General features: G+C 52.6%; 47 protein-coding genes, 1 other RNA gene and 1 pseudogene (1 of these 49 running past the window's edge). 30 read left to right on the top strand and 19 right to left on the bottom strand.

Translation table 11 applies throughout. The features are described from left to right. Positions 1 to 265, top strand: partial view of an MDR family MFS transporter gene (locus BAQU_RS09330; RefSeq protein ID WP_211277156.1) — the 3' end only. Its footprint begins 1160 nt before the window's first position; the window shows 265 of its 1425 coding nt (coding positions 1161–1425); the start codon falls outside the window, past its left edge; the stop codon is at positions 263 to 265. A 504-nt stretch (positions 266 to 769) separates the two neighbouring features. Here the strand turns inward: BAQU_RS09330 and BAQU_RS09325 are convergent. The 7 genes from BAQU_RS09325 to BAQU_RS09295 form a co-directional block, all read right to left on the bottom strand. Continuing rightward, the gene (locus tag BAQU_RS09325; protein WP_094695005.1) at positions 770 to 1159 is read right to left on the bottom strand and encodes a tyrosine-type recombinase/integrase; all 390 of its coding nucleotides are present in this window, start codon (positions 1157 to 1159) and stop codon (positions 770 to 772) included. A 334-nt stretch (positions 1160 to 1493) separates the two neighbouring features. Then, positions 1494 to 2024 carry a tyrosine-type recombinase/integrase gene (locus BAQU_RS09320; protein WP_094695003.1) on the bottom strand — a complete coding sequence of 177 codons (531 nt, stop codon included), beginning with the start codon at positions 2022 to 2024 and terminating at the stop codon, positions 1494 to 1496. A gap of 189 nt (positions 2025 to 2213) precedes the next feature. Next, positions 2214 to 2611, bottom strand: a transfer-messenger RNA (tmRNA) gene (ssrA, locus tag BAQU_RS09315). 239 nt (positions 2612 to 2850) lie between these two features. Next, on the bottom strand, positions 2851 to 3762 hold the full coding sequence (locus BAQU_RS09310; protein WP_094695158.1) for a carbohydrate kinase family protein: 912 nt from the start codon (positions 3760 to 3762) through the stop codon (positions 2851 to 2853). 50 nt (positions 3763 to 3812) lie between these two features. Beyond that, positions 3813 to 5042 (bottom strand): ROK family transcriptional regulator, encoded by a 1230-nt coding sequence (locus tag BAQU_RS09305; protein WP_094695001.1) that lies wholly within the window; start codon positions 5040 to 5042, stop codon positions 3813 to 3815. A 216-nt stretch (positions 5043 to 5258) separates the two neighbouring features. Continuing rightward, on the bottom strand, positions 5259 to 5771 hold the full coding sequence (locus BAQU_RS09300) for an NUDIX hydrolase (protein WP_094694999.1): 513 nt from the start codon (positions 5769 to 5771) through the stop codon (positions 5259 to 5261). A gap of 49 nt (positions 5772 to 5820) precedes the next feature. Then, positions 5821 to 7389 carry an aminopeptidase P family protein gene (locus BAQU_RS09295; RefSeq protein WP_094694997.1) on the bottom strand — a complete coding sequence of 523 codons (1569 nt, stop codon included), beginning with the start codon at positions 7387 to 7389 and terminating at the stop codon, positions 5821 to 5823. A 196-nt stretch (positions 7390 to 7585) separates the two neighbouring features. Between BAQU_RS09295 and BAQU_RS09290 the strand changes: the two genes are divergently transcribed. Beyond that, positions 7586 to 9007, top strand: coding sequence for a bifunctional folylpolyglutamate synthase/dihydrofolate synthase (locus tag BAQU_RS09290; protein WP_094694995.1), 1422 nt, complete (start codon positions 7586 to 7588; stop codon positions 9005 to 9007). After that, on the top strand, positions 9007 to 12705 hold the full coding sequence (smc, locus tag BAQU_RS09285) for a chromosome segregation protein SMC (RefSeq protein WP_094694993.1): 3699 nt from the start codon (positions 9007 to 9009) through the stop codon (positions 12703 to 12705). The genes BAQU_RS09290 and smc overlap by 1 nt, the downstream gene beginning before the upstream one ends. 163 nt (positions 12706 to 12868) lie before the next feature. Here smc and BAQU_RS09280 read toward each other — a convergent pair whose 3' ends face one another. From BAQU_RS09280 to BAQU_RS09265, 4 genes are all read right to left on the bottom strand, one after another. Then, positions 12869 to 13582 carry an aspartate/glutamate racemase family protein gene (locus tag BAQU_RS09280; protein WP_094694991.1) on the bottom strand — a complete coding sequence of 238 codons (714 nt, stop codon included), beginning with the start codon at positions 13580 to 13582 and terminating at the stop codon, positions 12869 to 12871. Beyond that, positions 13576 to 14820 (bottom strand): carboxylate--amine ligase, encoded by a 1245-nt coding sequence (locus BAQU_RS09275; protein WP_094694989.1) that lies wholly within the window; start codon positions 14818 to 14820, stop codon positions 13576 to 13578. Before BAQU_RS09275 ends, BAQU_RS09280 begins: the two co-directional genes overlap by 7 nt. A 9-nt stretch (positions 14821 to 14829) precedes the next feature. Beyond that, positions 14830 to 16461, bottom strand: coding sequence for a UDP-N-acetylmuramoyl-L-alanyl-D-glutamate--2,6-diaminopimelate ligase (locus BAQU_RS09270; protein ID WP_094694987.1), 1632 nt, complete (start codon positions 16459 to 16461; stop codon positions 14830 to 14832). Between the two features lie 211 nt (positions 16462 to 16672). Further along, on the bottom strand, positions 16673 to 17440 hold the full coding sequence (locus BAQU_RS09265; RefSeq protein ID WP_094694985.1) for an exonuclease domain-containing protein: 768 nt from the start codon (positions 17438 to 17440) through the stop codon (positions 16673 to 16675). A 156-nt stretch (positions 17441 to 17596) separates the two neighbouring features. On the opposite strand from BAQU_RS09265, the gene BAQU_RS09260 reads away from it, so the two are divergent. After that, the gene (locus tag BAQU_RS09260; RefSeq protein WP_244568521.1) at positions 17597 to 18277 is read left to right on the top strand and encodes a sigma-70 family RNA polymerase sigma factor; all 681 of its coding nucleotides are present in this window, start codon (positions 17597 to 17599) and stop codon (positions 18275 to 18277) included. A 72-nt stretch (positions 18278 to 18349) separates the two neighbouring features. Continuing rightward, complete coding sequence (locus BAQU_RS09255; protein ID WP_094694981.1) at positions 18350 to 18625, top strand: hypothetical protein; 276 nt, start codon at positions 18350 to 18352, stop codon at positions 18623 to 18625. 648 nt (positions 18626 to 19273) lie between these two features. Here the strand turns inward: BAQU_RS09255 and BAQU_RS10790 are convergent. The 3 genes from BAQU_RS10790 to ybaK form a co-directional block, all read right to left on the bottom strand. Next, complete coding sequence (locus BAQU_RS10790; protein ID WP_003817083.1) at positions 19274 to 19348, bottom strand: 50S ribosomal protein bL37; 75 nt, start codon at positions 19346 to 19348, stop codon at positions 19274 to 19276. Positions 19349 to 19438: 90 nt separating this feature from the next. Continuing rightward, complete coding sequence (locus BAQU_RS09250; RefSeq protein WP_094695156.1) at positions 19439 to 20434, bottom strand: aldose 1-epimerase family protein; 996 nt, start codon at positions 20432 to 20434, stop codon at positions 19439 to 19441. 156 nt (positions 20435 to 20590) lie between these two features. Beyond that, positions 20591 to 21109, bottom strand: coding sequence for a Cys-tRNA(Pro) deacylase (gene ybaK / locus BAQU_RS09245; protein WP_094695154.1), 519 nt, complete (start codon positions 21107 to 21109; stop codon positions 20591 to 20593). 203 nt (positions 21110 to 21312) lie between these two features. On the opposite strand from ybaK, the gene BAQU_RS09240 reads away from it, so the two are divergent. The 7 genes from BAQU_RS09240 (at position 21313) to BAQU_RS09210 (ending at position 30494) form a co-directional block, all read left to right on the top strand. After that, positions 21313 to 22254 (top strand): LysR family transcriptional regulator, encoded by a 942-nt coding sequence (locus tag BAQU_RS09240; RefSeq protein ID WP_244568514.1) that lies wholly within the window; start codon positions 21313 to 21315, stop codon positions 22252 to 22254. Positions 22255 to 22376: 122 nt separating this feature from the next. Beyond that, positions 22377 to 23594 (top strand): MalY/PatB family protein, encoded by a 1218-nt coding sequence (locus BAQU_RS09235; RefSeq protein WP_094694979.1) that lies wholly within the window; start codon positions 22377 to 22379, stop codon positions 23592 to 23594. Between the two features lie 82 nt (positions 23595 to 23676). Beyond that, a complete protein-coding gene (locus tag BAQU_RS09230; RefSeq protein ID WP_094694977.1) occupies positions 23677 to 24714 on the top strand; it encodes a uroporphyrinogen decarboxylase family protein in 1038 nt (345 codons plus the stop codon). Positions 24715 to 24776: 62 nt separating this feature from the next. Then, positions 24777 to 25952 carry an ABC transporter substrate-binding protein gene (locus BAQU_RS09225; RefSeq protein WP_094694975.1) on the top strand — a complete coding sequence of 392 codons (1176 nt, stop codon included), beginning with the start codon at positions 24777 to 24779 and terminating at the stop codon, positions 25950 to 25952. A 108-nt stretch (positions 25953 to 26060) separates the two neighbouring features. Further along, positions 26061 to 27872, top strand: coding sequence for an ABC transporter permease (locus BAQU_RS09220; RefSeq protein ID WP_094694973.1), 1812 nt, complete (start codon positions 26061 to 26063; stop codon positions 27870 to 27872). Between the two features lie 4 nt (positions 27873 to 27876). Beyond that, the gene (locus BAQU_RS09215) at positions 27877 to 29655 is read left to right on the top strand and encodes an ATP-binding cassette domain-containing protein (RefSeq protein WP_094694971.1); all 1779 of its coding nucleotides are present in this window, start codon (positions 27877 to 27879) and stop codon (positions 29653 to 29655) included. 128 nt (positions 29656 to 29783) lie between these two features. Beyond that, positions 29784 to 30494 carry an SDR family oxidoreductase gene (locus BAQU_RS09210; protein ID WP_094694969.1) on the top strand — a complete coding sequence of 237 codons (711 nt, stop codon included), beginning with the start codon at positions 29784 to 29786 and terminating at the stop codon, positions 30492 to 30494. Positions 30495 to 30671: 177 nt separating this feature from the next. On the opposite strand, the gene gap is transcribed toward BAQU_RS09210, so the two are convergent. The 3 genes from gap to BAQU_RS09195 all read right to left on the bottom strand — a co-directional run bounded on the left by gap (position 30672) and on the right by BAQU_RS09195 (position 33144). Then, positions 30672 to 31724, bottom strand: a complete 1053-nt coding sequence (gene gap, locus BAQU_RS09205) for a type I glyceraldehyde-3-phosphate dehydrogenase (RefSeq protein ID WP_094694967.1) — start codon at positions 31722 to 31724, stop codon at positions 30672 to 30674. 101 nt (positions 31725 to 31825) lie between these two features. Continuing rightward, entirely contained in the window at positions 31826 to 32278 is a 453-nt protein-coding gene (locus tag BAQU_RS09200; RefSeq protein WP_244568512.1) for an arsenate reductase family protein, read from the bottom strand. Between the two features lie 59 nt (positions 32279 to 32337). Beyond that, on the bottom strand, positions 32338 to 33144 hold the full coding sequence (locus BAQU_RS09195) for a thiamine diphosphokinase (protein ID WP_094694965.1): 807 nt from the start codon (positions 33142 to 33144) through the stop codon (positions 32338 to 32340). 166 nt (positions 33145 to 33310) lie between these two features. Here BAQU_RS09195 and BAQU_RS09190 point away from each other — a divergent pair, with 166 nt between their 5' ends. The 13 genes and pseudogenes from BAQU_RS09190 (at position 33311) to BAQU_RS09130 (ending at position 47157) form a co-directional block, all read left to right on the top strand. Further along, on the top strand, positions 33311 to 35104 hold the full coding sequence (locus tag BAQU_RS09190; protein WP_244568511.1) for a spermidine synthase: 1794 nt from the start codon (positions 33311 to 33313) through the stop codon (positions 35102 to 35104). Between the two features lie 234 nt (positions 35105 to 35338). After that, the gene (gene msrB, locus BAQU_RS09185; RefSeq protein WP_094694963.1) at positions 35339 to 36274 is read left to right on the top strand and encodes a peptide-methionine (R)-S-oxide reductase MsrB; all 936 of its coding nucleotides are present in this window, start codon (positions 35339 to 35341) and stop codon (positions 36272 to 36274) included. 335 nt (positions 36275 to 36609) lie between these two features. Continuing rightward, positions 36610 to 37218 (top strand): annotated as a pseudogene (infC, locus tag BAQU_RS09180) (translation initiation factor IF-3); the annotation flags it as partial. A 281-nt stretch (positions 37219 to 37499) separates the two neighbouring features. Next, positions 37500 to 37694, top strand: coding sequence for a 50S ribosomal protein L35 (gene rpmI / locus BAQU_RS09175; protein ID WP_094694961.1), 195 nt, complete (start codon positions 37500 to 37502; stop codon positions 37692 to 37694). Positions 37695 to 37736: 42 nt separating this feature from the next. Then, positions 37737 to 38120, top strand: a complete 384-nt coding sequence (gene rplT, locus BAQU_RS09170; RefSeq protein WP_094694959.1) for a 50S ribosomal protein L20 — start codon at positions 37737 to 37739, stop codon at positions 38118 to 38120. A gap of 264 nt (positions 38121 to 38384) precedes the next feature. After that, complete coding sequence (xerD, locus tag BAQU_RS09165) at positions 38385 to 39326, top strand: site-specific tyrosine recombinase XerD (RefSeq protein ID WP_094694957.1); 942 nt, start codon at positions 38385 to 38387, stop codon at positions 39324 to 39326. Between the two features lie 208 nt (positions 39327 to 39534). Further along, entirely contained in the window at positions 39535 to 40374 is an 840-nt protein-coding gene (locus BAQU_RS09160; RefSeq protein WP_094694955.1) for a ParA family protein, read from the top strand. Positions 40375 to 40396: 22 nt separating this feature from the next. Beyond that, positions 40397 to 41266 (top strand): segregation and condensation protein A, encoded by an 870-nt coding sequence (locus BAQU_RS09155; protein WP_169713295.1) that lies wholly within the window; start codon positions 40397 to 40399, stop codon positions 41264 to 41266. A 63-nt stretch (positions 41267 to 41329) separates the two neighbouring features. Beyond that, a complete protein-coding gene (scpB, locus tag BAQU_RS09150) occupies positions 41330 to 41956 on the top strand; it encodes an SMC-Scp complex subunit ScpB (RefSeq protein ID WP_094695144.1) in 627 nt (208 codons plus the stop codon). 160 nt (positions 41957 to 42116) lie between these two features. After that, a complete protein-coding gene (gene typA, locus BAQU_RS09145; protein ID WP_094694953.1) occupies positions 42117 to 44039 on the top strand; it encodes a translational GTPase TypA in 1923 nt (640 codons plus the stop codon). Between the two features lie 194 nt (positions 44040 to 44233). Next, a complete protein-coding gene (locus BAQU_RS09140) occupies positions 44234 to 44839 on the top strand; it encodes an alcohol dehydrogenase (protein WP_211277155.1) in 606 nt (201 codons plus the stop codon). Beyond that, positions 44832 to 45830 (top strand): prephenate dehydratase, encoded by a 999-nt coding sequence (locus BAQU_RS09135; RefSeq protein WP_094694951.1) that lies wholly within the window; start codon positions 44832 to 44834, stop codon positions 45828 to 45830. Before BAQU_RS09140 ends, BAQU_RS09135 begins: the two co-directional genes overlap by 8 nt. A gap of 220 nt (positions 45831 to 46050) precedes the next feature. Beyond that, positions 46051 to 47157, top strand: coding sequence for a prephenate dehydrogenase (locus BAQU_RS09130; RefSeq protein ID WP_094695142.1), 1107 nt, complete (start codon positions 46051 to 46053; stop codon positions 47155 to 47157). 26 nt (positions 47158 to 47183) lie between these two features. Here BAQU_RS09130 and BAQU_RS09125 read toward each other — a convergent pair whose 3' ends face one another. Both BAQU_RS09125 and BAQU_RS09120 read right to left on the bottom strand, forming a co-directional pair. Continuing rightward, positions 47184 to 49817 carry an ABC transporter permease gene (locus tag BAQU_RS09125; protein WP_094694949.1) on the bottom strand — a complete coding sequence of 878 codons (2634 nt, stop codon included), beginning with the start codon at positions 49815 to 49817 and terminating at the stop codon, positions 47184 to 47186. After that, positions 49814 to 50785: an ATP-binding cassette domain-containing protein gene (locus tag BAQU_RS09120; protein ID WP_094695140.1), complete on the bottom strand. Its 972-nt coding sequence runs from the start codon at positions 50783 to 50785 to the stop codon at positions 49814 to 49816. The genes BAQU_RS09125 and BAQU_RS09120 overlap by 4 nt, the downstream gene beginning before the upstream one ends. Positions 50786 to 51119: 334 nt before the next feature. Here BAQU_RS09120 and BAQU_RS09115 point away from each other — a divergent pair, with 334 nt between their 5' ends. From BAQU_RS09115 to BAQU_RS09095, 5 genes are all read left to right on the top strand, one after another. Next, positions 51120 to 52067, top strand: coding sequence for a tyrosine recombinase XerC (locus tag BAQU_RS09115; RefSeq protein WP_094694947.1), 948 nt, complete (start codon positions 51120 to 51122; stop codon positions 52065 to 52067). Between the two features lie 409 nt (positions 52068 to 52476). Beyond that, positions 52477 to 54126, top strand: a complete 1650-nt coding sequence (locus BAQU_RS09110) for a peptide ABC transporter substrate-binding protein (RefSeq protein WP_094694945.1) — start codon at positions 52477 to 52479, stop codon at positions 54124 to 54126. Positions 54127 to 54313: 187 nt separating this feature from the next. Further along, positions 54314 to 55240 carry an ABC transporter permease gene (locus BAQU_RS09105; protein ID WP_094694943.1) on the top strand — a complete coding sequence of 309 codons (927 nt, stop codon included), beginning with the start codon at positions 54314 to 54316 and terminating at the stop codon, positions 55238 to 55240. Between the two features lie 9 nt (positions 55241 to 55249). Further along, positions 55250 to 56236: an ABC transporter permease gene (locus tag BAQU_RS09100; RefSeq protein WP_094694941.1), complete on the top strand. Its 987-nt coding sequence runs from the start codon at positions 55250 to 55252 to the stop codon at positions 56234 to 56236. Positions 56237 to 56271: 35 nt separating this feature from the next. Next, the coding region (locus tag BAQU_RS09095) for an ATP-binding cassette domain-containing protein (protein WP_094694939.1) at positions 56272 to 57671 on the top strand (1400 nt) is incomplete at its 3' end.

The raw sequence follows: 57671 nt of genomic DNA, 5'->3' as shown, positions 1-57671 counted from the left end.
CATGACCGTCGCCTATGTCGACATCAGCAGAAAGCAGATGGCGCACGCGTCCGCGATCACTCGTATCGCTCAGCAGGTCGGTGGATCCTTCGGAACCGCGCTGGTGGCTGTCATTCTTACCTCGCAAGCAACCCAGACACATCCCGCAACCGGTTTCCAGGCTGCATTTTGGGGAACCATCGCCATGACTGCCATCATCGCCATCGCAGGGACACTCCTTCCGCAACGAAGCAAGGCCGCAACACAATCGAAAGTAACTCAATAACTTCGATGACAACAATCGGATCTAGACCATATCGACATACTCACGGCAACAGGGAGACGCATGTCTGCTGAAGCCAAGATTCCTCAAATCGCAAAGCTCGAATGCGGGCGGCCTGTTGCGGTTACAGAGACAGATTACGACACTGACACTTATTGAAAGTCATAGGCTCGGAAGCATCAGACTTACGAAGACAAAGCGACGCGTAACGGACTTGCACGCATGAGAATAAAAGAGACATATCCAAGCCATTGATGGAATTGGACAGAACCTGCACGGGGGACACCCGCCAAGCAACACTCCTGCTGGACGTCACTGTGCAGATCATCGAGGACTTCCGCAGCTATATAAGAAGTGGTTCCTGCCACAACAGACTGTCGGCAACAGGCACTTTGCCAAAGCTGAAGATCGACGGACACCAATTTGACACCCGAGGGAGGAATCAGATCTGTTTCTTCGCTTGTTCGCCCGTTTCATGTTGCATCATGGTAGTGGCGAGCTGCGCTGTCAGTTGTGCGTTCTGTTGCTTGAGTTTTCCTGTATGCGTTGATCGTTATCCTCTATACGGGAGCGTAATGATTCGAGGGTATCCTCACCGGGAATGAGAGAGCCTATCTGTCGCGCGAGGTCCCTTGACCGCGACTGGACACTGTGCTGATACCGCATGGCGGTCTGCGGATCCGAATGACCGGCCGCATCCATGATCTCACGCATCGTCGCACCCTGCTGGGCCAGCACCGTCAACGCCGTATGACGCAGATCATGGAAACGCAAATCTAGTCGATTCGCAACTATTCGAGCGCGATCGTACCAACTCCTCAACGTATTTGGATGCAAAGGGGCTGACGGATCATCGACACTCGGAAAAACGAACGAATCATCACTATCGTCAACCATTTGAGAGCAATGATTCCAAAACCGGTTGTAGCTGTGGGGGGATACTCTCGTCACGTTCACTGCGCTCCGTCTTGGTGCTGCCGATGAGCTGAGAGCCTATGGTCTTACGACTGGTACGAATGTGAAATCATACGCTCTAAGTCAATGTTGCCACGGGTAAGTGCACAGATCTCACCGATACGAGGGCCATTGCAAAACACCGCGATATACACGGTTGCACGGTACCGCTCAGGCATAGCCTCATAGATGGTATGAACTTCTTCAATGGAGGCCGGTATAGTCTCGACATCACGTCGAGGGCGCGGCGTCGTGATATGACAAGGGTTTCTGGAAATCAATGGTGACTCGCCATCTTGTCTGGTTGGTTGGCTGATGCCAGAACACTCTTCAGAACTTTGAGCGCATTGATGCACATGCTGCGCTGCGAATGATCCAACCCATCCCACCACCGGTCAACATCCTGACTGGAAAGCTCAACGAGACGACGCTTGGCGAAAAAAGGAAGAACATGGTTCTGAGCATCCTTACGAATCCGATACACAGTACCTGCCTGAAGACGCTCACCGGACTTTGTACGACGTTGATCAAGCCAATCATCAAAATACTCTCCGAACGTGAGCGTACGTCGCATCTGTTCTCGAAGGATCTCACGCTCCGGCTGCCACGAATGGGCATCGATGCGAAGCTTGGCATCCCTAAGCCACACCAGCGCACCGGCATCGTCATCAATGTCGAAGCTGGCATACTGGCGCTCCCTCAAGTCAGGCCACTTGTCGAACGCCCAGAAGGGCGTCAGATAGCTCGCCTCAATCCACGCGCTCGTCCGATTGCTCTTGTGCCGAAGCGTACCGAATCTCCGAGCCATAACATCCTCCCGCACCCGTGAACCATACTGCTTTTACCACATCAATTACCACACCAAACAAGAAATATCAAGCGAAAACATGCCACTGCACGTCAAGACAGGCCAACCGGGAAAGCCCGGAAATAAAAGGAGAAAAGGCTGGAATGGCAACAAAAAAGGCCACTCCAGACGGAGTGACCTTCTCTGTATTCGTGGAGCTGCCGGGAATTGAACCCGGGTCCGATGACCGTACCCTCAGAATTCTACGTGCGTAGTCTGCTGGCCGTGTGGCAATTTATCTGCCCCCAATGATGTCGCAGACAACCATTGGCGGGCATATCCACAGTAAAAGTCCCTGAATCATCCTGTAGCACAGTGATTCAAGCAAGTCTTCTTAATGACGCTCAGCTTCTCCCCGAAGACATGAGAGAGTGAACGGAGCAGCTGCTCACTGTTTATTCCTGGCGCGAAGCTCAGGCAGCGAGAGCGAACTCAGTGCGATTAGATTTAGCACTTGTTGTTTGCGGGAGGACATTAACGAGCGGACCCCCGCGTTCTCGGCACGCTTCCCTGCGACGAACAGGTCACCGTCGAAACCGATCAGCCCCAATATGAAATTATCAAACCCCGACCAATTCCGTCGGACATTCAACTATACAACATAACGCGCCTCTTTATTCCCAAACACAGCCTCAAGCCGAAAAGTGCGTGGAATAGGCGAACCCTCCGCGCACAGGTTGTGCTTCATAAGTCGGTTTTCGCTCGATTTGCTCGAAAAGCGACTCATGAAGCACAACCTCCTCAACGCAACTTTTTTTGGGGGGGGCACAAAGTGACGAGGCTACAGTCACTTCTCGTCGTCAGAGTAACCGCTTTCTGCGAGGAAGTCTGGCATGACTTCTGGGTATTCCGGCCATGCACCATTTTGTGTACAGACAAAGGCAGCGGCATTGACAGCTGCACGATGTGCTTCGCGCAGGCTTGCACCCTTCAAAATGTTGATGGTGAAGGTTCCTGAGAAGCAATCTCCTGCGCCAACGGTATCAACTACAGTCACATGAGGTGTTGGAATCGTTGATGATTCACCTGTGCGGCTGAAGATCGTGCTGAATTCCGACCCTGCGGTGAGAATTACATAATCAAGATGGAATTGATGAAGGAACCAGTCGCAGGCATCCTCATTCGAGGTTCCACGGATTCCGAACATGTCCTGGAGAAGCAGCAGCTCGGCATCGTTGATCTTGAAGACGGTGGCATAGGTCAGCATCTCATGGATTAATTCCTTGGAATAATGGTCGCCACGAAGATTGACATCGAAGAACTTCAAGGTGCCTGGAGCGGTGTGCTTCAGCAGCTCGATAATCGTGTCGTGCGATTCCTGGCTACGCAGACCCAGCGTTCCGAAGCAGACGGCATCTGCCTTGGAAACTGCGTCAATGAGTTGGCGTGTATAGAGCAGGTGATCCCAGGCGACATTCTTGACGATGGTGTATTCGGGAATGCCGTTCTTCAGACTGACCTCGACGGTGCTCGTTGGCCATGCGTTGCGCTGAACGATTGATTCCACGCCGCTTTGATGAAGAGCATCGATTAACTCATCTCCGAGTGCATCTTCTCCCACAGCACTGATCGCATAGCCATCGGCACCATTCTTGGTTGCGTGATAGCTAAAGTTCACCGGAGCGCCGCCTGCGCGTTTTCCGCTTGGAAGCATGTCCCACAGCAGTTCTCCCAGGCTCAGTGCGATTGGTTTGCTCATTGTTGTTCCTTTCGTGGGGTGTTGACTTTGCTGATTTTCTGGATTGAAAATCATCGTTTTGGCGTATCCATTCCAGCAACAAATCGGGATGGATTGCGCAAAAATTGACTTGCCGCAACTGCGGCTGCACCGGTAAGGGTTGCATCGGTGGGAAGGTCTGAAAGCGTGATTGTGGTGCTTTCCATGAGGTCGGGGAGTACACGCTCGGCAACGATTCGCCTGACTTCGTCGAGCATGGTATCGCCGGCCTCAGAAAGAATGTCGCCGATGATGATCTGGCTGGGATTGTAGCCGTAGATTATATTGATGCAGCCATAGGCGATGTATCGTGCGATCTCGCGGACTATTCGCTGCGCTTCTGCATTGCCGGCGTAAGACTCCTTGAATAAACGATTGCATGCTTCCCGTGGGAGAAGATCATTGACATCTTCGAGAATTCCCCTATTACTTGGTTCCTGCAGCAGCTCTTTGACTGCGCCAGTTGAGCAGTAGCGCTCCAAGCACCCTACATTGCCGCATTCGCACGGTCGGCCATTGATGTCGATGCTCAAATGCCCAATTTCCGTTGCAACACCCCGCGAACCCGAAACCAGATTGCCATTGTCGATGACACCGACACCGACACCTTCGCCAATCAGATAATAGGCAAGTGAGTTTCCATCCGTCTGAGCGCCAAAGAGACTTTGGGCCAATGCGCCTGATTGGGCATCATGCTCTATAAATGTCGGAACGGCGAATGCCTGTGTAAATTCATTCTTGAAATTGACTTCTTTCCACATCTGCATGCTCGTGACCGAGATGATTCGACCCTCATCCGAGAGATATGGTCCGGGAACTGCCATGCCGACTGCAACGATGGCAGGATTGTGAGCGATGGTGCTCTTGATGTATTGCTTGATTTGCGAAACCGTGTCAATCACGTCTTCGTTGTTGACAGGTGGGAAATCATGAATCTTTATGCAACGGCCGCTTAATTCGAAGATGCCGATCTGAACCAGACTGCGTGCAAATTTCACAGCTATGACCTCATACCGAGAATCGTTGAATTGCAACCCAATCGATCGCCGATTCATTGCACCTTCCAAATCGCCGGTTTCACTGATTACGCCAAAGTCGATGAGTCGAGCAGTTATCTTCGTTATTGCCGCTGCAGTAAGTCCGGTTGCCTTTGCGATTTGTGCCCTTGAACTAATGCCATTACGAAAAAGGAAGTTGATGATTCTTGAGCGATTCAATTCTGAAATTGATGAAGGAGTGCCTTCGGATGCAGCTTGCTTCATTGCATACTCCTTTAAAAATAGACGGCGGTGTCACTGAGCGCACATAGATAGTATATTAACGAAGTTAATACAAAAACGTCACTCGGCGTGTCGTAGTGGAGGCAACGTTCATTGTGAACATTTCGGGGTATACAGTGCTAGATTCCCCTTAATTTCAACGCGAGAGCGCCGATTTCAAGTGTAACTACCCAAGCGAGTTCACAATGAATGAAAAACTCAGAGATTTTGGGCAAAAAGTGCGCGATTGTCTCCTCTGTGGCAACGATTTTCAAATTCCTGCACGTAGGCAAGCCGCTCCATCGTGGTTTTTGCAAGTGGCTGGGGCAATTCATCGAGACTGAACCATCCGACCTGAAGACTCTCTTCGTCGCCAACGTAAGGTTCTGCGTTTCCGCCATCCTTGAGCGTGCATATAAACAGCAAGTCCATGTATTGAGCCTGATCTCCATTGCCATAGGTCAGCATGCGCGCAGATGACTTGACCGATGCCAAGGCTGTGGGGACTACATCGATACCAGTCTCTTCCTTGACCTCTCGGACTACCGTATCCGCGGGTTCCTCGCACGGTTCATTGATGCCATACACCAGAGCCCATTCGCCCGTATCACTCCGCCTGCCCAACAGTATCTTGCCTTCCTGGGAGTGGACATACGCTGTGATCCCCACCAACCACAGAGGATCATGACCGATTTTCTTGCGCAGCTTGAGAATGAACTCTGGTGTTGCCATGCATACTCCCTGGTTATCTTGATTGATGATTGCGGCTGGAACGAAAAGGTCAGGCCTTCCCTGCCTGCTGAGCCATCCAGGCCTCGACGTCATCAACCTGCTTGGGAATGGCAGAAGAAAGCCATTCCGGGCCATTTTTGGTCATCAACACGTCATCTTCAATGCGAATGCCAATACCGCGGTACTCGGGCGGAATAAGAAGGTCATTGTCCTTGAAATAGAGACCAGGCTCGATTGTGAAAATCATTCCCGGAGTGATCGGTGCATCCTGATATGACTCATATCTAGCCTGTGCACAATCATGAACATCCAATCCCAGATGATGTGCACATCCGCAGGCATGCCAACGACGGTGCTGCTGGCCTTCAGGACTGAGTGCCTCTTCTACACTGACCTTCAGGATGCCCCATTCGTGGAGCGCCTCTGCAAGCACCCGCATGACCGCATGATGGATATTCGAGTATGTTGCTCCCGGTTGCGCCGCTTCGAATCCAGCTTGCTGCGCCTTCAGAACGGTTTCGTAGAGTTTGCGTTGCAATGGCGTGAACCTGCCTGAAACGGGGAAGGTCCTGGTGATATCTGCCGTATATAGGCTCGTTACCTCAACACCTGCATCGATCAGGAGCAGATCTCCGGAAGATACATCACCCGTGTTGCGCATCCAATGCAGGATGGGCGCATTGCTGCCTGATGCCACAATCGTGTCGTAACCAACGGTGTTGCCCTCTTCGCGAGCTACTGCGTTGAATGCTCCTTCAAGCTTTCGCTCGGAACGTGTGGTGTCCTTGACTTGAGGCAAACGGATGAGCATGCGATCGAAGCCGTCCTTCGTCGCTGCAATGGCCTTGCGCATTTCGCCAACCTCGTAGGAGTCCTTGAGCATGCGCGCTTCGGCCGCGAACTCGTGAAGCTTGCCATCGACGCTGCGATTCTTGTCGGGATCATCAAAGCCATGCGTACGGCGGATGGACTGAACCAGATCGGTTACCTTTTCGTCGGCTTGACGCACCACGCGCAGCCGAACGGCATTCTGCTCGGTGCCGACATCCTTGGCGAGAGCATCGGAAAGTTGTGCGATATCATGCGTCTCAATGCCGGTCATGGTGCCAAGCTCTTCGATTCCAGCGCGAGGACCGACCCAGTATTCGCCATACTGCGAGGAGCGGTAATAATCCTCGGTGCTCTGGTCTGCCCGTGGATGCACGAACAGTTCTGGAACATGAGTCTTCCCGGCATTTGCCTCGGCAGATCCGGGTGCGACGGGATTCAGCACCAGAACGGCTCCCGGCTCGAGATCCTCACCAAGACCCGTGTAATAGGCGAAAGTCGTATCGGGACGGAATGCGTAGTCACAGTCATTGTTACGCGCCTTCGGCGTACCCGCAGGAATGACGATGCGGTCTCCTGGGAATCTGTGGCCCAGTGTTTCCAGTCGTTCCGGTGTATATTCGCTTGATTCGAGTGGCCTGACGTGCGTATCTTCCTTGCCCCATCCGGTGGTCATAAATTTCTTGAAATTCTGCGAAACAGGACTGAGCGTTCGATTATTGATACGTTTTTCAATATTTGGACTATCTTCGCTGGAATTTACAGCATTCAAATCTTCCACTTCCGACATGACTCTCCTTCGGCCGACCATGGCCATCTAACTTCCCACATAACACATTCCATCCTACCCATGAACGATTACATAGTCCCTCGATGAATGCGTTCGTCTCTGAGCGTGCAATAACCCTGAAACGCGTATCACGCTTCGTTTACAATGGTCGAGTGGCCCTGATCCGGGGGAAGAAAGACGAGATAGAAGGCGCGACTTGTCATTAGAGGAACCAAATAAAGGCGGAGAAAGTCTGCAGGATGTTCAGAGGCTGATCATGCAACGACCGCCTGAACATAATACGACCAACCTCAATCTCGATCGAATGAAGATGATTCTCGATCTTCTCGGTCACCCGGAACGGTCATTCCGCATCGTGCACATCACCGGCACCAACGGCAAGGGCTCGACCGCTCGTATGGTCGAAACCATCGTACGAACCTATGGATTGAGCACCGGACTCTACACTTCGCCGCACCTGCAAAAGATCACCGAACGCATATGCGTCAATGGTCAGCAGCTTTCCGACAACAGATTCATCGACGTATACAACCAGGTGAAGGATTTCATCGATATCGTCGATAAGGAGTCCATCAAACGGGGAGACCCGAAGATGAGCTTCTTCGAGGTTCTGACGACCATGGCCATATGGGCGTTTGCCGATGCTCCGGTCGACGTTGCCGTCATTGAAGTCGGGATGGGCGGATTGTGGGATGCGACGAATGTGCTCGATGGGGATGTCTCGATCATCGGGCCTGTCGACATGGACCACATGCAGTGGCTTGGCAATACCGTAGAGGAGATTGCCACCGAAAAGGCAGGAATCATCAAGAAGAATTCAACGGTCATCGTCGGACCGCAGCCTCATGCGGAAAAGGTCATGCCGATCATTGAAGCAGCATTCCACAACAATCAGGCACGCGAGCTGATTCGTGACGGTCAGGAAATGAGCGTTGAATCAAGAATCCCTGCGGTGGGTGGTCAGGTTGCGACATTGGTCACCCCGAACGGGCGATACGAACAGGTTCCTATCGCCAAATTCGGCAAGCATCAAGCACACAATGCCTTGGAGGCGCTCGCAGCTGCCGAGGTTGTCTTGCCGGTCAATGGCACACTTGACGGTGATTTGGTGGCAGAGGCGCTGGGCAGTGTGAAGATTCCTGGACGGATCGAACAGATTCGCAATTCCCCGACGATCATTCTTGACGGCGGTCACAACGTGAATGCGGCTCAGGCATTGCGCGATGCGATTGAAGAGAGCTATCACTTCGAACAGCTCGTCGGCGTCGTCGCCATGATGAAGGACAAGCAGGTCGAGGAATTCCTTGGGATTCTGGAACCTCTGCTCAGCCAGATCGTGGTGACGGAGAATTCATGGCGTGATCGGGTCATGCCCGCCGAAGAGCTTGAGAAAATTGCTGTGAGCGTCTTTGGTCGTGACCGCGTGATTCGCGAGGATATGCTCACCGATGCGATCCAGAAGGCCGTTGACTTGGTAGATAGCGAAGATGAACTCGGTGTTGGATACGGGCGAGGCGTACTGATTTGTGGCAGTTTTGTCACTGCAGGCGATGCGCGTATCCTTCTCAAGGAGCACGATAATCCTGACTTGAAGAAGCCAAAGGCGGAGAGAGCGTAATGTATCTGAAGGATCTGAGTCTACGAGGTTTCAAATCCTTCGCATCGGCAACGACCTTACGCTTTGAGCCAGGAATCACTGCTGTTGTGGGGCCGAATGGTTCTGGAAAGTCGAATATTGTAGACGCTCTGGCCTGGGTCATGGGGGAGCAGGGTGCAAAGACCTTGCGCGGTACCTCGATGGAAGACGTGATCTTTGCCGGCACATCGTCGCGCCCGCCACTCGGTCGTGCTCAGGTCAGTCTGACAATAGACAATACCGATCATGCTCTGGACATCGAATATTCCGAAGTGACCATTACTCGTACGATTTTCAGAAATGGTGGATCGGAATATTCCATCAATGGCACTTCCTGCAGGTTGCTTGACATTCAGGAACTGTTGAGCGATACAGGCCTTGGCTCTCAGATGCACGTCATCATAGGGCAGGGCAGACTCGATTCGATCCTGCGAGCGGATCCGGCCGGCCATCGAGCTTTCATTGAAGAGGCAGCCGGCATCTTAAAGCATCGTAAGCGCAAGGAACGAGCGTTGCGTAAGCTGGCGAATACCGAGACGAACCTGTCTCGACTTGATGATCTCTTAAGTGAAATCCACCGTCAGCTCGGACCTTTGGGACGGCAGGCAAGGATTTCTCGGCGCGCAGACGGCATTCAGATTGCATTGCGCGATGCACAGTCCAGGCTGTTGGCAGAGGACGCAGTGACGCTAAGTTCACGTCGCGATACCGTGCGGGCTGAACTGACCAAGGCGCGCGGAGCGTTAGTCGCACAGCAGCGTGAACTCGTCACCATCAAGTCACAGATCGAGCAGATTGAAAGTCTGAGCAGTACCACAAGTCCTGAAATGCGCGAGCTGAATGACGGATTCAACGAGCTCACCAGGATCCAGGAGAGGCTGCGCTCCTTACAGTCATTGGCTCATGAACGCAGTGAGTCAGCACTGGGAAGAATTCAACAGGCAGTCGGCGATGATTCCCAGATGTTGCGCAACAGAGCTGAAGAGCTGGAACAGCAGGGGAAGGCGCAGCAGCGATTGATTGATGATGCACGCCTGAAATTCGATCGGACCACGGAGGAACGCGCAGGATTCGAAAAGCACCTTGCCTCAGTCCGCCAGACGTTGAATGAGCTTCGGCAGTCGACGCAGCAGCGTGAACGTCAGCTTTCCAAGCTTCGTGAGATGATTGCACGCGAGCAGTCGGCTTTGCAGCTATCGCAGAGCCGAGCCAAGGATTTTGAAGGCCAGATCGGCAATCTACGCCAGCAGCTGGGCGATCTCGAGACGAGGCATACCGAGATGCGTGCACAGAGCGAGCACATGGATGCGCAGGACCTCGATGACCAGCTCGCCAAGGCACAGAAATCATACGAAGCCGAGGGACTTAAGCTCAATGAGGCCAATGAACGGCAAAGAAAGATCAATGGTCGAATAATCTCATTGCAGGCCAAGGCTGACGCGCTCAATGACACCTTGGAGAGCCGCAATGCTTCAGGAGCTTTGGAAAAAGACGATGCCATCGATGTAATGGGAAAACTTGCGGACTTCATTCACGTGAAGACCGGTTGGGAAGAGCCAGTGGCTCATGCCCTGGATGTATTCGCAAATGCCGTGGTTGTGCCTGATGCAGAGCAGATTGACCGGGCCCTTCAGCACGTCCGCGACAATAATCTGGGCAAGGCCGTGCTGATTTCTCCAAGCTCAGGTACAGCAATCAACGAAAGCTTGGGAGATTTCGACACGGCAAATCCGCATCAATCCGGATTTAGCTCGCTCGCACAATACATTTCAGTCAGGGAATCCAGCGGTGTCGACCACCAGATGGCAGTATCAATCTTGCAATCGGTAAGGATGCTGTTATCTGATGTTGCCGCAGTCGATTCGCTTGAACAGGCAAGATCGGCAATCCACGACGGATGGCAGCAGGCGGTCACCGCGGACGGCGATGTCGTGAATGCTGTTGGAGCATCGGGCGGCTCCTCCCTTTCACAAAGCGATCTTGCACTGGTTTCGAGACGAGACGCTGCTCTGAAACAGGTCAAGGAAATGGATGCAACACTTGATGAGCTCACCACATCGGTGAAGCATCTGAGTGAAGAGCACAGCGCTGCACGTTCGATCTTGGAATCTCTACGTAATAAGCGCACCGAGGTTCAGCTGAGGTTGAAGCAGATGCGTGACTCACTGAACGATTTGCAGCGACGCATCACTCAATTCGGCCATCAAATCCACGATGCTGAGACAAAGAGCAGCCAAGCTCACGATGATGCACACAATCATGCAGTCAAACTCGATGATCTGCAAGAGGCTTTGAACGAAGCGGAACGTTCTTCCGATGGACAGGCCAGTTTTGACGAACTCGGCCAGCGAGAAAAGTCCCTCGAAGCATCACTGGCCAAGACTCGCGAGCAGGAGGTTACCGCCAAAATAGCTTGGAACGAGGCCGTTTCCAAGGCAGAGTCATTGACCAGACAATCCCAGATGCTTCGGGACAATGCGAAATCAGCCGACGAGAGACGTATACGTATTCAGCGCAAGAACGCTGTGCTGCAGGCGCAGTACGATAACTCACTTGCTGTTGCTCGTGCAACGCAGCAGGTCATCAACCTTGTAGAAGCTGCAGTTTCATCTGCCCAGGAGAAGCGTGATGCCTTGCAGTCCGCAGCGTCCGAGCATGATGCTCAATTGAAGGATCTGCGTGCACTCAGAGATGGCAAGGAGCCACAGGTCGGCGCATTGCAGCAGCAAGAGCATGCTTTGGACATAGAACGAGAGCGATTGGCGACTCAGTTCGGCCAGCTTACGCAAAAGGTTTCCGATGAACTGGGATTGAATCTCACCGAACTCATCGATGGATTTGGACCCGATAAGCAGATACCTGTACTGGATGAAACAGGCAAGCCTAAATTGCTTGATGGCAGTGATGAAGAATCCCGCGATGACCAACCTCGTGAGAGCGAAGACCGCAGTGTCAAAGACGGCCAGATCAGTGGTGCTGATCCACAGCATGCAGCTTCACCCGATGAACGGATCATGACTATTCCATATTCTCGCGAAGAACAGCAGTCTCGGCTGGAGAAAGCTCAACGTGATTTGGCGAGGCTGGGTAAGGTGAACCCACTGGCTGCCGAGGAATACGAGTCATTGGAATCGCGCAATGCGTTCCTTAACAAGCAGCGCAATGATGTGACGCAATCTCGCGATGATCTGATGAGCTTGGTCAAGAATCTTGATGCGACGATGATGGACGTATTCCGAACGGCTTTCGAGGATACGGCACAGGCTTTCACCAAGGTATTCAGCACCTTGTTCCCTGGTGGAACAGGACGTCTGCGCCTGGAGGATCCCGATGATTTGCTGCACACGGGTGTGATTGTTGAGGCGAGTCCTGCGGGCAAGCGCGTCAAACAGCTTTCTCTGCTATCTGGCGGAGAACGTTCCCTGACGGCTCTTGCTTTGCTCTTTGCAATTTTCACTGCGCGTCCAAGCCCGTTCTATGTGATGGATGAAGTCGAAGCTGCCCTTGATGACGTGAATCTCACAAGATTGCTCAACGCGCTGCAAGATCTGCGTTCGCATGCTCAGCTCATTGTCATCACCCACCAGCAGCGCACGATGAGCATTGCTGATGCGTTGTATGGTATAACCATGCGTGATGACGGCGTCACTGCCGTCATTTCCCAGAAAATGAGTCATTGAATGCGTCCGCGCTGTCCGGAATATGCAAGCATTGCGTTCATTGTGAACTTACTGCAGTATAAGAGCTCGATTTCCTTGATTTGAGCTCACGAAGGCAGCGATATCTGGTCTTGATACTTTGAGAAGTTCACAATGAACAAAAAGGTTTTCGAATTGGGATGATTCAGCGCAATTTTTTCGCCTGTTTGACCGTTTCATCGGCCAAAACCGCCTGTGCATCGACGATGGGCAGCTGAGGCATGGGGAATGCCTCGTTCAATACCGAAAGTTCGGTACAGCCGAGGATCACGATGTCGCAATGAAGACCCGTGAGCATGTCATCAAGGGCTTCAGTGTAACGATCCTTGTTAAGGTTGCCGGTCTCTTTTACATCGTGATAGATCAGGTAGCTGATCTTCTCTTGAATGGCCTCATCGGGAGAAACGAATTCATACCCTGCTGCCTTGACCGCAGTGCTATAGATTCCAGACACCAGACTGCCGCGCGTGCCCATGAAAGCCGCGCGCGGGTGCTCAGCAGCGGGGTAGAGTTTCGACATACGCTCAATCGTGACTTTGGGCATGTGAATGATCGGGACTGGCGTGAGTGCCTGAAGCTCGTCAAAGAAATAGTGCGCCGTGTTGCAGGGGAGCGTAATGAACGAGGCTCCGATGGCCGTTGCCTTGCGAATATCATCTGCAATATAGGGAAATGGGCTCTCTGAACTGTTGCCCAAGATGAATTCAGTGCGGTCAGGAACGCTTGAATCGTTGAATACCACGTAATCGAGAAACTCCTGATCCTCATGAGCATGGGTCAGTTCATCAACAAGTCGGATATAGCTCTCTGTGGCGAGTGTGCCCATACCACCTATCACTGCAAAGAATTGCTTCATGATTTATCCGCCTTCTTGATGAAATACTGCTTGTAGCCCCTCTTGTAAATATTGAACATATGCCGTATGAGCAGCCAACGCAAGGGGTTCATGTCTCGAGAATATTCAAGGGTGGTACCCCAATCACCACGTTTCATCATCTCTAGTGCAACTCTCTTGTCAGCATTGTCGGCAACATACGTCTTGAAGATGGAACGTGGGATCTCAAGCCACAGCTTGTTGCCACGTCCAAAGACGATATGTCCATCGAATTTGCTGTCTTCGACCAAGTCATCAACGAAATATTTCGCGAGATTGAAGCCATTCAGGGTCACAAAATAACTGCTTCTGCCCTGACGCAGGTTAATTTCAAAAAGCTTGTATGTCTGGTCACGCACATCGAATTTCATATCGAAGTTAGCCACGCCTTCATACTGAATCGCTTCAAGGAACGTGGCGATCTTTCGAAATACCTCTTCGTTGTAATCCGGCAGAATCGCAGCATAGTTGCCTATTGCAACCGGTGTTGGATCCTCGAGCAGGGGGTGGCCGAGAAACATCATGCGAACCCGATGATGCTGATCGACATAAGCGTTCAACACGCGCATACGGTCGTCATCGCCGGGGATGAAGTCCTGAATGACCATCTCAGATGTGTAGCCGGCCTTGTATGATTTCTGGATGGCGTTTTCGAGTTCGGCAGGAGTATTGAGAATAAAGGCTTTCTTTCGCCCTTCAAAATCGATGTTGAGCCACTCGACACTATTGGCTGGTTTCATGGCAACAGGAAAACCAAAGGGTAGATTCCGGTACTCGCCTCGCTCAACGGCTGCCTTATCGACAGTCTTGGTGAGCGGATGCGGAAGATCGAACTGTTCGCAGATCTTATAGAAACTGCTCTTGTAACTCAGTCGATGGCTGATATCGTCATCGAGAGTGTTATAGACAAAATACTTGCGCAATGCATCGCCACACTGACTCAGCAGATTGGCGTACACGTCGCTGCAAGGAATGAGCAGGGCAACCGTATCCGGGTGCTGCGCCTTGAATGAAGCGCCAAGTTGCAGCATGTAGTGTCTGAAGGCATCGAGTTCATCGAATTCTGGGACAATCGTGACGTCGACGATCCTGCTGTATTTGGTTGGGGCAAGCTGGAAGTGTGCATATGCCTTCGAGACGATGCCATATTGTTCATGGAAGGCGCGAGCCATGCCATACACATTTATGTCACTGCCGAGAAGAAATGGCTGAAACTTTTTCACAACGATCCCTCAATCCTGTACGTGCCGATTGTACTTCGCAAGAAGGCGCTCAACTGCGATATCATCGCCCTCATACTGCTTATGCTTGCCGTGATCCTTGATCCAACGTTCCTCGCCTTTGCCAATGATAAGAATGACATTGAGAGTTTCATGGTGAATCTCGCTCTCCTCAATGGCCTGTGTGATGGCTTCGGTGCGGCCCATGACGATGCTTGCCTCGACCGAGTCATTGCTGACATAGCCAAGCATCTGCTTGCAGATGTCCACATGGGGTTCGGTATCCGTGTCTTCCTCGGTAAAGATGAATCGTGCGATACGGTTCTGTGCAGCGTCGACGATTTCCTTGCGTCGGTCGTAGGCCTTGTTGCCGGCAGAACCTGTTACCAACGTGATTCGTGGATGCTTAGATCCGTATTTATGGTCAACGAAGTCAAGAAGTGCCGTCACACTCGCATAGTTATGCGCGTAATCGACATATGCGATGACGTTGCGTGCCGAGAATCGTTCCATTCTGCCCTGTATCTTCACCGATTCCAAAGCATGGAGAGCTTTGCTGCCCTGCGGAATGCCAAGATGCAGCGCAATCGCGATGGCAGCGGCAGCGTTTGCCGCATTGAAAGCCCCTTCGATGGAGAGCGTAAAGTCGCCTATCTTCGTGAGAGATTCATGAGAGACATACATTGAGTAGCTCTCGGTCTCTGTATCCGAGGTGGGAACTGCGCAAACAGTTGCTATGCCGTCATTGACAGGACAATCAGCAGCACGGCAAACGTCATCGGAAGGTGCAGACTCATCGTTCATACGGCTTTCGTCCAGTGCAAAGCTTGAGACGGTCGTTGATGAGGCTTTGGCATCTTCACGGATCAAATCTGCGTGAGCGCAATCACGCCCAAGAACAAGGTGGGATGAATTTTTTGTAATCTGACGCTTGCAGAACAGATAATCCTCAAATGTAGGGTGCTCGATTGGACTGATGTGATCGGGTGAAATATTCAGAAAAGCGCCTACGTCAAAATGCAGATCGTATACGCGATCCACCTTGTAAGCCTGGGACGAGACCTCCATAACGAGATAGCGCATGCCATTGTCAAGAGCAGCGCTCATCATGCGGAACATATCCAAGGATTCTGGCGTAGTAAGATCTGATTCCTGATAATGCACGCCATCAAGGCAATTGTCTACTGAAGAAAACAGAGCCGCCTTATTGCCACTGAAACTGTTGAGGATGCTTTGCACAAAATATGCGGTGGTCGTCTTGCCCTTGGTGCCGGTGATTCCCACTACCGTCATGCTGTCCTGAGGCCTGGAAAAGAACTCGGCTGCCAGCAGACTCATTGCCTTGCGGACGTCATTGACGATAATGCCCACCGAGCTTGTCTTGTCGGCATAGGGAGTTTCCGACACGTATGCAGCCAGGCCAGTGTCGTCGATGTTGTCAAGGAATTTGGCCCTGAACTGCCCTTTGCAGAACAGCAGAGCGCCTTGACTGACCTTGCGCGTGTCATAGGTAATGTCAGTGAAGTTGGTGTCTGCATTGTCGAATGAGTGTGGATCCAAGGTCCAGCGATCCTCACCGATCAGTTCTCGTAACAAACCATTGCGTTTCAGCAGCTGAGTTGCAGAAGCCAAGGTTAGAGCCATAACAGTATTCCTTCAATCTCTTCATTCATCATGTGTGCCAAACGATCATCATCCATGAAACCCATTGCGCAAATCCGGCATGTGCATCATCCGAATCCCTTGCCACGCATATCTCTCCATGGTAGCGGTGCAGCACTATGTTTCATTGACCGGTCAAAGTATCACAGAAAATCATTGCAAGTCTACAACGCCAATGGTGATGCGATTGTGACTATTCGAACCATCCATCATGTATGGGGCGTCGTCCCTTGGACACAAGCCATTGGTTGAAGGAGTCCTTCCAGACGCTATGTGCATGTTGCTGCCAAGCCATCAGTTCGCCAATGGTGAGGTGACCTATCTGCGGATACAGCGTGGTCATGGGCTGAATCAAATCGACTGCCGCAACCGTGTCAGCAGTTGCATTATGAAAATCCCCATCTGGTTCAACGCCGTAATATTCTGTCGTATAGCTCAGCGTGCGCTTGCTACTTCGATGTGACACAGCGCGGTCAATTACCAGAGGATCAACAACGAGTATGTTGTCGTTCGTGATTCTGGATTCGAGACTGTCAAGCTTCCACTGACCCAAATCGTGTTGGAGCATGGCAACATCGAAAGGTGCATTATAGGCGAGCAATGGAATATTGTTGTTCTGTGCGCTTGCAATCACCTGTGTGATGGATTCGAGGGCATCTTCCGGTTCAATCCCATGCTTTTGCAAATAGTCATCGGTGAAACCATTCACCTTGCTTGCCCCGGGACTCATGTGTCTATGAGGGTTGATGATCCATTCGCCGAGCACATCCTTGGCGTGGCCACCCTCGGGATCTCTCAACACAAGCGTTGCCGAGACAATCGCGTCGCGCCCTGGACGTGCCCCTGTCGTTTCAGTATCAAAGCCAAGAAGCCATGACTTCGACAATGCGGTTTCACTGGTTTGCTGCGGTGCGGATTCCAACGTTTTCAGAAGTTGCTCGCTTTGCGCCAAATCGTTCATATCCGTAATTGTGCGTTTTGACACGGACACTCCGAAACAATGCTTATTCGTCGGCAATGGCACAATGGAGGTGTGGCGGATCAGACGGGGCTTGTGGAACAAGAGGAAAGTAAGGAACGGCTGCAAGAAAAGCGCAGACGCTTCGAAGAATTAGCTATGCCTGCCGTCAATGCACTGTACAGGCAAGCCATGAAGCTTACCAACAATCCCGACGATGCCCAGGATCTGGTTCAAGACACATTCGAACGTGGATTCAAGGCATTCGATCGATTCGAGATTGGCAGCAACTTCGAGGCGTGGATGACGACCATCGAGCGCAATGCCTTTTTCAACCAGTATCAGAAAGCCAAGCGCAGACCTCAGCGAGCCAACGATTCAACCGGTGAATACGATGATTGGGATATCTACTCCGCTTCCGCTCATTCTTCGGAGGGTTTGAAATCTGCCGAGCAGGAATATCTTGAGAACTTCGCGCCCAAGGAGATCATGGCTGCCCTGCAAAAGCTGAGTCCAGAACGTCGCAAGGTCTTCATTGACGCAGCGATTGACGGTAAAAGCTACAATCAGGTCGCTGAAGAAGAGGGCATCAAGATTGGCACGGTGATGAGCAGACTCAATCGCGCTCGTGCTCAATTGAAGGGCGAGCTTGCCGTATATGCGCGCGAGAGAGGGTACGGCAAGCACAACCACGGCAATCATGCACATGACAATGCGCAGGATGCAGATAAAGAGGCACAGGTGGAAGCTCGAGATTATTCCCATGCCGCTGATAGCAATAATTCACCGACCGCGAATCCGAAAGCCATGGGCGGCGATACAGTTAATGGAGAAGAGTAACGATCATGATGAGGGTCATGGGGTCCAAGTCAGCGGTGACACATTCACCACGCATCACGGAAAGGGGCGGATATGAACGGTCGGATTGAGCATACCGAGCACGTATCATTGACCCGAGATTCTGATGGCCGACTGGTCCGGACAAGCATCGAGGTTACCAAGGTGAGCACATCCTCCCAGTGCTTTGACCCGAGTACATGCTGTGATGCCCATGAGCGTGCTGTGATTGAGACCTTGCGAGACTATCTTCGTCCGCAGGTCGCGCCGCAGTGTCTGTTGCGGCGTTTGCACCAGTTCATGGATGAAACCACTTCGGACTTGAAGCATGACGATACTTCTCGTCAATGAGCTGTAACGTTGTTCTGTATATAAGTTTCACAGGGTTTGGCGCGGGTTATAGGCACTGAAGTGTGGGTTTTTGGTCTTTGCTGGTGTGCTGGCGTGTAATTCGTTCCAGTCGATGCCATGCTCCTCTTCCGTCATCCCGAGCGAGCGTAGCGAGTCGAGGGATCTTCGCTGTCGATGCTCGCAAGGGTGAGATCTCTCGACTCGCTCCGCTCACTCGAGATGACATTCGGTCGGGATGACAGGGGAGGTGGGGATGGTCGGGATGGTCGGGATAGCGGGCATCGATATCGGGTCGTTCCCGCTCTCGTGGTTCTGTTGCGATGCACGATGGTGCCGCAATACGGGCACAGTGTTGCTTTCATGCCTCCCAGGTCAAACAGGGTTATCAACCAGTCGAAACCCCAGTTGGAAGAACGCATCACGGCATGTTTCACACATACTTTGTGCCGTGCCGTTATACCAGCGTAAAAATTATCAAACAGGAGCAACACCCACTCCCACAAGAACTAGGAAACGATTCCCCACACACCTCTGGTGCTATAGCCCTTTAGCGCTTCATAGAATATGAAAAAATCCCCGACTTTGTCTCTCTGACACCGCAAAAGCAGTGAGGGTGAGAGCGTCGGGGATCTTTATGTTCGCTAAGAATCAGGCGTTTGGCCTTTTGCCGTGGTTAGCGGCTTTCTTGCGACGATCTTTGCGCTTACGTCCACGCATGCCCATGATGGACTCCTTTACTCCATTGCGAATAAGCCTGATGAATTATCCCACATTGTCCAGACCAATTCAAATCACGCGTTGGGAGCAGCGTTCTCACACGCGTTCAATATGATAGGAAATCGTTGTCGAATAACGTTCGCCTGGTTGGATGGTCACCAGATTTCTGCCGGTTCTGAAGGCGTTGGCATATGCAGTCATTGGCTCAACGGCAACACCTGCGGGATGGGCATCTGCGGGGAATCCGGTCCCGGTGCACACCTGCCAGGCGTTGACGGTTGCATCGCCTTTCAGATGAACCGCTATTCCATCAGAACGGGTGAATATGGCGGTCGATGAACCATCCTCGGCTCGGTCGAGGTCGGTCCAGGCATCATCGAAGACCTTGCCAGTGAGCGAAGTCGTGTTACGAAGATCATATGGGGTGCCCTCAACGGATTCCTCACCTTGGGGGAGCAGGCGATCCTTGCTTGCGATCACATGGGTATTGCCCGGAAGACGCAATGAGCAAAGCGCATTGTCTGCCTCGATCTCGTCATTGCCATAACCGGCACGGCCATTGGAAAGCCAGGGATGAATGCCGAATGCCCACGGAGCTGCATGACTTCCCAGATTCTCCGCGGAGCAGGTCATGGATAGACCCTCTGAGCCGAGTGAATAGGTCACGGTGACCACAACGTCGAAGGGGTAGCCGAGTATGGCTGGAACGCGCCAGGAGAGCGTCACGGACGTGTCCGCAAGCGATTTCAGTTCCCACATGTAGCGGTATCCGAGACCGTGTAGTGCCGTCTGCCTCTCGCGCTCATCGATGGGAAGTGCGTGATCTGTGCCTTCGAAGCAGTATTCGCCGTCCTCCAGACGATTGGGGAACGGTACGAGAACATAGCCATTGCAGCAGGGAACAGTCTTGTTCGGATCATATGACACCACGATGTCATGTCCTTCGAAGGTGAGGGTGCGCAGACCTGCACCGAGTTCGGCGATGGTGGCAGAGTATGGGCCGGACGAAATCGAATACTGCTGTCCCGTTATCGGCTTTGGCACGTAACCTGTGTGTCGGTCGGCGCTCACTGTAGAAGCAGTCTCTGCCATCTGTTGTGCAGTGCTCTGAATGTTAGTCAAGGTCATAATGCGCTCCCATGATTATGAGGGGTAGGGTCAGTTGCTGCCTACCACGGGGAATCTTCATTGATCGTTCCCAAGTATGTTATCGTTAACAATACTAGCGGCAAACTGGAGAATCCAGCTCTACCACGTGCCGATATCGGCCGTTGTTGCCTTGAGTGCAGTAAGCAGTGCCTGTGGACTGATGCCGATATCAAACCCACGTTTCCCGCCAGAAACAAGAATCTCGGAATATGCAAGCGCGCTGCTATCCAGAACGGTGCGGTGTTGTGTTCTTTGCCCAAGCGGAGAAATTCCTCCAAGAACGTAGCCGGTTTCTCTCTGGGCTCGGCGAGGATCTGCCATGCTTGCCTTCTTGGCGCCCACTGCTGCCGCAAGGGCTTTCAAATCGAGGTGCCCGCTGACGGGAACGATGCCGACGACTCTTTCCGCTCCTGTGTCGGCAAGAAGCGTCTTGAAGATGCGTTTGGGGTCCAAACCCAGTTTTTCGGCAGCCTCAATGCCATAGCCATCATCCATGTGCTCGCTCGAATGCTCATATTCAACGGTACGGAATTCGATCCCGGCCCTTTCGAGCGCAACGGTTGCAGGGGTCGAAGCCCTTCCGGTGGTCTTCTTGGATTTTCTGCTCACGCACACCATCATAGATTCATGGCTGCGCTGAGGGAATGTTACGTAGGAATATGCAGTTTGCATGGACGAAACCTTGCGTTCGCGAAGCTGTGGGTATTGTTTGCACTACCCGCGCGATGCGGCCGCCCTTTTCAAGGGGCATGGGCAATTCAACGAACGCAGGGATGCCTTCCATCAGCGCATGAGCGCTGCTTACATAGGGAATACGACGCATGGGGGTATACATGAAACGTTTCAATCCGCAGGCACTCGTCACACTGTGGAACGTCGAGAGGCTGGGGTCCTTCTCGGCGGTGGCGCGTGAAAATGGCTGGTCACAGCCTGCGATCAGTCAGCAAATCAAGAAATTGGAGGAAGATTGCGGCATGACGCTGGTCCGCCGCACGGCATCAGGGGTTGAGCTCACACAGGCCGGATTGACATGCGCACGTCACGGTCAGCTGATCGACAGTAGACTGACCCAGGTCGTCGAGGACCTTCAGCACCTCAGAAGCGATCATTCCTCGCACATCAGACTTGTGGCACCGCCCTCCGCCTGTTCGACTTTCATCGCGAGAGTTCTGGTCCATATGAGTTGGTCATCTGATGTGAGAGTGACTCTGACACAGATGGAACCGCCGGAAGCGATGGCATCCTTGTCGCAGGGAAGCGTGGACTGCGCAATAACATTTCGATACAATGCACTTCCTGAATTTATGCAAAGTCATGAGGATTTCAATATGGAGCAATTCGGGCGGGACCCGCTGTTGCTTCTGGTAAGAAAATCCAGTGATGTCGCAAAGGACTATCAGAGAAACCGGCAGGCGGTGAATCTTTCTTCCGTGCAATCGCAGCAGTGGATCGCTGGATGCACGATGTGCCAGGCCAACCTGCTGAGGCTGTCTCAGGCTGCAGGCTTCACGCCCAACATCACTCATTCCACCGACGACTACTGGGCCACCCAGAATCTGGTGGAGGTGGGCATGGGGGTTTCGATAGTACCTAGGTTGGCGACACTGACCCATGTGCGAGAGAGTCTGGAGGCATGTCCCATTCGTGATGCGAATGCATTCCGCTCCGTCTTCTTTGTGATGCGTCGGGGTGACGACAGACCGTCGCTGCGGCAGGTTCGTGCGGAGGTGCGCCGCGCTGCCAGGAAATACCTGCTTGAGTGAGAATGAGAGGACATCCATGTGTTGTAGAAATACAATGGATTAACAGTGTTAACGGATATAAGCATTCTTGTCAAGCTTGAAGTTTTTACAGATAGATAGTGCCGAAATGAGCCGGCGAATTCATGCACAATACCAGCATGAACACAACAGCAGCATATGAAGAAACCGGTTTCAAGGCGCGTCGGATCGATGCACTTGAAGCAGAAGACCTCGCAGCTCTCGGCGGCGACAAGTGGACCCGATACCCTGGCTGCATCGGTGCCTTCATCGCGGAAATGGATTATGGCGTTGCGTCGTGCATCCAGGAAGCGATGATTGAAAGCACCAGGCAGGGCGCGCTGGGCTATATCTCAGATCCATGGAAGAGGCGCGTCGCCGATGCATGCTCTGCATGGCAACGCGATCAGTATGGCTGGGAGGTCGATTCGGGAGCCGTCAAGGTGGTTCCCGATGTTGTCGAGGCCTACGAGATCTTTCTGCGAGACTTCGTTAAATCCGGAAACTCGGTAATCGTGCCGACTCCCGCATACATGCCTTTTCTGAGCGTTCCACAGCTCTATGACATCGAATGTATCGAAATCGACATGCTTCGCCAAGAGAGTTCCTGGCTTTTCGACTTCGATGCCATTGAAAAGGCATTCCAGAATGGGTGCAGGGCTTTCGTCCTGTGCAATCCGCACAATCCCATCGGCAAGGTGCTGACCCAGGATGAGCTTCTGCACATATCTGCGCTTGCCAGGAAATACGGGGCACGCATCTTCTCGGATGAGATCCATGCGTCCTTTGTATTTGACGGACACACTCATATTCCCTTTGCCTCGATCGACGAGACGACGGCGAAGCAGGCAGTTACGGCGACATCGGTCTCCAAATCCTTCAACATTCCCGGAACCAAGTGCGCACAGGTCATTCTCACCAACGCAGATGATCTTGAATTGTGGAATCGAAGGGAGATGTGGTCAGAGCATCAGACGGCGACCATTGGTGCGGTCGCAACGGTGGCCGCATACGAACACGGCATGGCTTGGTTTTCCGAAGCCATGGACTATGTCAGACGCAACATCGCATTGGTCGACGACGAGATGTCGGGCCGCTTCAGCAATGTCGGCTACATCCACCCCGAAGGTACCTACATCGCATGGCTTGACTTCAACCCGCTGGGAATAGACGATCCGGCACGGTACTTCGTCGAGAAGGCAGGAATCGCCCTTACCGATGGCAGTGAGTGCGGCAAGGTGGGGCATGGTTGCGTGCGGATGAACACGGCGATGCCATATCCACTGCTTCAGGAAAGCTTCGACCGCATGTATTGCGCCCTGCACGGGGACGGGCTTGCATAGGTCTGCTTCCTATCGACCAACTTCAATTTCAACCACATCAATCCACATCAATCCACATCAACGCAATATCAAGGAGAAGAACATGACAAGGAACAGAACCGAAGAATTCGCCGGGATCATCGATTCCGACAGCACGACCCCCTTTCTGAGGAGCGCATGGCAGCATTTCAACGGGCATGAGAACGATGCAAAGGACTTCGCCCAGCACACCATCGACTTCGTGGAGAAGTGGGATTGGGACTGGATCAAGATCAATCCACGAGCCACCTACTTCGCGGAAGTCTGGGGAGCGCAGTTCTTGCCCAACGATTATGGCGACGTTCCCGTCCAGAAGCAGCTCAAGGCGGCAATCGAAAAGCCGGCCGATGTGGCTTCGATTACTGCGAAGACGATCGCCGAATCCGACATTCTCCAAGAGCATGTCGAGGGAGCCAGACTCATAAAGGCACATTTCCCGGATCGCGTGACCATACAGACGATGTTCTCGCCGCTGTCGACCCTGCTGCAACTGGCAGGCCTTCCACTGTATCCGAATATGGTCGTATACGGCTCAGAGACGACCTTCACGAGAAAGGAACTGATTCTTGAGCAGCCGGAAGAGGCCAAGAAGGCTCTGCAGGCGATAACCGACACCTTCATAGACTACCTTGACGCACTTGTCGCAGCCCCCGAGGATGGCGGGGCTGGTCTCGACGGACTGTTCTATGCGGTCACGGGAACGGCGAGCGACGGGTATTTCAGCGAAGAGGAATTCAAGGAATTCTCGACGCCATACGATCTTCAGATTCTCGAGAAGCTGAAGGAATACGGCAAGATCTCCGTGCTGCACACCTGCCAGAAGAACTCGCATCCGCAATGGTTCACCTCATATCCAATCAGCGCCCTGCAATGGGACCAATTCCTGCCTGACAACCCTGAAATAACCGAGGACATGGGAATCACGCCTGTAGGTGGTGTGAACTATTCGCTCCTTGGCGACAATCAGCATCTGGACGAGGTGGGCGAGCAGCTCAGCGAAACATTCAAATCTCGGGCGGGCAAGCCGTTCCTGCTGGCCCCAAGCTGCACCATTCCGACTCCGGCCTCGGATTCTGCGCTCACCTTGCTGCAAGAGGCATGATCCTGCGCGAGTCCTGCATATCCATGGCACCATAACCAACACACATCGCAGAGAGAACAATCATGACAAGAAACAATCACATTTCAATACGACAACTACTCCTCGGAGTCTGCACAGCAGGTGCGCTGCTCTTCACCAGCGCATGCGCACAGAATTCAACCTTCGGATCGGGAACAAGCGGCGAAAGCAGCTCATCAAGCGTGGCGATCGCCGTCATGTATCCGGAGACGGGACAATACGCAGAATATGGAAAGATGTTCAAGCAGGGTCTTGATCTTGGCGTCAAGCAGGTCAACGCCGATGGTGGTGTGCAGGGGAAGAAGCTTGAGCTGAAGTATTTCGACACGCAGTCGGATCCGAAGCAGACCGCTGCGATCGCCCCCAAGATAGCGGCGGACAAGTCAGTGGTGGCGGTTGTAGGAGACTATTCATCCGGCGCATCCATGGCGGCATCGCCAACCTTCCAGCAGGCAAAGCTGGTCCATTACGGGTTCAACAATTCGGTATCGGATTTCACTTCGACCGGCGACTATGTATGGACACCACAGTTCAGTCAGGCGGTTTTCCAGAAGCAGAACGCAGAGCTGGTGGCGCAGAAGGCGAAGAAGATCGCAGCCGTCTACATCGAGAATGACTGGGGCAAGTCGGCCTACGCCGAATTCAAGAAGGAAGCCAAGAAGCTCGGCATCAGCATCGTCTATGAGTCCTCCTATCTGGCGGATTCCACCGATCTTTCGCCAATACTGATTCCTGCCAGGGATGCGAAGCCCGACGCAGTTGTGCATATCGGTTATGGGCCGGACGGTGCGCTGGTGGTCAACACCTTGCGCGATAAGCTTGGCTATACGGGGCTGTTCTATGGCGGGCAGATCACGCAGGAATATATCAAGCTCTCCGGTTCGAATGGCGAGGGAACGCGACTCATTGGTCCATTCACTCCTGATTCAACCAACCCCAACGCTGCCAAATTCGTCAAGGCATTCAGAGCGGCTTACAAGACCGACCCCGGTGAATTCAACCAGACATCATATGCGTCGATCATAGATCTGGCATACGGAATGAACAAGACGAGCGCGACCAGAGAGGGCGTCGAGAAGGCGCTGAAGACCGTGGACGACTTCCCTTGCTATGTCGGCACGAAGACGACGTTCAAGTTCAATCAGAGCACGCGTCGAATGGACAGCACGTCATTCCTCAAGCTTGAACTGACTGACGGAAAGTTCCAGATCACCGACTGAGCGCGACGCTTCGCCGCCCGAACCGCCCCGAATATCCGATCATCGAAGATGTCAGGGCGGTCAGGGCGGCGGATGCGGTCCGCTCGTTCATGAAGAAAGGATGTAAGCATGGTAGATACACTGATTACCGGTTTCATGCACGGTAACGCGTATGCCATAGTCGCGCTCGGAATGTCGCTGATCTTCGGAGTCTCCAACGTGGCGAACTTCGCACACGCCGCAGTGTTCGGCATGGGAATGATGATTGCCTGGTGGCTTGGTTCCGTTCTGGGACTTGGCATAGTGCCCACCATCATCCTGGTTGCGCTCATCACTGGTCTGATCGGGCTGCTACTGAACACGCTCGTGATATCGCCCCTGCAGAACCGCCCATCGGTGGCGGCCCTGCTGGCGACGATAGGCGTCGGCATGATTCTCGATAACACATCGCAGATGATCTTCGGCACGGAAACGAGGTCATTCCCTGAATTGCTGCCATCGCACAACATCGAATTCCTGGGAGTGAGAATCGGGACCTCCGATATCGTGATGCTGCTACTCACCGTGGCCATCATGGCGAGCATGGCGGCATTCCTGAAATATGGCAAGATGGGTCAGGCAATCAGGGCGACTGCACAGGACACCCAGGCAGCCAAGCAGGTGGGCATACCGGTGAAGCGAATCCAGAACATCTCCTTCGTCATTGCATCCGCGTTCGCGGGAGTCGCAGGCATATTCGTCGGGATGTTCAATTCGAACGTCAGCCCGACAAGCGGCTCCTCAGTGGGAATGACGGCCTTCATAGCTGCGACCATCGGGGGACTCGGCTCAATGCCGGGAGCCGTCGTGGGCGGTCTCACCCTAGGTATAGTCGAAGCCTTGGGAGTGTACGCCTTTGGAGATGGCGCGCATGATCTGATCACCTTCGGCGCGCTTATCATCATTCTTCTCGTCCGTCCCAACGGCCTCTTCGGAAAGAAGCAGGTGTTGCACGAGCCGATGACCGGATCATTCTCGGGAGGGGCGAAACCCTACAGAATTCCGAGATGGCTTGGGCCGATACTGATCGTCGCCGCGCTCGTGGCTCCATTCCTGGCGACTGACTATTTCTCAAGCGTGGGCATTCAGATCATGATCTATGCGATGGCGGCCATGGGACTGACGATGGTTTCCGGTTCAGCCGGTCAGGTCGCACTCGGGCAGGCGGGTCCGATAGCCCTGGGAGCATACACGTCGGCGATTCTGGTGGGGCAGCTGCATGCTTCCTTCCTGGTCGGAGTGCTTTGCGGCGGATTGGTTGCGGCGATCTTTTCCAGCATCATCACCTTCCCGGTATGGAAGCTTTCGGGCCATTACATCGCCATTGCAACGATTGGAGTGGGATCGATAACGGTCGCACTGATCCGTGTGTTCGAGCCGATAACCAAAGGTTCGCTTGGCATTACGGGGATTCCGTTCCCCCAGCTCTTCGGGTTCACGCTCTTCACACCCCAGCTGCAATATGTGCTGGTTCTGACGTTCCTGCTGATCGAGCTCCTGGTCATTACGAAGATTCGCAAGTCACATCTTGGAAAGACAATCGAATCCATTGGCAATGATCCCGTTGCATCGGAATCCATCGGCATCAGGACATCGGCGTACAAGGCTCTCGCATTCGCAATCGCGGCATTCTTCGCGGGCATCGCCGGCGCACTCATGGCACATCAATACACCTATATCGACCCTTCGATGTTCCCATTCGCAACATCCTCACTGGTGCTGACCATCGCCGTCCTGGGAGGACTCAGCTCACCGGTCGGCACGATACTTGGTGCAATCGTTCTGGTGGGAGCACCCGAGCTGCTTCGATTCATGTCGGGCGGTCGAATCATCGTCTACGGAGTGCTGCTCATTCTCATCATCATCTTCCGTCCACAGGGTTTGTTCGCAAAGAAGGAGTAGTCACATGGCAGACAACAAGTCACTTGGCGGCCAGCAGCCGAACCAGGCCTCACGGCCGGCCATCCTGGAAGTCAACCATCTCGACAAGTCATTCTCAGGGGTGCATGCAGTCAACGACATTTCACTGCGGATCCATAAGGGCGAGACTGTTGGCATCATTGGTCCCAACGGTTCGGGAAAGTCCACAACTATCAACATGATCTCAGGACTATTCAACCCCGATTCGGGAGAGATAGTCTTCGAGGGCACGCATATCGAGCACTTCCGGCAGACTGCGGTGTCGGATGTCGGCATCGCGCGCACCTTCCAGAATGGCAGGGTCTTCGGTTCCATGAGCGTCGATGAGAATCTCGAGATGGGACTGCATAAGGTCATGACCGCATCCCGTCCATGGAAGGGTCTTCAGGACTATCCCGTGGTGAAATGGGCATCGTTACTCGGGGAGCTGTGCCTGAGCCTGATTCCTGGACCTAAGTCACGCAAGGAGATGGCAGGGGTCAAGGATGGCGTTGACCAGAGCGTCAAGTCCTTCGGGGATCATCTCGAACCCATGCGCCAGCATCAGACCTATTCGCTCTCGTATGCGAACAAGCGAAGGACGGAAATAGGCCGTGCGATGATTGCCGAACCGCATCTCCTTTGCCTCGACGAGCCCACGGCCGGTATGAATCAGACTGAGACGACCGAGGTGATGGAGCAGCTTCTCGAGCTCAAGGCAAAGGGGCATACGATGCTGCTTGTCGAGCACAAGATGGATTTCGTCATGGCGCTGTGCGACTGGTTGGTCGTCATGGACAACGGCTCGATCATCGCGGAGGGACTTCCTGCCGACGTGCGCAGGAACCCGAAGGTAATCAACGCCTATCTTGGAGGCGACAGGCAGATTGCATCGGTGGATTCAGCGGATTCGACATCATCGTCAGCGTCGGAGGAGCCGGCGATGTCTTCCGCTTCGGCATCGTTGGCGAGTCTGGCCTCGACGGTCGAAGTCGTTCCCGATCCTCAGGTTGTCGATGGCCATCAGGTTTCCGAGCACAGGAAGCTGCCGATCTCGGTCGAGCATCCCTATATTCTTGACGTCCAGCATGTGGATGCCGGATATGGCCCTGTGCAGACCCTCTATGACGTATCACTCAACGTGCGCACCGGACAAATCGTCTCTCTGCTCGGTGGCAATGCGGTAGGGAAGACCACCACCATGCGCACCGTGCTCGGTCTGCTCAATCCGAGAAGTGGGAAGGTCATCTACGAAGGCCGCGACATTCAGGGGGTCAGCACCGAGCAGAGGATTCGACGGGGCATCGCCTCGGTTCCTGAAGCCAGGCATGTATTTCCCGAGATGACGGTCACTGAGAACCTGCTGAGCGGCGCCTACGTCCGTAAGTCGGGCAAGGCGGTCCGCGAGGATGTAGATGAGATATTCGAACGATTTCCACGATTGAAGGAGCGCCATATGCAGCTTGCAGGAACGCTTTCCGGCGGCGAACAGCAGATGCTTGCCTTCGGACGTGCTCTGATGAGCAAGCCCCGGCTGATATGCATGGACGAACCGACGATGGGGCTTTCTCCCAAGCTTGTCGATGAGGTGCTGCATGCGATCAAGATGCTTCGCGACGATCTGGGCATTGCGGTGCTGCTGATCGAGCAGCAGGCGGAGTTGGCGCTCTCGATCGCAGATTATGGGTTCGTACTGCAGAACGGCTCGATCGTTCTTGAGGGGTCTGCAAGAAGCCTGGCATCGAATTCGGCGGTCCAGGAAGCATACCTCGGCAAGAATGCATGATCTGAGAAATCCCTGGGCAATGCGGTGCACCGTGGCAATGCGGCAAGTGGACATTCACGACGGTCAGAGCATGCAGCTGGCTTGGATGATCGGGAAGGTCCACGAGCGACTATGGAAAGGAGTGTGATATGTCAGAGAAGAGAACAGCTCTGATCATCGGCGCGGGCGGAGGCGTGGGCCTTGCATCAGTGAAGGCTCTAAGAGAGCATTGGCGTGTCATTGCAACTGCGCGTTCGAAGCGTGACCTGTCTACCCTCCAGGAGCTGGGCGTAGAGACCATGAGCCTGGATCTGTCGGACGATGATTCCATTCGTGAAGCGTTGCTTTCGATGCAGGGAAGGACGCTTGACGCGCTGATATTCACTGCAGCCGTATGCCACACTTCCAGGGCCTGCGAAGCCGATGAGCATATGTGGAACATGACGATGAGAACGAATGTGATCTCGCAGGCCCTTATCGTCAATGGGCTCATTCAATCCTTGCGTGATCGACGTGGAACGATCGTCTTCGTGAATTCGGGTGCAGGGGAGCGGGCAGTGGCACAGCATGCCGTGTACGCCGCATCGAAGCATGCCCTGCGTGGTTATGCCGATACGCTCAGGCTTGAGGAGTCGGCCAATGGAGTGCGTGTCGCGACGCTCTATCCCGGTCAGATCGATACGACGATGCTGAGGACCATCTCTTCGGAGATGAGTCTGGACTATGAGCCGGACCGCTACATTCATGCCTCGAGCGTTGCCGAAATGATTCTCATGGTTGTGGATTCGCCACAGGACGTCCATCTGACCAATCTGGACATCCGTCCGAGAGTCGAAGTCGATGCCCGCTATCTCGTATGATACGAGTCTGCGCAACTTGTCTGTGACACAAGTCTGTGACACAAGCCTGGCGATATGAATCTGTCTGATACAAGGCTGTGATATGGCGATGACCCCACGGAAATCACATTCCGTGGGGTCATCGCCTTTTGTCAATCACCGTTCCGATTTCTCAGCGAGAGGGGAACGGTGCAGTGCTCACTCAGAAATCTCAGCGAAGTAGAGCAGAGTGCGGATCATGTTTGAAGTGAAGCCGTACTCGTTGTCGTAGAAGGAAACGGTGCGAACGAGCTGATCATCTCCAGCCTGGTTCACGTCGGTCTGCGTTGGGTCGAAGACGCCACCGTGCGTGTCGCCGACGATGTCGGAGGTGACGATGCCGTCACCGTTGTAGCCGAAGTAATCCGTATCGGAGAATGCTTCCTTGAAAGCATCGTTGATCTCTTCGACGGTGACCTTCTTCTCGAGTACGGAGGTCAGTTCGGTAACCGAACCATCAGGGATGGCAACGCGCTGTGCGTGGCCCTGCAACTTGCCATCGACCGAAGGAACGACCTTGCCGATTGCCTTTGCAGCACCGGTGGAGTGTTCGATGGTATTGATGGCGGATGCACGGTTGTTGCGTGGCTTGCTTCCGCGAGGTCCGTCAAGCAGCATCTGGGTGCCGGTATAGGCGTGGATGGTGGTCATGAATCCGACCTTGACGCCGAACTTGTCATCAAGAAGCTTGACCATGGCGGCGAGTGAGTTGGTGGTGCAGGATCCTGCGGACACGATGGCGTCCGTTGGCTTCAGGATCTCGTGGTTCACGCCGTAGACAACGGTAGGAACGTCGTCCTTGGCAGGAGCGGAGATAAGAACCTTCTTCGCGCCGGCATCAAGGTGAGCCTGGGACTTCGCGGCCGAGGTGTAGAAGCCGGTGCACTCGAGCACGAATTCAACGCCATCGTTCTTGACCCACGGAATGTTGGAGGCATCTCTTTCCGCGTAGACGGTGTATTCCTTGCCATCGACGACGATTGCGGTATCCGTTGAGGTGACCTCAACGGGAGTGCCATCGTCGTGCTTGAATGTGCCATGAGTGCTGTCGTACTTCAACAGGTATGCCAGCATCGATGGGGTGGTCAGATCGTTGATTGCTGCGACCTCGATGTCACCGGCTTCACCGCCACGATGCTGCAGCTCGAAGATACGACGGAATGCGAGACGACCGATACGACCGAAGCCGTTAATGCCAATCTTTACTGTCATTTACATCTCCCTATGGGATTTGGGCCATACGCCTGCGAGAACCACAGAACGCAGTGGCGATATGTTATTTCAACACCATTTACTGTAATAGTGTGCCTGTACTAGAGCAGAGCCTTCTGCCATTCCTCGGGACGAAATCCCACAAGAATATTGTTAGCGCTCACAACTATGGGTCGCTTGACAAGCATTCCATCGGTAGCAAGTAATTCCAACGCTTCCTCGTTTGACATCTGAGGCAGTCGGTCCTTCATGTTCAATGATCGGTATGACTGTCCCGAGGTATTGAAAAATCGCTTCAGAGGAAGACCGCTCATTTCCCACCATCTCTTCAACTCGCTTGCAGAAGGGTTGTCGTCCTTGATGTCACGCTCATTGAAAGGTATGTGATGGTCATTGAGCCAAACGCGGGCTCTAGCACAAGTCGAGCAAGGTTTGTAGCAGACAAATCCAATTGCATCTTCTGGTTTGTCGTTGCTGAAGTCTCTACCCTGATCCGGGGAATGTGCACTGCCGTCCTCGGATGACTTATGAATTGATTCAGTAACTCTGTTCACACGAGAATTATCGCAGGAATCAAAGAGATACACACGAAAATTGGCTCTCAGTTAAAGAATTAGACAAGGTGTGCGTTCTTGTTGCCTGGCGTGTTCAAAGCTGAAGTTACTTGTGTGCTTATGGTGTCAAATGTTGCTTCTTGAGCGACTCGTGTAGACCAGTTCGGTGCCTCGGCTTCAGATGCGAAAGTGACAAGGATGGTTCCCGTCTCGACACTGATCTGAGACGGCGTGCCGCTGATGAACTCATTGCTCACCGCATTGGAACGGTCGTTTGTCAAGGTTGCATTGTCGAGAAAATACTTAAGCCCTCTCTCATTCACGCCAAGTGAAGCGTCTGAACTCGAAAAGACTGAAAGCATCGTACGTTCCGGGCAGGTGAAGGCTGGAAAAGTCAGACTGCCGTTACGAATTGCCGTTACCACCACATCTGCGCCGTAGAGAAACCCTATGCCACCATGATTGGCCAAGCCTGCCACGAGCTGCATATTGGCTATCGAGTGATCGAGTCGACCACCCAATGAACCATAGATATGAAACTCGCGACAACCCTTTTCCCAACCTAGGGTAACCGCACTGGCGGTATCGGTGAGATCCTTCTCGGCTGGCACATGGAAGCTTGCTGTGCCGGCGGGGACATCCACGGTGATTGAATCGAAATCGCCCATGACTATATCGGCATGAGCGTGCTGGCTGAGGCAATGATCGAAGCCGCCATCAGCCGCTATGACATACGCATCCTGAGGAATCCTGGCAGTTTTTCCAAAATATTCTCCTGCTGCAAAGATGACGCACACTCGTATGCTGCCACTGAAGTCTGACTCGGCATGGTTCGAATCATGCTGCCTTGAACGCACATCTTCCATAGCTATCTATCCTCGCATCGCGTTGCAGAACACACAGAACAGAACGTGTCAGGGGTGCGTTGACGGCTGCTGACCTTTCGGATATGCCGGGCTGCAACCCACCTTCGTCACATCTGCATCTTAGGTGCATCTTAACAAGCACAGACCACCGCGGATGGGGCATGCGATGAATGAGTCCAATAGCGCGTCGAAGTCAGCGGTTTTCGATGCAACACATTCGATGTTCTTTGAGCGCATGATTGGCTACCGCAGTAAGGTGATATCAGCAACGACAGCGTATCGAAAGGTTCTCATGCTGGAAACCCACACGCCAAAGGCGATTCTCAACTCGAAAATCTTTCTCTATCTTACTGAATTCTTTTCCGGCATGGCGGTGATGGCCGCAGAGCTTGGAGCGCAGAGGCTTCTCGCGCCGTATTTTTCCAGTTCGCAAATAGTGTGGACGATCATCATCGGCACGATCATGATCGCCATGGCATTAGGCAACGTATGGGGAGGACGTCAGGCAGACAAGAATCCAGATCCGGACCACCTCTACAGACGCATCATGTTCGCCGCGGTATGGCTGGCATTGGTTCCCCTCGTTGGCAAATACATCATCATCGCGATCTCTGGTGTGCTGATTGTTACGATTTCGACGAATTTTCTTATTCTTGCAGCGTTCATCAGCTGCATGGTCATATTTGTGCCGCCACTGTTCCTGCTGGGAACCGTTACGCCAGGTCTGGTGAAATTCACGACCGATTCATTGAAGAACAATGCAACCATCGTCGGACGGCTCGGTGCGTGCAATACGATTGGATCGATTCTCGGCACTTTTCTGCCGACTTTCCTTACCATCCCCACAGTGGGAACCTTCGTGACCTTCCTTATCTTTGCGGGCATTCTGCTGGCACTGCCATTGGTCTATTTCCTCTCGGGCCGTACCTACATCATCACCAGCATCGCATGCATTGTGCTCTTCGCTGCCTCAGCGATCGTGTCGCCGTTATCGGGATTTGCATTCTGGGAACGCAATCTTGCCTATGAAGGAGAATCGGAATACAACTATCTTCAGGTCAAGGATCTCTCTGACCGAACCATTCTCTCCACCAATGTGCTCTTCGGCGTGCAATCGGTCACCATGAAGGCAGGTGGACTGACGGGGCTCTATTACGACACTGCGCTTGCAGCACCGGCTTTCGCGGCACATGCAAACTCGGCATTGATTCTGGGCATGGGTACTGGAACGTACGCACGACAATTGCGCGAATATTATCCAAAGATGGCAATCACTGGCGTAGAGATCGATCAGTCAATCACCAAGCTTGCCGACCGCTATTTCAAGGAACCCAGCGACATACCGGTAAGCACATACGATGGTCGTGCATGGCTTGCTTCTGATACAAAAAAATACGATGTGATCATGGTCGATGCCTATCAGGACATCACCATTCCATTCCAGATGTCGTCAACCGAGTTTTTCAATCTGGTTCGAGATCATCTCAATCCCGGTGGAGTCATGGTAGTGAACATGAACATGATCTCTGACGGCAAAGGTTCCATCAACGAAGCTCTGGAAGCAACGATTTCATCGGTCTTTGAGAATGGGGCTGGCACGAATCGTTCCGCATCCTCTCCGCTGGTTGCAACGGCGGATGTTCCTGATACCACCAACCGAGAGCTGTTTGCCAAGAAGCCGTTGAACCGGAGCGATGGGCTATCATTCGAATCGCTTCCAGAAACTGCCGTGCAACGTACCAGAAGCGACGATCTTGCCGATGCCATGAGTTCAGTGACCCTGCGTTTGATCCCTGTCAAGTATTCTTCAACCATGTCGGGCTATGTACTCACCGATGACAAGGCTCCGGTCGAGGTGCTTGGCATGCGTGCAATTGACGAACTTATCAAGGAACAGGCCGGGCCGTACCGGAAGATATTGAAGGAGCAGGGTATTTCCGGCCTCATGAGCCTAACGTGACGCTCAATCGAGGCCACTGTTCTTCATGGTGCGATCGAAATATTGAGTTTTGTGACAATTTTTAGCTATAAGTCTCGTTTTTGGCTCTTCTCTGTGTCGATTCCAACGTTTTTGAGCTTGTATACTTCTTCAATTGCCACAAAACTCGACATTTCGATTGAAAAGCTTGTGCGCTGCGCCAAAATGCGACGGTTGTCGTAGACTTTTCTCGAACAATCGAGAATAATTCTTGGCATGACGACAACAACATATTTTGCAGGTGGATGTTTCTGGGGTTTGCAGCGTTACTTCCAGAATGTCACAGGGGCCACGGCAACCGAAGTCGGATACGCCCAGTCCAAGATTGCGAATCCAAGCTATGAGCAGGTGTGTACCGGCGAAACTGATGCAGTGGAAACGGTGAAGGTCAGTTATGATCCCGACTTGGTCTCGGCGCATATGCTTGCGTTGTTGTTCATAGATGCCATTGATCCTTTTTCAGTGAATCGGCAGGGCAATGATCGTGGGCGACAATATCGAAGTGGCATCTATTGGAATGCCGAAGACTCAGATCAGGAACAGACCTTCACCCAGGTGCTTCGCGAACTTCATACTCGCTTCGGGAGGGAAAGCGCCATAGAGATAGGGGAACTGCAGAATTTCTATCCCGCTGAAGACTACCATCAGGATTATCTCGACAAGAATCCTGGGGGATACTGCCACATCCCGATGAAGAAGATTCTCAATGTTTCCAAAAGACAGCAGTTCATCGAGCAGGTCTGGAAGCTTTCTCCCGAGCAGTACGATGTGACCCAGAACGCAGGTACCGAGCGGCCATTTGAAAATGAATACGATGAGAATTTCAAGCCGGGAATATACGTTGACATCGTCAGTGGCGAGCCGCTGTTCCTTTCAAGCGACAAGTTCGATTCGGGTTGTGGATGGCCGGCATTTTCCAAGCCGATATCGACGGATACGGTGACGAATCGTGAGGATCGTTCGCTGTTTGGCAGACCTAGGATAGAGGTGCGCGCAGCACGGTCCGACATTCATCTTGGGCATGTTTTCAATGATGGGCCGCAGGAACTTGGTGGATTGCGATACTGCATGAATTCGGCTTCCCTGCGCTTCATTCCCAAGGATCAGATGGAAGCCAAGGGATATGGTGAGTATCTCGCTCAGGTGAAGTGATCCACGCATCCATGTTGGCTTGCGCGACACAGATAGCATGAGCACATGGCATGACTTCAGACAGTAATGTCCGAGGGTGTGGTATTATATTCAACGCTTGAGAAATCAGGAAAGTGGATTATCCCGTTGGGGTGCCCCACCTGGAAGCCTTTTGCGGTTTCGGGTCCGACTGAAGTCGAAGAAATGATATGTATCATTTCATCATTCGCTTACACGTGCGAATGAAAGTGAAGATTCATTGCGAATCTTTTTCGTCATGCAGCTCAGGACTTGATACTGTGCCGGTTTCCATGTGGTGTCCAGCGGAATGAACAAGGCAGCAAGTATAAGGAGTCATCATTAGCGACGAACCAAGGATTAACGACGAGATTCGCGTACCTCAGGTACGCCTGATCGGCCCGAACGGCGAGCAGGTTGGGGTTATCGCAACCTCTGTCGCATTGAATTTGGCACGTGAGGCGAGTCTCGATTTAGTCGAGGTGGCGCCCAATGCCAAACCGCCTGTAACCAAGCTCATTGATTACGGCAAGTTCAAATACAACGAAAAGATCAAGGCACGTGAAGCTCGCAGAAACCAGAGCACCGCTGAGATCAAGGAAATCCGTTTCCGCCTCAAGATTGACGAACACGATTTTGAAGTGAAGAAGGGTCACGTTTCGCGCTTCCTCTCCGGAGGAGACAAGGTGAAGGTCACCATCATGCTGAGAGGAAGAGAACAGTCTCGTCCTATCGGCGGTGTTGATCTGCTGAGGCGCCTTGCTCAAGAAGTCAGCGATCTGGGGACTGTTGAATTCGCACCGAAGCAGGAGGGGCGCAACATCATCATGACGTTGGCTCCGAAGGGCAAGAAAGTGCACACGCAATCTGAACAGCGCCGTCGTGGCAGCCAGTCGAGAGCAGAGCGCCAGGCTCGTCAGGCAGCTCGCCTGGCAACCAAGCAAGAGGAAAGTGGCGTTCAGCCTGTGAAGAACGAAGTGCCTCAGGAGATTCATGAGCAACGTCATGCTCCGGCACATGAGTCTCATGAAACACATCAGCATGAGCACCGTGCTTCGCAATCCAATTCGCATGCGTCGCATGACGCGAGCGCACGCCGTAGCGGATCAGGACATTCTACGAGTACGGCAATGCGAAGCAGTGCAGCTGCCAGCAGTGCAGCACAGAACATGCACCGCATCGCGTCTGCAAAGACTTCTAAGAACAATAAATAACAAGGAGGGCAGCAATGCCGAAGATGAAAAGTAATTCCGCGGCTTCGAAGCGTATCCGCGTCACTGGCACGGGAAAGCTGATGCAGGCCGGCAGTGCCATGCGCCATAATCTCGAGCACAAGTCAGCTCGCAAGCGTCGTGTCTTGAAGGCAGATCAGGTTCTTGCTCCAGGCCAGACCAAGAACATGAGAAAATTGCTCAATCACTGAGCGCAGCGAAACTTAAAGATCCAAGGAAAGCAGGAATAGATTATGGCACGTGTAAAGCGCGCAGTGAACGCTTTGAAGAAGCGTCGCACCGTATTGGATAGGGCTTCGGGATATCGTGGACAGCGTTCGCGTCTGTATCGCAAGGCAAAGGAACAGCTGCTCCATTCATTCAACTACAGCTTCCGCGATCGCAAGGCTCGCAAGGGTGATTTCCGCAAGCTTTGGATTCAGCGCATTAACGCTGCAGTTCGTGCCGAAGGCATCACGTACAATCGTTTCATCCAAGGTTTGCACCTTGCCGGCATCGAGCTCGATCGCCGCGCCTTGGCAGATTTGGCCGTGAATGATCCAGAGACATTCAAGACAATCGTTGAGCAGGCAAAGAACGCTTTGCCAGAGGATGTCAACGCGCCTGTGGCCGCCTGAAAACGACCGTAGCTGTTCAAACCCCGTCTTCTGACGGGGTTTTTATATTTTTGGTCTGAATTACGCTTGTGTCTGTTGCTCGTTGTGAACTTCAGAAAGTATAGCAACACCGAAAGGTGCCATTTTAGGCTCCCGGCGGCCTGATTTCTCACGATTGAGGACTTATATACTTGGTGGAGTTCACAATGAACCTCACCAAGTCGAAAAGCTCGTGGGCAATACAGCACAGTCGTCGAATCCAATCGGGAATCTATGATTCATAGTATGGGAAAAGTCACAACAGGTGGTGCAGACACCTGGTTCGGGAAATTTATCCCTCGATTTCTTGTACATATCGATGTGGAACGCGGATTGGCCGCTTCGACGGTGCAGGCATATGAAGCAGACATTCATCGGTATTGTGAATGGTTGCAGCAGCATGGATATACCAGTCTTGCCCCTGTTGAATCCCAGACTGTCGAGGACTTCATCGTGAGTCTGCAGGACGAATCGACACGCAGCCGTGCCCGACGTCTGGCTTCAATACATGAGTTCCATCGTTTTGCCTTGGCTGAGCATGAGATCGATGCCGATGTCTCGCAACAGATAAAGGCACCAAAGGCTCCTGCGCATCTTCCAGATGTCTTGACGATCGATGAGGTTGCAGCACTGCTCGAAGCCGCATGTTCGGCAGGAGATATCAACCCAATCGCGCTCCGCGATAGGGCATTGCTGGAGCTGATGTATGCAACCGGAGCTCGGGTTTCAGAGACAGTGAAAATCAATAGGGAAGATATCGATCTTGCTGGTCGTGTCGTTCGCCTTATGGGGAAGGGTTCAAAGCAGAGACTGGTGCCCTTCGGCGGATACGCCCAACGAGCGGTTCAGGAATATTTTACATATGGACGAAATGAGTTGCAGAAGAGATCAAAGACCAAACTCGAGATGCGAGCTATATTCCTCAACACTCGCGGGCATAGGCTGTCTCGTCAATCGGTATGGGAGATTGTGCAATATACTGCGGCTCGTGCAGGCTTGTCCCAGAAGGTACACCCTCATACACTCAGGCATTCGTTTGCAACGCATCTGATTCAAGGTGGTGCCGATGTGCGAACTGTGCAGGAATTGCTCGGGCATGCCTCGGTCACCACGACCCAGATATATACGCATGTGAGCCCTGAAACATTGAAGGAGAGCTATATCATGGCACATCCGAGAGCACGATGAGCCGGAATCTGCAATGACAAAACTTCAGCATGCAAAGAAAAGCGTGACTGAATTGCTGCTGCTGTTCGATGATGTGCCTACACTGTCGAGTACGATACATTTCAAGGAGCGGATTCACGATGTGCGTCAGCAGTCTTGCTCATAGGGGCGATGCCGCACAAGTCTAGACGTACAAACGCATGAGCGGGGAAGTTGGTAGTGTAGCAGTATGCCTACGGATTTATTGGGACGAGAGTATGAGACCTTCGTTGCACCCGAGTCTCTTCATCAACATGGACCTGCGAGAATCATTGCCATGTGCAACCAAAAGGGCGGTGTTGGCAAAACGACGAGCTCAATTAATATCGCAGGTGCTTTGAGTATTTACGGTCGTCGTGTCCTTATCGTCGATTTCGATCCTCAGGGGGCATCGACCGTCGGACTGGGCATCAATGCTAATAGCGTTGACAATACGATCTATACCGCGTTGTTTAACCCTTCCATGGATGTGCACGATGTGGTCGTGCATACGCGTTTCCCCAATCTGGACATCATTCCTGCAAACATCGATCTTTCAGCGGCAGAGGTACAGCTGGTCACTGAGGTTGGTAGGGAACAGGTGCTTGCGGGCACTTTGCGCCGGCTTCGTAACGAATATGACTTGATTATCATTGATTGCCAGCCTTCTCTGGGTCTGTTGACCGTAAATGCACTTACAGCGGCGGACGGAGTGATAATCCCTGTAGCTGCCGAGTTCTTTGCCCTGAGAGGCGTTGCATTGCTTATGCAGTCAATCGAAAAGGTGCAGACGCGAATTAATCCTGATCTGACTGTCTATGGGGTGCTGGTGACGATGTATACGCGTACCTTGCATTCAGAAGAGGTGCTCCAACGCATCTATGAGGCGTTCAAGGGCAAGGTGCTGCATTCGGTCATCACGCGCTCGATCAAGCTTCCTGATGCCACGGTCTCGGGGGAGCCGATAACCATGTATGCCCCAGAGCACAAGACTGCAAAGGAATATCGTGAAGTTGCTCGAGAACTGATCGCTCGTGGCATCGTCGCTTAACGACGGCTTGCAAGAAGAGACGATGGAAACGCATATATCCGAGAATCAGCAGATTGCCTCAGACGGAACCAGCGATGTTTCCGTTATGGAGAATGACATCAATGTGGAATTTTCGGTGAATCTCGATGTCTATCAAGGTCCATTCGATGCGCTTCTGGGTTTGCTTGCCCGCCGCAGTCTGGATCTTACCGAACTGTCACTCTGCGAGATAACTCAAGAGTTTCTCGATTTTGTGCAGACGCTCGATATGAACAGGAACATTGATACAGTGAGCGCATTCATCGATGTTGCTTCGATTCTGATTGAGGCTAAAAGCGCGGCCTTGCTGCCGCACACCGAATCCAGTGACCATGATGAGCAGACGTTGCAGGCACTTCGAGATCGCGATCTCCTGTTCGCACGATTACTGCAATACAAGGCTTTCAAAGAGGCCGGAAATAATTTTCGTGAGCGTCTTGCAGCAAATTCCGGTTTCTTCCCGCATCATGCTGTGGTCACTGAACAGGTTGCTTCGATGCTCCCGGAATTGCAATGGAGCACCGATGCATTCGATCTCGCGAGACTTGCCGCCCGAGCGTTGATGAATGCTCCGCCGGAAGAGGTCTCACTCGCACAGTTGCATGTACCTCAGGTCAATCTGCAAGCTCAGGCTGCAATGATTCGCGAAAGACTGATGTCGGCGGAAGGAGATGCGTGCAGTTTCGAGGATCTGATCTGTGATGCAACGAGCCGATTGGAGATAATCGCTCGTTTCTTTGCGGTGCTGGTATTCTTCAAACAGGGTTTCGTGCAATACAGGCAGGCCGGACCGTTTGCATCATTGTCACTTCGTTGGGTCGCCAAGCACACAGATGGTGCCGCCTTGCCGGTCGATGCCGGTGATTTCGCATGAGAAGGTTGATGAATGGTTGACAATACATCTGACGCAGTGTCTGGAACACGGGCGGACCCGGGAATGTATGAGACTCAGATAGATCGTAACGATGCGCGCCCAGAATATGTTGACTTCGATGTCAATGATTTTCCAGGAGGACTCAAGGCTTGCCTGGAAGCGATTCTTATGGTTGCGGATCAACCGCAGCACGGAGAGGATCTTGCAAGAATTCTCGCTGTTGACCTTTCCGATGTTACCGCTGCCTTGCAGGAGCTCACCGACAGCTACGAGTCAGCGTCGGCATCTCAGCAGCCGCACGGCTTCACCCTGCGACACACCGCCCGAGGCTGGCAGTTCGTGAATCGGCGGGAGTTCGAATCTGTCGTCTCCGCATTCGTCACCGCAGGCCAGACTGCAAGGCTTACTCAGGCTTCGCTGGAGGCATTGGCAATTATTGCTTACAAGCAGCCGATGACGCGTGCACAGGTTGGAGCCATACGTGGTGTGAATTCTGACGGCGTGTTGCGTTCATTGATGATCAGAGGCTTGATTCGCGAGAACGGTATTAATGAGGATACGCGTGGAGCGTTGTTGGTCACCACCGAATACTTCCTTGAAAAAATCGGGCTGGACTCACTTGAGCAACTGCCATCGCTCGCTCCGTTCCTGCCTAATGTGGCGAATGCGTTGGAGAGTGAAAACCGCTGATTTGCATTGATTTGCAAGCTTTTCACCCTACATTGGCCGCATGTTCACTCTCAAGAAATTCTTAAAGTCTATAAATGTGGCTAGAATTGCCGAGGTTTAGGAACTCTTGTCTTCCAAGGATTATCTTCCTTTGGATTGTTACCCACAGAATGAGGTTGTAATGGCGGTACGCGGTGATATCAGGAATGTTGCGATTGTTGCTCACGTTGATCACGGTAAAACGACGTTGGTTAATGCGATGCTCAAGCAATCGCATGTCTTTTCCGAGCGCGAAGAGGTTCCCGATCGAGTTCTCGATTCCAACGCCTTGGAACGCGAAAAGGGCATCACCATTCTGGCGAAGAATACGGCTGTGAAATATACCGGTCCTCTCGCTGCAGAATTGAATGAGCCAGAAGGCATCACCATCAACGTTGTCGACACACCTGGTCACGCCGATTTCGGTGGCGAGGTCGAACGCGGTATCTCCATGGTGGATGGCGTTGTCTTGCTGGTTGATGCTTCAGAGGGACCATTGCCGCAGACACGTTTTGTGCTGCGTAAGGCCCTGGAGGCCAAGCTCCCTGTGATTCTCGCCATCAATAAGACAGATCGTCCTGATGCGCGTATATCGGAAGTCGTTTCAGAGAGCACCGATCTGTTGCTTGGACTCGCACAGGATGTGAGCGAAGAAGGTGTCGATCTCGACCTTGATTCATTGCTTGATCTGCCAGTGATCTATTGCGCGGCGAAGGCCGGCTACGCTTCAACGAAGCAGCCAGCTGACGGTGACGTTCCTGACAATGAGGATCTTGAGCCACTGTTCGATGCCATTTTGAAGAACATTCCCGCACCGGAATATGAAGAAGGTGCCCCAGTTCAGGCTCACGTCACGAACATCGATGCATCCGACTATCTTGGTCGACTCGGCTTGGTGCGTATCTATAACGGAAAGCTTGTGAAGGGGAAGACCTATGGTCTTTCCCGCGTGGGTGGCTCTATCGAAAACTTCAAGTTGACCGAGATTCTTCGCACGGTCGGTCTTGATCGCACACCGGTTGATGAGGCAGGTCCTGGAGATATCGTTGCCATTGCAGGAGTCTCGGACATCATGATTGGCGAAACAATCGTTGATCCCAACGACCCGAAGCCATTGCCGCTGATTCATGTCGATGATCCTGCCATTTCGATGACCTTCGCTACCAACGATTCTCCAATCGCCGGAACGGAAGGCAAGGATCACAAGCTGACCGCCCGTATGCTCAGGGATCGTCTTGACCACGAACTTATCGGCAATGTCTCCATCAAGGTCGTTCCGACCGAACGTCCAGATGCGTGGGAGGTTCAGGGTCGTGGCGAGCTGGCATTGGCTGTGCTTGCAGAGGAGATGCGCCGCGAGGGATATGAACTCACGGTCGGTCGTCCTCAGGTTGTCACCAAGGAGATTGATGGCAAGCTCAATGAGCCAATGGAGAACACGACCATTGATGTTCCTGAGGAATATATGGGTACCATCACGCAGCTGATGGCAGACCGCAAGGGTCGTATGGACTCCATGAGCAACCATGGTTCAGGCTGGGTCCGTCTTCAGTTCACCGTTCCGTCCCGTGGCCTGATCGGTTTCAGAACTGCTCTCCTCAGTGCCACTCGTGGTACAGGCATCGCTTCATCGCTTTCCGCCGGCTATGCACCTTGGGCAGGAGAAATCACGACCCGGCAGAACGGTTCGATGGTTTCTGACCGTTCAGGCAAGGCAAGCCCATACGCCATGCAGAAGCTTCAGGCTCGTGGCAACTTCTTCGTCAAGCCACAGACACCTGTATATGAGGGTCAGATCGTTGGTATCGCCAATAAGCCGGGGGATCTGGACATTAACGTGACGCTCGAAAAGCATATGACAAATATGCGTTCCGCCACAGCTGATGTGCTTGAGACCTTGACTCCACCCATTGATATGAGCCTTGAAGAGTCGTTGGACTTTGCGAACGAAGACGAGTGCGTCGAGGTCACGCCAGAGTCGATTCGTGTGCGCAAGATCATTCTCGACCGTGATCAGTGGTACAAATGGAACGCACGCCAGCGTCGTCAGAACAAAAATAGCTGATTGATGACGTCAATTTTTGGTAGTTAGCGCTCATTGTGAACTCGCTGGAGTACAGAGCATGAAAACCCTTGAATTGCCCATAGCATTTCAAGGGTTTTCGGCATGTTTCATGGCTTTTTGTCGCTTTGTACTTCAGTGAGTTCACAATGAGTACCAGATGCCGTTTGCATGTGGCTTGTACTAGGCTGAAATGTATGAAATCGAGTGCATATGGACTCAATGCGATGATGTTGGGCACGAACGGCGGCAAATCAAATCGAAAACTCATGCCATGGTCTTTCCGATTCGGCATCAGGGTGCGGTTGTTCATTTCGTTGGCGCTGGGCTTTGTCGCTTCCATCGTTGGCACGCCGGTGCATCGCATGGGTGCGTCGAGCAATCTACCTTACGGGCTTGTTCTGGCTTTGGTGCTGGTTGGCGTTTCAGCGTGGCAGGCCCGATCAAGAGGCGGGATCATCGGCTTGGTCTTGCATCTGATCGCGTCATGTTTCGGTGTGGGCATGCTTGCTGGGCAGGGTCCTATGGGCGATGTGCTCATTCCAGTTGGGGGAGCGGCATTCAACACATACTTCGGGTTGCATGTCGGGTATTATTGGCTTTTGGGTTTGATTCTCGTTCAGTTCGTTATCGCGCTGTTTCCTGTGCAATGGTTTGTCGTAATACCAAGGCTGGCTGATGACGCGCCAATATTGGATACTGAAGGGGAGATCGCCTCCGACTTAGCGGTGAGTGTGATAGGCGAGAGAGAATCGACTCACTCTGACCCTGTGCCAGAGCATAAGGAACCAAACAATGAGTAGCCGCACAGTGTATTATCTTGGTCCACAGGGATCGTTCACCCATGCGGCCTCGAAGCAATTCCTGCCTCGTGTTCAGCGAGCATCAGGAGAAACAGATTCCGCCGCTCCATCTCATGACGCAGCTTCAACGGTGCTGCAGCCCGCAGAACATGTCTCACAGATATTTGAGGCAGTCAATGTAGGTGGTGCCTTTGGAGTAATCGCATGGGAAAATAACGTTGAAGGGTATGTCGTCCCCAATCTTGACGGTCTTATCGATGCTCATAATGTGGTGGGCTGTGGGCGGGTGAGTGTCAATATCGAGTTCGATGCCTTTATGCTCCCCGACGACGTTGCAGAGCCAACAGAAGTTACCGCTCATCCTCATGGATTGGCCCAATGCCGTACTTTTACCCAGCATTTAGGACTACGAGAAGTTCCTGCTGCATCCAATGCCGCTGCATGCAGAGACATCATATCAGGACAGATTGCTCTCGGTCCGCGAATCTGTGGCGAACTTTACGGATTGGCCACCAAGCAGCGTGGAGTCCAGGATTATCAGGGGAGTAGAACCGACTTTTTACTGCTCGCCCCTAGAAATGAAGCAAGAAGCCTGATGGTTGGTGACCAGAAACCGTCTGCGGAATATGAGTCGGTGGTCGCCTTCATTCCCCTGAGCACAGGAGCAGGTGTGCTGGCTGGTCTACTTGATTTGCTTCGAGATGCCGGTCTGAATATGACCAGCTTCATATCTCGACCAATCAAGGGTCATGATGGAACCTATAGTTTCATAGCTACCATCGATGCAGCACCATGGCAATCTCATTTCAGATCGGTGTTGGAAAACATCATCGAGAGAGGCGACTGGGTCAAGACTCTGGCGGTATATGCCCGACAGGAACGCCCCAATCCTCCAGTGACATCGTGGATGCTCCCTGATGGTGGTGCAGGCGGGAGAGATAGCCTCTCTGCAGACGAGACAGCGACAAGACTTCAAGCGCAGTTCATTTGAGCTGATGGACTCTTGGCGATACTTTCACCAGGAGTTGGTAGGTCGATACAAGAACAGGGATCGAAAAGAGCGGGAAAAGGGTATGAGTGAAGTTTCTGGCACCAACCAATCAATATCTACGCGTTCGGCGAGGCATGCAGCAACCGATGCAGCGCATGCCGAGCATGCGCTGCATGACAATCATTCACACATCCACGATTCGATGCATCCCATGCCTGGCATGCAGGCCTCACCGATTCTCACATCGGCACATAAGATAGCGATAGCGGGATTAGGTCTCATCGGCGGTTCCCTTGCGTTGAGACTCGCCGAGCGTGGGCGTTACGTAATCGCGTGGAACCATAACAGTCGCCCTTATGAGGCAGCCGCCAGACATCATATTCGCTGCGTGGATTCGCTTGAAGCATTGGCTGCGGGGAAACCCGACGTTTTGGTCCTTGCCACACCTTTGACTGCAATGCCAGCAGTGCTTGCCAAACTGGCTCCTGCATTGTCTCCTGCTACAACGTTGACGGATGTCGGAAGCGTGAAGACCGAACTGCGCCAGCAAGTCAGCAACGCAGGTCTTGCAGAGTATTATGTCGGTGCTCATCCCATGGCTGGAAATGAACGTTCAGGATTCGCTGCTGCCGATCCCACATTGTTCGACGGTGCGCTTTGGGCAATCACCGTTGATGAAAATACCCGTTACGATCGATACCTCACGGTCGCTGACATGATTACACAGGGTGTCGGCAATAGAATCATCACGCTTGACGATCATATTCATGACAGCAGCGCTGCGATGATTTCACACATGCCGCATGTTGTCTCCACAGCTTTGTCAGCCATGCTTGTCGATTCTGAGCATCGCAACATTGAGGCAGCCCTTGCTGCCGGCTCATGGCGTGATATGACAAGGGTCTCTTTGACTGACCCTGATCGAACCAGAGCAATGATCGAGGAAGATTCTGGAAATGTGGCTTCGTTGCTCAGACAGTTATCGCAACGGCTGAGCTCTGTTGCGGAGTCGCTGGAACAGCTTGGCGATGTTTCTTCTCAAACGCCCCTGGAAAAAGAGCAGTCGCCAGACGCACAGCAGGCAGAGAAGCGGATTTACGAATTCTTCCAGGCCCCCGAGCCTTTCCGCGCATATAAACGCAAGCAGCGGAAAGACAATACCGCTGATGAGAATTCCTCGACTCAGCAGCTGGATGGGCAGCATAACGAAATCACCATTCCCGAGCAGGCGTGGCAGCAGACGTTAATTGAATCTGCGAAGGCTGGGGAACAGATAACAGGCTTTGTGACGACACATGCGGCAAGAGTCATCACACGGAGCCTGTAAAAAACGCCAGTCAGGAGTCCTGATTGCTATTCGCTGGCTACAGCGTTGAGAACGGGAACCTTCAGTGCCTTTCGGGCTGGTGGCAGACTGGTAACCATGCCAACAACAATGGCCAGGACCACGAAGATCACCAATTCACTGATAGGTATATTCAGTTCGGTCAGGCCTTGATTTGCATAGAGCTTTCGAATCACTACACCTGCAGTAGTGCCAACGAGCAGTCCTAGAAGTGTGCCAAAAACGGAAATCATTGACGCTTCGATGGCGATCATGCCGCGAATCTGCCCTCTGCCCGCTCCAATGGCGCGCAACAGACCAATCTCCTTCGTGCGTTCAGAAACGGAGAGTGCGAGCGTGTTCATGATGCCAAAGATGGCAATCACGATTGAGAGTGCCAGTAGAGCATTCACAATCAGCAGCACCTGATTTACCATGGAGCTGATGGTCGACTTGAATTCATCCTTCGTCATCACACTGATCACATAGTAGGGCTTGACCGCCGTGATCAGATCCTTCTTCAAGGTGGTGACATTCCTGCCTGCATCAGCTTTGACGAATGCCTCGGTGATGAATCGTGTCGCCTCCGTGGTGAGCTTGTTTCCCATAGTCTGGTTCACATAGATGCTGCCTGAGAAAATCGAATTATCAGAGATCGCGCCAATGGTGAGTTTTTCAGTGCCCTGCGCATATTTCACCGATATCGATTGACCAACATGCCAGTCATTGTCGTCGGCAACGCTCTTGGAGACTACGAGCTGACCGGCATCCATAGCCTGACGAGCATTTCCAGCGGTTTCGACAGGATCGAACACATCGGTGAACAAGGATGGCTGAGCCATGAATGTTGAGGGTTTATCGCTTGTTCCCGGGTACGTCACATCCATCAGATAGCTGATGCTGCTAACCGATTTGACACCATTGACCTTGCTCATGGCATCGATGCCTTGCTGTGGGATTCTTCCCATGCCGCCGTTGGCGAGCACTGCAAAGTCAGCTTTGATGCCGCTTTCAACGATGCCTGAGACGGATGCATTCACCGAAGATGCCACAACCCCAAGGCAGCTGACTATGGCAATGCCGACGAACAGAGCGGCAGCCGTATTGGCAGTGCGGCGCTTGGAACGCGCAAGATTGCGTGAGGCGAGTCGGCCGGTTACAGGGAACACCAAGGACGGAATCCATCCAAGTATTCGACTGACAGGTTGGACGATTGCAGGGGCCATGACTATCGTGCCCACAAGAATCAAGGCTGCGCCTATGCCAAGTGAAATTGCTGGATTTGTGGAATTGAGCCAATCCCAAGGTGTCTGCTTGCCATCGTTGGATAACAACCACGCCAAGCCCCAGAATGCGATGCCGATCACTATCATGACAAGGCCGAGAATACCTCGTGCACGCGTTGCCTTTTCAGGATTGACTGTCTCATTCATTGCCTGCAATGGCGGGGCAAGCGAGGCATGACGTGCCGGAAGTGCAGCTCCGATCAACGAGACTGCGACACCGACAAGGACTCCAATGAGCATATCGGGAATTGTAGGGTTCGAGGATCCGGTGAGCGTGGAGCCGGATTGACTAAATCCATAAACAATGAGCTTGATCATGCCCCAGCCGAGTCCAATGCCTGCGGCAGAGCCGATAATGCCAAGGACAATTGCCTGCACCACAACCGTGAGAAACACCTGGCTCGGAGAAGCGCCGACCGATCGGAGCAGTGCATATCCTCGCATGGACTCGCGCACGATCATAGAGAATGTGTTGGCGATGATGAATGATCCTACAAAAAGTGCAATCAGAGCGAAAATCAGGATCATGGGCTGTATGAAACCGAGAGAATCCTGCGTTGACTTGGTCTTTTCACTGCGCATCTCGTCGCCGGTTATCGCCGTTGCCTTTGACCCTGAAGGAATGGCTGCATTGACCTTATCTGCCAGACTCTGCTGTTGTTGCTCGCTGAGTGCGTTACCGCCATTGGCGTTGCCATACAATCCAATTTCGTCAATCTTGGTTGTCGAACCCGTGGTCTGCTCATAGAGTGCCTTGGCTGAATTCTCGTCGATACCAAGGAGAATTGCCCCTGCCTGACTTGAAGTGGTTTGGAAAATACCGACGACCTTCACACTCTGCGGTCCGGTTGGATACACCAAGGTTGTGGAGTTGCCAACTTTCAGGTTTGCACGCTTTGCTGCATAGGATTCGAGAGCCACCTCGTGCGTATTCTTGGCGTAAGTGCCAGAAGTGAAGGTGACTGCGCGCCAGGAATCTTTGGCGCTGAATCCCATGGCGAGCGTGGGTGCACCGGTTGTGGCAACAGCATTGCCATCTTTGGCGACAAGTACCAAACCGGAAACAGTGTACAGTGGCGAAGTTCCCTTTACACCTTGTACAGCAGATACTGTGTCTATCAGAGACGTAGGAATCACATTGTAATCGGAGCTGCTGGAAGCTGCGGAAGTGGTTGAATCCGTGGCAGTCTTGGTTGTACCGCGCACATACACATCTGCGTCCGCGTTCGTGGACAGCATATCGCTCACCTGATTGTTGAGCATCTCTCTAAAGCAGAACGATCCGACTACAAAGGCGACACCGAGGGCGATGGCGATGATGGACATCACGAATCGAGAGAAATGAGAGCGAGCGTCGCGCAAGCCAAGTTTGATCACAGTTGCAATCCCATCTGCTTGGTCGAGGCAGCGGCGGTCGTACCGTCTTGTTCGCGCACTTCTCTGTGTTCCCCGTGCGTAAGATGCTCAGTGTGCTCTATGGTGCTTTCGCTGGACTCATCGGATTGGTGATTGTCTGATCCCTCATCGGCAAAGACCGCAAGAATCTCTTCGTAACTGGGTTCCTTCATATCGTTGGTGATGCGACCATCGGCGAGAACAAGGACTCTGTCGGCGTACGAGGCTGCGCGAGGATCGTGAGTGACCATGACGATACTCTGACCGTAACGTTGCACCGATGATTTGAGGAATCCAAGCACTTCGCCACTTGATTTGGAATCGAGGTTGCCGGTCGGTTCGTCTGCAAAGATTACCGATGGACGTGACATCATGGCTCGAGCGCATGCGACGCGCTGTTGCTGACCGCCAGAAAGTTGGCTTGGTCGGTGGGTGAGGCGAGATTGCAGACCGACAACGTCGACGATGTGTCTGAACCAATCGCGATCAATCTTTTTCTTTGAAATTTCGAGAGGCAGCAGAATATTCTCTTCAGCGCTCAAGGTGGGAATCAGATTGAATGACTGGAAGATGAAACCTATCTGTTCCCGACGCAGTGTGGTGAGCTGCTTTTGTGTCATGGAAGAAACTTCCAAGTCCTCTACAAGTACAGTACCGGAATCTGGAGTGTCAAGACCTGCCATGCAGTGCATCAGCGTGGATTTGCCAGAACCGGATGGTCCCATGATGGCGGTCATCTTGCCGCGTTCGAAGTTGACGCTCACATGGTCGAGAGCGGTGACAATGGCATCATGTGTGCCATATGTCTTGGTCAGATCGCTTGCCGAGGCCACTATCCTCTGTGCGCTCTCGTGCTGAGCGACTGGCACATGAGGCGCAGTGATGGGGTCAGAGGCGTGTCCATACTCTGGTTGCTCGGGATGAGCATGCTCCGAGGTGCTGCTGTGCATGCGTGCTTCGTGTGCTGAATGACGGGCCATAACGTACCAATCCATATCACATGTGATGTTACACATCGTTGCGAAATCAGATGTGCAAACCTGAATAATTATCACGACTAGGTTTCTTGTCCGTTCTTATCCTAGAGGGATGCCTTGTCTTGATGCTTGATGTTCATTTCAGAGCGCAGATGCATGGAGGTGTCGCCGACTTCAACCGTTGATTTTTTCCTTCGGGAACTGGATGCTGTGCACATATGCGCAATTACACTGGGGATGGAGGCAACGCATTGAAATTATGTTCAGTGTGTGTGCAAGGCCTTGAATCTTGCAGATACAATATGGGATGGGAGGACAATTGCAATTCGAACAGCAACTCAGAGAGTTTGACACCCATATGTCCGTTGTGGTGGGCGTAGCACCGCTCACCATCAAGTCCTATGACTCCGATATTCGTCAGTGCCTTGCTTACATGGAATCCGTAGGTATTGAGCATATGGCGGATATCACCACCCAGGTGCTGCGCGCATGGCAGGCCGATGTTGCTCGCAACCACGCAAAGTCTTCGTTAGCCAGAAAAACCGTTGCCATTCGCCGTTTCTTTGCTTTTTGTCTTGCGCACGGCATCATCGCGACTGATCCCGGTGCCACGCTCATGACTCCGAAGCTGCCGAAAGTGCTCCCGGAAGTATTGACAGAGCAGGAAGCCAAAAGTCTGATGGAGGATGCGGACGAAGCTGCCGCCACCGAACATCAGCAACACGGCAAGCACGAAGCATTGACCGCCAGAGATGCTGCAATTCTTGAGCTTTTGTATGCAACGGGAATGCGCGTTGCCGAACTCACCAACCTTGATGTGCATGACATTGACTTTTCGCAACATACCGTCCGTGTGACAGGAAAAGGCAATAAGCAGCGTGTGATTCCCTTTGGCATTCCGGCAGCGAGGGCGTTGGCGGCGTGGATCGGTGATCCAAGAAACTCAATGCTTCAACACGCACACAGTGCGGGCTTGAGCTTCAAGGCGGTCTTCATTGGCGTGCAAGGCAGGCGAATAGGTCAACGGCAAGTCCGTGAAATCGTCCATCGGCATGCAGCTGAATCCCAAGTCCCGGATATAAGTCCTCATGCGCTGAGACATTCCGCAGCGACACATCTGCTCGATGGAGGTGCCGATATGCGCGAGGTGCAGGAAATGTTGGGACATGCTTCGCTGAGCACGACACAACGGTACACACACGTTTCCATCGAGCAGTTGAAGCGAAAATATGCATTGGCGTTCCCTCGAGAATGACGGCGGTGTGGGAAACATGCTTAAGAACGTTACCATCACCGATGTGCCAGAGAGTTGGTTACACACTTGATCCAAAGCACGGTTGCGCTTATCGCACAATGGAGGAAGTACATCTATATGTGAAACGCCGGGATATGCACATCGGAAAAAGATAACCGAAACAAGTGCCACATTCGTGTGCTGACATGGAATTCTTAGAAAATCCATAGATTGTTGGCACCAAAATTTCATAATGTATTCGTCAATTCTTAAACTTTTCATAACGTTATTCGTTCAAAACTTGCACTTGAAACATTTTGCGATAAGAATGGTTACCAATCCAAAGATGAATGCGCGCGGGATACGTGCGTCACAATTGGGGGCAGAAAATGGTTCTGCAATATGAATGGTTTTATGGGGGAGAAGTTATATGAAGAAAGTCTCAAGACTCTCATACATGGCTGCTGCCGGCAGTGCATTGGCACTGTTGCTCAGCGGTTGTGGTGGTTCTTCAAGCACAAGTTCATCATCTACGTCGGCATCCACCAACGAGGTCATGAACGTCTATGGCTGCGAGCCACAGAATCCACTGATTCCGGCTAACACGAACGAAAATTGCGGAGGAAATCCAATCGACCTGCTGTTCGCCAAGCTTGTTACCTTTGACACCAAGGGCAACGCCAAGAATGAAGTGGCCAAATCCATCACTGCCAATGCAGACAAGACCGTATACACCATCGTCTTGAAGAGCGGCTGGAAATTCAGCGATGGCACACCGGTGACCTCAGAGTCCTTCACCAAGGCGTGGAGCTATGCTGCCGATGCAACCAACGCTCAGGTCAACGCAAGCTTCTTCTCACTCATCAAGGGATATGACGCGCTTCAGGCAAAGGGCACCGCTTCCGACGCTCAACTTTCAGGCCTGAAGGTCAACAGCGATACCGAATTCACGGTAACCTTGAACGCTCCAAGCTCCATATTCCCGACCATGGTCGGATACACTGCTTATGCCCCACTGCCAACATCCTTCTACAAGGATCCCAAGGCATTCGGCGAGAAGCCGGTCGGCAATGGTCCTTACAAGTTCAAGTCATGGACTCATAACCAGAGCATCGATTTGGTAAAGAATGCTGATTACAAGGGTGTACAGCCCGCAAAGAATGGTGGCGTCGACTTCAAGGTCTACACCGATCCAGATGCAGCTTATGCTGACGTTCAGGGTGGCAACCTTGATGTTCTCGAAACCATTCCAAGCTCTGACACGCAGACATTCCAGACCGACAACACGGTTCAGGCATACAACAAGGCTGGGTCGGTATTCCAGTCCTTCACTTTCCCGTCAACGCTCACTCACTTCAAGCTCGACAAGGAAGGTCGACTGCGTCGTGCAGCCGTTTCCATGTCCATTGATCGCAAGACCATCGTAAGCAAGGTTCTCGGTGGTGTAGGAACTCCTGCAGTCGATTACACTTCACCAGTGACTCCTGGCTATTCAGACTCGCTCACGGGCAAGGATGTGTTGAGCTACAACCCAACCGAAGCCAAGAAGCTCTGGAAGGAAGCCAATGCCATTGCTCCATGGAGCTCTTCTGATAAGCTCACCTTTGCTTACAATGCAGATGGTGGTGCAAAGCCTGTGTACGATGCCATTGCCAATTCTGTGAAGAACACGCTTGGCATCGATGCTGAGACCAACCCGTACGCAACCTTCAGCGCCTTCCGCCAGGCAATCACCGACCGCAAGGTAACTTCAGCATTCCGTACCGGCTGGCAGGCAGATTACCCATCTGCAGAAGATTACCTCACGCCGCTGTATTCAAGCTCAGCTGCTGACGGCAATGGTTCCAACGATGGCGATTACAAGAACCCTGCATTCGATGCCTTGCTTGCCAAGGCCGATCAGGCATCCTCAACCGCAGATGCCAACAAGTATTACCAGCAGGCGGAGGAGTTGCTTCTCAAGGATCTGCCGGCAGTGCCGCTCTACTACAGCAATGCAGCAGGTGTTGCAGCCAAGGGTGTCAAGGGATTCGTTCTCAACTGGAAGAACGTTCCTGTATATCAGAACCTGACCAAGTAAGGTTAGAAACCTTCCAGAAAGCAAACGGAGGAAAGGCATCGCGAAGTATGCCTTTCCTCCGTTTATGTGGCTTGAAATTGTTGTTTCTCGTAATTTTTGCACTGTTGTTGAATGCCTATGAACCGTACAAAGCAGCGCGCACTACTGACGATGAGGTCGGGCCTTACACACATAAAGGAGATGGCCGATGGGTAAGTATCTGCTAAGAAGAATTTTGCAGATGATTCCTGTTATTCTCGGTACGACGTTGTTGATATATGCGCTGGTCTTTGCGCTTCCAGGTGACCCCGTGAGAGCCATGTTCGGCGCCCGACCGGTAAACGAGGCGGTTGCAGCACAGATTCGCTCCGAATATAACCTGGATAAACCGTTCATAATTCAATACCTGCTGTTCCTCAAGAATGCATTGAGTCTCAATTTTGGCATGACATTCTCTGGTCAGCCTGTTATTTCCGTCATTGGTCGAGCATTCCCGGTAACCATCCGGCTCGCGCTGATGGCTTTTGTCTTTGAGGGCATTTTTGGCGTTATCTTTGGAGTCATATCTGGACTGAAGAAAGGCAAGTGGTACGACTCAGTGATTCTGATCGTGTCGCTGCTGCTGATTTCCGTGCCTACGTTTGTCACCGGCTTTGTGCTGCAATATTTCATCGGTGTGAAATGGCGAATTCTTCCGGTAACTGCGGGAGGCTCACCGGGATTCCTTGATTTGCTGATGCCGGCAATGGTGCTGGGCAGCGTGTCCATGGCCTACATCATCAGACTCGCACGCACCGAGGTCTCTTCGAATATCAGTGAAGACTATGTGCGCACTGCACGGGCCAAAGGCATGTCGAATCGATCGGTCATCATGCGTCATATCTTAAGGAACTCTTTGATTCCAGTGGTAACCTATCTCGGAACTGATATCGGTGCTCTTATGGGCGGCGCCATGATCACAGAGCGAATCTTCAATATTCAAGGTGTGGGAAATACTCTGTACCAGGCAATCTTACGAGGCGAGGGTCCTCTGGTGGTTTCCATCGTGACGATTCTTGTTCTGGTATTCGTGGTGTGCAATCTTGTGGTCGACATGCTCTATGCGGTGCTTGACCCGAGAATCAGATATGCGTGAGGTGGATTGATGACAGATTCAAATACAACAATCAGTGAGAATACCAATGATTTCGTCGTGCAGCCACTGCATGGTCAGGAGCGATTTGTTGCTCCAATTGATGAGACCCCCGTTCAGGAGGTGGATTCGGTCGATGAGTCGAAGGTTGCATCAAGCATGTGGGCTGACGCATGGCGTAGCATGCGAAAGAATCCGCTGTTCATTGTTTCGGGCATTCTGATTCTAATCATTCTCATCGTCGCAATTTTCCCGGGCATATTTACCAAGGTTGACCCGAATTACTGCAATCTTCCACAGTCCTTGGACGGTCCCAGTTCAGGTCATCCTCTTGGGTTCAATCAGCAGGGCTGCGATGTATACTCCCGCGTTGTCTACGGTGCCCGTACCTCGGTGAGTGTCGGTATTCTCACCACGGTCATCGTCACGCTGTTCGGTGGCATTGTCGGGGCTCTTGCAGGGTTCTATGGTGGCTGGCTCGATGCCGTTCTGAGCCGCATCACCGATATTTTCTTCGCCATACCAATGCTGCTTGGTGCAATCGTCGTATTGCAGATGTTCAAGACTTCAACCTCAATCTGGAAGGTTGTTCTTGTGCTTGCACTCTTTGGCTGGGTTACCACGGCACGAATCATCAGAGGCTCGGTGCTTGAGGCAAAGAATCTTGAGTTCAATACCGCTTCGACTGCGCTGGGATCGTCACCACTGAGAAATCTGTTCCGCCATGTGGTTCCGAATGCATTGGCACCGGTCATTGTGCTCACCACCACTTCGCTCGGCTCATACATTGTGGCCGAGGCAACCTTGAGCTTCCTCGGTGTGGGTCTACCCACCACAGTCGTCAGTTGGGGAGGCGATATCTCTGACGCACAATCATTGCTCAGAATCGATCCACAGGTGCTCTTCTATCCATCATTGGCCTTGGCAATCACCGTACTTGCCTTCATCATGATGGGCGATGCAGTGAAGGATGCCCTTGATCCAAAGAGCAGAGTCTAAATAGGCCATGCAGAACAGTGCAATGAGGAGAACTAATGACTAACCAGACGAATGAGAATATTGAGAGCTGGAACGAAAAGCCAATCAATCAGCAGTCTGCAAACGAACCGCTGCTGCAGGTCAAGGACTTGAGCGTCGACTTCACCACAGACTCCAATACACCGATTCACGCCGTGCGCGACGCATCGTTCACCGTGTATCCAGGTCAATGGGTTGCAATCGTGGGGGAGTCGGGATCTGGAAAATCGACGAGTGCCATGTCTGTGCTTGGACTGCTTCCCGGAACAGGTCACATCACCGGGGGTAGTATCAATCTTCAGGGCAACGAGCTCACCAAGATCACCAAGAAGGAATACGAGCAGATCCGTGGACGCCACATCGGGTTGGTGCCTCAGGATCCCATGAGTAATCTCAACCCGGTATGGAGAATCGGTTCACAGGTCAAAGAGGCGCTGGTCGCGAACAACATGGATGTTGCTCACGAACGTAGGAGCAGCCTTTCCAAGACCTTGGCACATGCGGAGGTTGATGTGCGCAAGGAGGATGACGAGGCTTTCGTTTCCTCGGCGGGCTTGCCCGCACTGTTGCAAGCCGCGAAACTGGCTCTCGAGCAGGCAGGCAACAATGCCGTTGAAAAGACCCTGAAACAATTCAAGGCTTCCTGGGTTCCTGGTTCAGAACCGCGATGGATCGTGGCGCAGGACCTTATAGATGCCGGTATCCAGAGCGATCAGGCATGGGCAATTGCCAAGGAACACGTGCATGACTCCACGATGAATGACCGCATTGCAGGCCTTCTCGCCGAGGCAGGTCTGCCCGATGCGGCAACTCGAGCTCGACAGTATCCGCACGAATTTTCAGGCGGCATGCGTCAGCGTGCGTTGATCGCTATCGGGCTTGCTTCACGTCCTGATCTGCTGATTGCGGACGAGCCAACGAGCGCCTTGGATGTTACGGTTCAGAAGAAGATTCTCGACCACTTAAGGATGCTCACCGATTCGCTTGGCACTGCGGTACTGTTCATCACCCACGATCTGGGTCTTGCAGCAGAGCGCGCCCAGCATATCGTTGTCATGTACAAGGGGCGTGTTGTCGAATCTGGTCCAAGTCTGGAAGTACTTCAGCACCCTCGCCATCCATATACCAAGCGTCTGGTAAATGCTGCACCATCTCTGGCTTCGCAACGCATCATCTCGGCCAAGGAGCGCGGCAGCGATGCCGATGCCTTGCTGGAGCACAAGGTCAAGGGTGAGGAAACCCTGGAACGCAGTGAACACATCATAACGGTCGAGCACCTGACCAAGGAATTCAAACTACCTCGCAGAACAGAAATGTTCAAGGCGGTAGACGATGTGTCGTTCTCGGTCAAACGTGGCACCACCCTGGCAATCGTCGGCGAATCGGGTTCGGGCAAGTCCACCGTTGCCAATATGGT

The sequence above is a fragment of the Bifidobacterium aquikefiri genome, assembly GCF_002259795.1.
Taxonomy (GTDB): Bacteria; Actinomycetota; Actinomycetes; order Actinomycetales; family Bifidobacteriaceae; genus Bombiscardovia; species Bombiscardovia aquikefiri.
This window is presented reverse-complemented; position numbering and strand designations above follow the sequence as displayed.

Coding starts and splice junctions, on each gene's coding strand:
- BAQU_RS09225 (WP_094694975.1), top strand. CDS start 24,777: ATGACAAGAAACAATCACATTTCAATACGACAACTACTCCTCGGAGTC.
- BAQU_RS09140 (WP_211277155.1), top strand. CDS start 44,234: ATGAAATCGAGTGCATATGGACTCAATGCGATGATGTTGGGCACGAAC.
- rplT (WP_094694959.1), top strand. CDS start 37,737: ATGGCACGTGTAAAGCGCGCAGTGAACGCTTTGAAGAAGCGTCGCACC.
- BAQU_RS09305 (WP_094695001.1), bottom strand. CDS start 5,042: ATGAAGCAAGCTGCATCCGAAGGCACTCCTTCATCAATTTCAGAATTG.
- BAQU_RS09105 (WP_094694943.1), top strand. CDS start 54,314: ATGGGTAAGTATCTGCTAAGAAGAATTTTGCAGATGATTCCTGTTATT.
- BAQU_RS09210 (WP_094694969.1), top strand. CDS start 29,784: ATGTCAGAGAAGAGAACAGCTCTGATCATCGGCGCGGGCGGAGGCGTG.
- gap (WP_094694967.1), bottom strand. CDS start 31,724: ATGACAGTAAAGATTGGCATTAACGGCTTCGGTCGTATCGGTCGTCTC.
- BAQU_RS09325 (WP_094695005.1), bottom strand. CDS start 1,159: ATGGTTGACGATAGTGATGATTCGTTCGTTTTTCCGAGTGTCGATGAT.
- BAQU_RS09300 (WP_094694999.1), bottom strand. CDS start 5,771: ATGGCAACACCAGAGTTCATTCTCAAGCTGCGCAAGAAAATCGGTCAT.
- BAQU_RS09250 (WP_094695156.1), bottom strand. CDS start 20,434: ATGGCAGAGACTGCTTCTACAGTGAGCGCCGACCGACACACAGGTTAC.
- BAQU_RS09155 (WP_169713295.1), top strand. CDS start 40,397: ATGGAAACGCATATATCCGAGAATCAGCAGATTGCCTCAGACGGAACC.
- xerD (WP_094694957.1), top strand. CDS start 38,385: ATGGGAAAAGTCACAACAGGTGGTGCAGACACCTGGTTCGGGAAATTT.
- BAQU_RS09130 (WP_094695142.1), top strand. CDS start 46,051: ATGCAGGCCTCACCGATTCTCACATCGGCACATAAGATAGCGATAGCG.
- smc (WP_094694993.1), top strand. CDS start 9,007: ATGTATCTGAAGGATCTGAGTCTACGAGGTTTCAAATCCTTCGCATCG.
- ybaK (WP_094695154.1), bottom strand. CDS start 21,109: ATGGTGTGCGTGAGCAGAAAATCCAAGAAGACCACCGGAAGGGCTTCG.
- BAQU_RS09270 (WP_094694987.1), bottom strand. CDS start 16,461: ATGGCTCTAACCTTGGCTTCTGCAACTCAGCTGCTGAAACGCAATGGT.
- BAQU_RS09220 (WP_094694973.1), top strand. CDS start 26,061: ATGGTAGATACACTGATTACCGGTTTCATGCACGGTAACGCGTATGCC.
- typA (WP_094694953.1), top strand. CDS start 42,117: ATGGCGGTACGCGGTGATATCAGGAATGTTGCGATTGTTGCTCACGTT.
- BAQU_RS09115 (WP_094694947.1), top strand. CDS start 51,120: ATGGGAGGACAATTGCAATTCGAACAGCAACTCAGAGAGTTTGACACC.
- msrB (WP_094694963.1), top strand. CDS start 35,339: ATGACGACAACAACATATTTTGCAGGTGGATGTTTCTGGGGTTTGCAG.
- BAQU_RS09120 (WP_094695140.1), bottom strand. CDS start 50,785: ATGCACAGCAGCACCTCGGAGCATGCTCATCCCGAGCAACCAGAGTAT.
- BAQU_RS09230 (WP_094694977.1), top strand. CDS start 23,677: ATGACAAGGAACAGAACCGAAGAATTCGCCGGGATCATCGATTCCGAC.
- BAQU_RS09260 (WP_244568521.1), top strand. CDS start 17,597: ATGCCTGCCGTCAATGCACTGTACAGGCAAGCCATGAAGCTTACCAAC.
- BAQU_RS09255 (WP_094694981.1), top strand. CDS start 18,350: ATGAACGGTCGGATTGAGCATACCGAGCACGTATCATTGACCCGAGAT.
- scpB (WP_094695144.1), top strand. CDS start 41,330: ATGTATGAGACTCAGATAGATCGTAACGATGCGCGCCCAGAATATGTT.
- BAQU_RS09160 (WP_094694955.1), top strand. CDS start 39,535: ATGCCTACGGATTTATTGGGACGAGAGTATGAGACCTTCGTTGCACCC.
- BAQU_RS09100 (WP_094694941.1), top strand. CDS start 55,250: ATGACAGATTCAAATACAACAATCAGTGAGAATACCAATGATTTCGTC.
- BAQU_RS09235 (WP_094694979.1), top strand. CDS start 22,377: ATGCACAATACCAGCATGAACACAACAGCAGCATATGAAGAAACCGGT.
- BAQU_RS09135 (WP_094694951.1), top strand. CDS start 44,832: ATGAGTAGCCGCACAGTGTATTATCTTGGTCCACAGGGATCGTTCACC.
- BAQU_RS09240 (WP_244568514.1), top strand. CDS start 21,313: ATGGGGGTATACATGAAACGTTTCAATCCGCAGGCACTCGTCACACTG.
- BAQU_RS09195 (WP_094694965.1), bottom strand. CDS start 33,144: ATGGAAGATGTGCGTTCAAGGCAGCATGATTCGAACCATGCCGAGTCA.
- BAQU_RS09320 (WP_094695003.1), bottom strand. CDS start 2,024: ATGGCTCGGAGATTCGGTACGCTTCGGCACAAGAGCAATCGGACGAGC.
- BAQU_RS09310 (WP_094695158.1), bottom strand. CDS start 3,762: ATGAGCAAACCAATCGCACTGAGCCTGGGAGAACTGCTGTGGGACATG.
- BAQU_RS09190 (WP_244568511.1), top strand. CDS start 33,311: ATGAATGAGTCCAATAGCGCGTCGAAGTCAGCGGTTTTCGATGCAACA.
- rpmI (WP_094694961.1), top strand. CDS start 37,500: ATGCCGAAGATGAAAAGTAATTCCGCGGCTTCGAAGCGTATCCGCGTC.
- BAQU_RS09215 (WP_094694971.1), top strand. CDS start 27,877: ATGGCAGACAACAAGTCACTTGGCGGCCAGCAGCCGAACCAGGCCTCA.
- BAQU_RS09295 (WP_094694997.1), bottom strand. CDS start 7,389: ATGTCGGAAGTGGAAGATTTGAATGCTGTAAATTCCAGCGAAGATAGT.
- BAQU_RS09110 (WP_094694945.1), top strand. CDS start 52,477: ATGAAGAAAGTCTCAAGACTCTCATACATGGCTGCTGCCGGCAGTGCA.
- BAQU_RS09265 (WP_094694985.1), bottom strand. CDS start 17,440: ATGAACGATTTGGCGCAAAGCGAGCAACTTCTGAAAACGTTGGAATCC.